At 65.5% G+C, this 57,671-nt stretch carries 52 protein-coding genes (1 of these 52 running past the window's edge); 40 read left to right on the forward strand and 12 right to left on the reverse strand.

Annotated features, from left to right (window positions below):
- From NF876_RS11365 to lpxB, 30 genes are all read left to right on the forward strand, one after another.
- A partial coding sequence (locus NF876_RS11365; RefSeq protein ID WP_262268994.1) for an NADH-quinone oxidoreductase subunit H occupies positions 1 to 164 on the forward strand: 164 nt, incomplete at its 5' end.
- A gap of 11 nt (positions 165 to 175) precedes the next feature.
- Positions 176 to 664 carry an NADH-quinone oxidoreductase subunit NuoI gene (gene nuoI / locus NF876_RS11370; RefSeq protein ID WP_210811803.1) on the forward strand — a complete coding sequence of 163 codons (489 nt, stop codon included), beginning with the start codon at positions 176 to 178 and terminating at the stop codon, positions 662 to 664.
- Between the two features lie 138 nt (positions 665 to 802).
- A complete protein-coding gene (locus NF876_RS11375) occupies positions 803 to 1,417 on the forward strand; it encodes an NADH-quinone oxidoreductase subunit J (RefSeq protein ID WP_262268910.1) in 615 nt (204 codons plus the stop codon).
- A gap of 11 nt (positions 1,418 to 1,428) precedes the next feature.
- Entirely contained in the window at positions 1,429 to 1,737 is a 309-nt protein-coding gene (gene nuoK / locus NF876_RS11380) for an NADH-quinone oxidoreductase subunit NuoK (RefSeq protein ID WP_173950489.1), read from the forward strand.
- A gap of 24 nt (positions 1,738 to 1,761) precedes the next feature.
- Positions 1,762 to 3,825 (forward strand): NADH-quinone oxidoreductase subunit L, encoded by a 2,064-nt coding sequence (nuoL, locus tag NF876_RS11385; RefSeq protein ID WP_262268911.1) that lies wholly within the window; start codon positions 1,762 to 1,764, stop codon positions 3,823 to 3,825.
- Positions 3,825 to 5,336 (forward strand): NADH-quinone oxidoreductase subunit M, encoded by a 1,512-nt coding sequence (locus tag NF876_RS11390; protein WP_262268912.1) that lies wholly within the window; start codon positions 3,825 to 3,827, stop codon positions 5,334 to 5,336. The genes nuoL and NF876_RS11390 overlap by 1 nt, the downstream gene beginning before the upstream one ends.
- A 7-nt stretch (positions 5,337 to 5,343) precedes the next feature.
- Complete coding sequence (gene nuoN / locus NF876_RS11395; RefSeq protein ID WP_262268913.1) at positions 5,344 to 6,783, forward strand: NADH-quinone oxidoreductase subunit NuoN; 1,440 nt, start codon at positions 5,344 to 5,346, stop codon at positions 6,781 to 6,783.
- Positions 6,784 to 6,785: 2 nt separating this feature from the next.
- The gene (locus tag NF876_RS11400; protein ID WP_262268914.1) at positions 6,786 to 7,616 is read left to right on the forward strand and encodes a biotin--[acetyl-CoA-carboxylase] ligase; all 831 of its coding nucleotides are present in this window, start codon (positions 6,786 to 6,788) and stop codon (positions 7,614 to 7,616) included.
- The gene (locus NF876_RS11405) at positions 7,616 to 9,289 is read left to right on the forward strand and encodes a ribonuclease J (protein WP_262268915.1); all 1,674 of its coding nucleotides are present in this window, start codon (positions 7,616 to 7,618) and stop codon (positions 9,287 to 9,289) included. Before NF876_RS11400 ends, NF876_RS11405 begins: the two co-directional genes overlap by 1 nt.
- Before the next feature lie 20 nt (positions 9,290 to 9,309).
- Positions 9,310 to 9,714 carry a methylmalonyl-CoA epimerase gene (gene mce, locus NF876_RS11410; protein ID WP_262268916.1) on the forward strand — a complete coding sequence of 135 codons (405 nt, stop codon included), beginning with the start codon at positions 9,310 to 9,312 and terminating at the stop codon, positions 9,712 to 9,714.
- A gap of 10 nt (positions 9,715 to 9,724) precedes the next feature.
- Positions 9,725 to 10,060: a DUF1467 family protein gene (locus NF876_RS11415; protein WP_262268917.1), complete on the forward strand. Its 336-nt coding sequence runs from the start codon at positions 9,725 to 9,727 to the stop codon at positions 10,058 to 10,060.
- Between the two features lie 717 nt (positions 10,061 to 10,777).
- Complete coding sequence (gene proS / locus NF876_RS11420) at positions 10,778 to 12,106, forward strand: proline--tRNA ligase (RefSeq protein WP_262268918.1); 1,329 nt, start codon at positions 10,778 to 10,780, stop codon at positions 12,104 to 12,106.
- A gap of 6 nt (positions 12,107 to 12,112) precedes the next feature.
- Positions 12,113 to 13,402: a lipoprotein-releasing ABC transporter permease subunit gene (locus NF876_RS11425; RefSeq protein ID WP_262268919.1), complete on the forward strand. Its 1,290-nt coding sequence runs from the start codon at positions 12,113 to 12,115 to the stop codon at positions 13,400 to 13,402.
- Positions 13,403 to 13,404: 2 nt separating this feature from the next.
- Entirely contained in the window at positions 13,405 to 14,100 is a 696-nt protein-coding gene (locus NF876_RS11430; protein ID WP_262268920.1) for an ABC transporter ATP-binding protein, read from the forward strand.
- 76 nt (positions 14,101 to 14,176) lie between these two features.
- Complete coding sequence (locus NF876_RS11435) at positions 14,177 to 14,305, forward strand: hypothetical protein (RefSeq protein WP_262268921.1); 129 nt, start codon at positions 14,177 to 14,179, stop codon at positions 14,303 to 14,305.
- Positions 14,306 to 14,624: 319 nt separating this feature from the next.
- The gene (gene dnaE, locus NF876_RS11440) at positions 14,625 to 18,098 is read left to right on the forward strand and encodes a DNA polymerase III subunit alpha (RefSeq protein ID WP_262268922.1); all 3,474 of its coding nucleotides are present in this window, start codon (positions 14,625 to 14,627) and stop codon (positions 18,096 to 18,098) included.
- Positions 18,099 to 18,524: 426 nt separating this feature from the next.
- Positions 18,525 to 19,547 carry a 30S ribosomal protein S2 gene (locus tag NF876_RS11445; RefSeq protein ID WP_262268923.1) on the forward strand — a complete coding sequence of 341 codons (1,023 nt, stop codon included), beginning with the start codon at positions 18,525 to 18,527 and terminating at the stop codon, positions 19,545 to 19,547.
- Positions 19,548 to 19,652: 105 nt separating this feature from the next.
- Positions 19,653 to 20,582: a translation elongation factor Ts gene (tsf, locus tag NF876_RS11450; RefSeq protein ID WP_262268924.1), complete on the forward strand. Its 930-nt coding sequence runs from the start codon at positions 19,653 to 19,655 to the stop codon at positions 20,580 to 20,582.
- A gap of 71 nt (positions 20,583 to 20,653) precedes the next feature.
- Positions 20,654 to 21,367, forward strand: coding sequence for a UMP kinase (gene pyrH / locus NF876_RS11455; RefSeq protein WP_373371321.1), 714 nt, complete (start codon positions 20,654 to 20,656; stop codon positions 21,365 to 21,367).
- Positions 21,368 to 21,438: 71 nt separating this feature from the next.
- Positions 21,439 to 21,999: a ribosome recycling factor gene (gene frr / locus NF876_RS11460; protein ID WP_262268925.1), complete on the forward strand. Its 561-nt coding sequence runs from the start codon at positions 21,439 to 21,441 to the stop codon at positions 21,997 to 21,999.
- 27 nt (positions 22,000 to 22,026) lie between these two features.
- The gene (locus NF876_RS11465) at positions 22,027 to 22,794 is read left to right on the forward strand and encodes an isoprenyl transferase (protein ID WP_262268926.1); all 768 of its coding nucleotides are present in this window, start codon (positions 22,027 to 22,029) and stop codon (positions 22,792 to 22,794) included.
- Between the two features lie 2 nt (positions 22,795 to 22,796).
- Positions 22,797 to 23,654: a phosphatidate cytidylyltransferase gene (locus tag NF876_RS11470; RefSeq protein WP_262268927.1), complete on the forward strand. Its 858-nt coding sequence runs from the start codon at positions 22,797 to 22,799 to the stop codon at positions 23,652 to 23,654.
- 6 nt (positions 23,655 to 23,660) lie between these two features.
- On the forward strand, positions 23,661 to 24,842 hold the full coding sequence (gene dxr, locus NF876_RS11475) for a 1-deoxy-D-xylulose-5-phosphate reductoisomerase (protein WP_262268928.1): 1,182 nt from the start codon (positions 23,661 to 23,663) through the stop codon (positions 24,840 to 24,842).
- Between the two features lie 20 nt (positions 24,843 to 24,862).
- Positions 24,863 to 26,026 (forward strand): RIP metalloprotease RseP, encoded by a 1,164-nt coding sequence (rseP, locus tag NF876_RS11480; protein ID WP_262268929.1) that lies wholly within the window; start codon positions 24,863 to 24,865, stop codon positions 26,024 to 26,026.
- Positions 26,027 to 26,192: 166 nt separating this feature from the next.
- Positions 26,193 to 28,586, forward strand: coding sequence for an outer membrane protein assembly factor BamA (gene bamA / locus NF876_RS11485; RefSeq protein WP_262268930.1), 2,394 nt, complete (start codon positions 26,193 to 26,195; stop codon positions 28,584 to 28,586).
- A 38-nt stretch (positions 28,587 to 28,624) separates the two neighbouring features.
- Complete coding sequence (gene lpxD / locus NF876_RS11490) at positions 28,625 to 29,689, forward strand: UDP-3-O-(3-hydroxymyristoyl)glucosamine N-acyltransferase (RefSeq protein ID WP_262268931.1); 1,065 nt, start codon at positions 28,625 to 28,627, stop codon at positions 29,687 to 29,689.
- 40 nt (positions 29,690 to 29,729) lie between these two features.
- Complete coding sequence (gene fabZ, locus NF876_RS11495; RefSeq protein ID WP_262268932.1) at positions 29,730 to 30,194, forward strand: 3-hydroxyacyl-ACP dehydratase FabZ; 465 nt, start codon at positions 29,730 to 29,732, stop codon at positions 30,192 to 30,194.
- Entirely contained in the window at positions 30,194 to 31,003 is an 810-nt protein-coding gene (gene lpxA, locus NF876_RS11500; RefSeq protein WP_262268933.1) for an acyl-ACP--UDP-N-acetylglucosamine O-acyltransferase, read from the forward strand. The genes fabZ and lpxA overlap by 1 nt, the downstream gene beginning before the upstream one ends.
- 114 nt (positions 31,004 to 31,117) lie before the next feature.
- Complete coding sequence (locus NF876_RS11505) at positions 31,118 to 31,981, forward strand: LpxI family protein (RefSeq protein ID WP_262268934.1); 864 nt, start codon at positions 31,118 to 31,120, stop codon at positions 31,979 to 31,981.
- Positions 31,974 to 33,152, forward strand: a complete 1,179-nt coding sequence (lpxB, locus tag NF876_RS11510) for a lipid-A-disaccharide synthase (RefSeq protein WP_262268935.1) — start codon at positions 31,974 to 31,976, stop codon at positions 33,150 to 33,152. The genes NF876_RS11505 and lpxB overlap by 8 nt, the downstream gene beginning before the upstream one ends.
- A 182-nt stretch (positions 33,153 to 33,334) precedes the next feature.
- On the opposite strand, the gene gltA is transcribed toward lpxB, so the two are convergent.
- Together gltA and gltX are read right to left on the reverse strand one after the other, a co-directional pair.
- Complete coding sequence (gene gltA / locus NF876_RS11515) at positions 33,335 to 34,627, reverse strand: citrate synthase (protein ID WP_262268936.1); 1,293 nt, start codon at positions 34,625 to 34,627, stop codon at positions 33,335 to 33,337.
- 174 nt (positions 34,628 to 34,801) lie between these two features.
- Entirely contained in the window at positions 34,802 to 36,232 is a 1,431-nt protein-coding gene (gene gltX / locus NF876_RS11520; RefSeq protein ID WP_262268937.1) for a glutamate--tRNA ligase, read from the reverse strand.
- Positions 36,233 to 36,378: 146 nt separating this feature from the next.
- Here gltX and NF876_RS11525 point away from each other — a divergent pair, with 146 nt between their 5' ends.
- Positions 36,379 to 38,664, forward strand: coding sequence for a ComEC/Rec2 family competence protein (locus NF876_RS11525; protein ID WP_262268938.1), 2,286 nt, complete (start codon positions 36,379 to 36,381; stop codon positions 38,662 to 38,664).
- On the opposite strand, the gene lexA is transcribed toward NF876_RS11525, so the two are convergent.
- From lexA to NF876_RS11565, 8 genes are all read right to left on the reverse strand, one after another.
- Entirely contained in the window at positions 38,642 to 39,346 is a 705-nt protein-coding gene (lexA, locus tag NF876_RS11530; protein WP_262268939.1) for a transcriptional repressor LexA, read from the reverse strand. The genes NF876_RS11525 and lexA overlap by 23 nt on opposite strands.
- 109 nt (positions 39,347 to 39,455) lie before the next feature.
- Entirely contained in the window at positions 39,456 to 40,712 is a 1,257-nt protein-coding gene (locus NF876_RS11535; protein ID WP_262268940.1) for a molybdopterin molybdotransferase MoeA, read from the reverse strand.
- Positions 40,709 to 41,185: a cyclic pyranopterin monophosphate synthase MoaC gene (moaC, locus tag NF876_RS11540; RefSeq protein WP_262268941.1), complete on the reverse strand. Its 477-nt coding sequence runs from the start codon at positions 41,183 to 41,185 to the stop codon at positions 40,709 to 40,711. The genes NF876_RS11535 and moaC overlap by 4 nt, the downstream gene beginning before the upstream one ends.
- Complete coding sequence (trpC, locus tag NF876_RS11545) at positions 41,182 to 41,982, reverse strand: indole-3-glycerol phosphate synthase TrpC (protein WP_262268942.1); 801 nt, start codon at positions 41,980 to 41,982, stop codon at positions 41,182 to 41,184. The genes moaC and trpC overlap by 4 nt, the downstream gene beginning before the upstream one ends.
- Positions 41,983 to 41,995: 13 nt before the next feature.
- Positions 41,996 to 43,009 (reverse strand): anthranilate phosphoribosyltransferase, encoded by a 1,014-nt coding sequence (gene trpD / locus NF876_RS11550; RefSeq protein WP_262268943.1) that lies wholly within the window; start codon positions 43,007 to 43,009, stop codon positions 41,996 to 41,998.
- Between the two features lie 5 nt (positions 43,010 to 43,014).
- Positions 43,015 to 43,644, reverse strand: coding sequence for an anthranilate synthase component II (locus tag NF876_RS11555; RefSeq protein ID WP_262268944.1), 630 nt, complete (start codon positions 43,642 to 43,644; stop codon positions 43,015 to 43,017).
- Between the two features lie 58 nt (positions 43,645 to 43,702).
- Complete coding sequence (trpE, locus tag NF876_RS11560; protein ID WP_262268945.1) at positions 43,703 to 45,223, reverse strand: anthranilate synthase component I; 1,521 nt, start codon at positions 45,221 to 45,223, stop codon at positions 43,703 to 43,705.
- A 4-nt stretch (positions 45,224 to 45,227) separates the two neighbouring features.
- On the reverse strand, positions 45,228 to 47,123 hold the full coding sequence (locus NF876_RS11565) for a peptidylprolyl isomerase (RefSeq protein ID WP_262268946.1): 1,896 nt from the start codon (positions 47,121 to 47,123) through the stop codon (positions 45,228 to 45,230).
- Between the two features lie 136 nt (positions 47,124 to 47,259).
- On the opposite strand from NF876_RS11565, the gene tpiA reads away from it, so the two are divergent.
- The 5 genes from tpiA (at position 47,260) to NF876_RS11590 (ending at position 51,914) form a co-directional block, all read left to right on the forward strand.
- Positions 47,260 to 48,027, forward strand: coding sequence for a triose-phosphate isomerase (gene tpiA / locus NF876_RS11570; protein ID WP_262268947.1), 768 nt, complete (start codon positions 47,260 to 47,262; stop codon positions 48,025 to 48,027).
- A gap of 120 nt (positions 48,028 to 48,147) precedes the next feature.
- Positions 48,148 to 48,552 (forward strand): preprotein translocase subunit SecG, encoded by a 405-nt coding sequence (secG, locus tag NF876_RS11575; RefSeq protein ID WP_262268948.1) that lies wholly within the window; start codon positions 48,148 to 48,150, stop codon positions 48,550 to 48,552.
- Positions 48,553 to 48,656: 104 nt separating this feature from the next.
- Positions 48,657 to 50,285, forward strand: a complete 1,629-nt coding sequence (gene pyrG / locus NF876_RS11580) for a CTP synthase (protein WP_262268949.1) — start codon at positions 48,657 to 48,659, stop codon at positions 50,283 to 50,285.
- Positions 50,286 to 50,593: 308 nt separating this feature from the next.
- Positions 50,594 to 51,457: a VOC family protein gene (locus tag NF876_RS11585; protein WP_262268950.1), complete on the forward strand. Its 864-nt coding sequence runs from the start codon at positions 50,594 to 50,596 to the stop codon at positions 51,455 to 51,457.
- Positions 51,458 to 51,512: 55 nt separating this feature from the next.
- Complete coding sequence (locus NF876_RS11590; RefSeq protein ID WP_262268951.1) at positions 51,513 to 51,914, forward strand: DUF350 domain-containing protein; 402 nt, start codon at positions 51,513 to 51,515, stop codon at positions 51,912 to 51,914.
- 51 nt (positions 51,915 to 51,965) lie between these two features.
- On the opposite strand, the gene NF876_RS11595 is transcribed toward NF876_RS11590, so the two are convergent.
- A complete protein-coding gene (locus NF876_RS11595) occupies positions 51,966 to 52,235 on the reverse strand; it encodes a transcriptional regulator (protein ID WP_262268952.1) in 270 nt (89 codons plus the stop codon).
- A 296-nt stretch (positions 52,236 to 52,531) separates the two neighbouring features.
- Here NF876_RS11595 and kdsA point away from each other — a divergent pair, with 296 nt between their 5' ends.
- Together kdsA and NF876_RS11605 are read left to right on the forward strand one after the other, a co-directional pair.
- Positions 52,532 to 53,380, forward strand: coding sequence for a 3-deoxy-8-phosphooctulonate synthase (gene kdsA, locus NF876_RS11600; RefSeq protein ID WP_262268953.1), 849 nt, complete (start codon positions 52,532 to 52,534; stop codon positions 53,378 to 53,380).
- A 110-nt stretch (positions 53,381 to 53,490) separates the two neighbouring features.
- On the forward strand, positions 53,491 to 54,660 hold the full coding sequence (locus tag NF876_RS11605; protein WP_262268954.1) for an MFS transporter: 1,170 nt from the start codon (positions 53,491 to 53,493) through the stop codon (positions 54,658 to 54,660).
- Here the strand turns inward: NF876_RS11605 and queF are convergent.
- Positions 54,645 to 55,094, reverse strand: coding sequence for a preQ(1) synthase (gene queF, locus NF876_RS11610; protein WP_262268955.1), 450 nt, complete (start codon positions 55,092 to 55,094; stop codon positions 54,645 to 54,647). The two genes, NF876_RS11605 and queF, sit on opposite strands and share 16 nt — an antisense overlap.
- 147 nt (positions 55,095 to 55,241) lie before the next feature.
- Between queF and eno the strand changes: the two genes are divergently transcribed.
- Positions 55,242 to 56,525: a phosphopyruvate hydratase gene (gene eno, locus NF876_RS11615; RefSeq protein WP_262268956.1), complete on the forward strand. Its 1,284-nt coding sequence runs from the start codon at positions 55,242 to 55,244 to the stop codon at positions 56,523 to 56,525.
- Positions 56,526 to 56,721: 196 nt separating this feature from the next.
- Positions 56,722 to 57,671, forward strand: partial view of a cadherin domain-containing protein gene (locus NF876_RS11620; protein ID WP_262268957.1) — the 5' portion only. The gene runs 1,282 nt beyond the window's last position; only the first 950 of its 2,232 coding nucleotides appear in the window; its start codon is at positions 56,722 to 56,724; its stop codon lies beyond the right edge, outside the window.

Raw genomic sequence — 57,671 nt, forward strand, 5'->3', positions numbered from 1 at the left:
TCCTCTTCCTGCTCATCGCCATGGTGAAAGCCCTGGTCCCACGCTACCGCTACGATCAGCTCATGCGCCTCGGCTGGAAGGTCTTCCTTCCGCTCTCCCTGGCCATGGTCGTCATCGTGGCGGCCGTCCTGATGGCCACCGGCAACGCGCCGGGCGTCCGCTAAAGGAGATCGGCATGCATCTCGACCGCATCGCCCAGTCCCTCCTGCTGAAGGAGTTCATCTCAGGCTTCATCCTGACGGTGAAGTACTTCTTCAAGCCGAAGGCGACCCTCAACTATCCGTTCGAAATGGGCCATCGCGGACCTCGCTTCCGCGGCGAGCACGCCCTGCGCCGCTACCCCAACGGGGAAGAGCGCTGCATCGCGTGCAAGCTCTGCGAAGCCATCTGCCCGGCCCAGGCCATCACCATCGAGGCAGGCCCGCGGCGCAACGACGGCACCCGCCGGACGACGCGTTACGACATCGACATGGTGAAGTGCATCTATTGCGGCATGTGCCAGGAGGCCTGCCCGGTGGACGCCATCGTCGAGGGCCCGAATTTCGAGTTCTCGGTAGAGACCCGCGAGGAGCTCTACTACGACAAGGCCAAGCTTCTCGAGAACGGGGAGCGCTGGGAGCGTGAGATCGCGCGCAACATCGCGAAGACCGCACCCTACCGGTAGGAACGCCTTCCGCCCGGCAAGGGCAGGGGGCAAGCAGGTCCGGCGGGTTGTGCCCGTCGGATTCGGATTTTATAGACAGGCCGCCGGATTCTCCGGCGCCACGTCGGAAGGGGCCGCCTCGGGCGGCTTAAGCTGAGCATGACGGTTACTGCCGCCTTCTTCTATCTGTTCGCGACGATCACGATCGCCTCCGGCTTCATGGTGATTGCCTCCCGCAATCCCGTGCAGTCGGTGCTCTTCCTCATCCTGGCCTTCGTCAACGCGGCGGGCCTGTTCCTGATGATGGGGGCGGAGTTCCTGGCGATGATCCTGGTCATCGTCTATGTGGGGGCGGTCGCGGTGCTCTTCCTCTTCGTGGTCATGATGCTCGACGTGGACTTCGCGGCGCTTCGCCAGGGCTTCCTGCAATATCTGCCGATCGGCGGCGTGATCGGGGTGATCTTCCTCCTCGAGCTGATCCTCGTCGTCGGAGCCTATGCGGTCGATCCGGGCCTCGTCCGCTCGCCGGCCGTTCCGATCCCGGCGCCCGACGTCATGACCAACACCGAGGCGCTCGGCCAGGTTCTCTACACCCGCTACTTCTACTTCTTCCAGGCGGCCGGCCTGATCCTGCTGGTCGCCATGATCGGTGCCATCGTGCTGACCCTGCGCGAGCGGGTCGGCGTGCGGCGCCAGGATATTTCCAAGCAGAACGCCAGGACGCAGGAGACTGCCGTGGAGGTCCGGAAGGTTCCCTTCCGGCAGGGCATCTAAGGAGGCACGCAATGGTTATCGGACTGGGCCATTACCTTACCGTCGCGGCCGTGCTCTTCACGCTCGGGGTGTTCGGGATCTTCATCAACCGGAAGAACGTGATTGTCATCCTGATGTCGGTCGAGCTGATCCTGCTCGCCGTGAACATCAACATGGTCGCCTTCTCGACCCACCTGAACGACATCGTCGGCCAGATCTTCGCCATGCTGATCCTCACCGTCGCGGCAGCGGAGGCGGCCATCGGCCTTGCCATTCTCGTGGTCTTCTTCCGCAACCGCGGGTCGATCGCAGTCGAAGACGTCAACAGGTTGAGGGGCTAAGCCCGAACGGCGAAGTAAACGACAATGTATCACGCAATCGTCTTCCTGCCGCTCGTCGGCTTCCTCATCGCAGGCATCTTCGGGCGCGTCCTCGGAGCCCGTCCCAGCGAGCTCATCACCACGGCGCTGCTCTTCATCGCGGCGGTCCTGTCCTGGATTTCCTTCATTCACGTCGGCTTCGGCGAGGGCGCCACCCGCGTCCAGGTGGCCCAGTGGATGTCGGTGGGCGACCTTCAGGTCGATTGGGCGTTCCGGATCGACACGCTGACGGCCATGATGCTGGTCGTCGTGAACACGGTGTCGGCGCTGGTTCATCTCTATTCCATCGGCTACATGCACGAGGATCCGCACCGTCCGCGCTTCTTCGCCTATCTCTCGCTCTTCACCTTCGCCATGCTCATGCTGGTGACGGCGGACAACCTCATCCAGATGTTCTTCGGCTGGGAGGGGGTCGGTCTCGCGAGCTATCTCCTCATCGGCTTCTGGTACCAGAAGGACTCGGCCAACGCGGCCGCCATGAAGGCCTTCATCGTCAACCGCGTCGGCGACTTCGGCTTCCTGCTGGGCATCTTCACGATCTTCGTCCTGTTCAACGGCGTGACCTTCGACGGCATTTTCCCGCGCGTCGCCGAGTTCGCGAACGCGCGCTTCACCTTCCTGGGGATCGAATGGCACGCGCTGACGATCGCCTGCCTGCTGCTGTTCATGGGCGCCATGGGCAAGTCGGCCCAGTTCCTGCTGCACACCTGGCTCCCGGACGCGATGGAGGGCCCGACCCCGGTCTCGGCTCTCATCCATGCCGCCACCATGGTGACGGCGGGCGTGTTCATGGTTGCCCGTCTGTCCCCGGTCTTCGAATATGCGCCGGCCGCTCTGACCGTCGTGACGGTGATCGGCGGCATCACGGCCTTCTTCGCCGCGACCATCGGCCTGGTTCAGAACGACATCAAGCGGGTGATCGCCTATTCGACCTGCTCGCAGCTCGGCTACATGTTCGTCGGCCTGGGCGTCGGAGCCTACAGCGCCGGCGTGTTCCACCTGTTCACGCACGCCTTCTTCAAGGCTCTGCTGTTCCTGGGTGCCGGCTCGGTCATCCACGCCATGCATCATGAGCAGGATATCCGCCACATGGGGGCCCTGCGGCGCTACATCCCCTTCACCACGGCCATGATGGCGGTCGGCACGCTGGCGCTGACGGGTTTCCCGTTCACGGCGGGCTATTACTCCAAGGACGCGATCATCGAGGCGGCCTATGCGGCTCATTCGTCGGCAGGCTCCTTCGCCTTCCTGGCCACGGTCGTCGCCGCGTTCATGACCTCGTTCTATTCCTGGCGCCTGTTCTTCCTCACCTTTGAGGGAACCGCCCGCTGGGGCCATGGACACCATGCCCCGAGCGCGCACGAGGGCGTGGAGCACGACGAGTCGGGCCACGACGTCGAGCCGGGCTCTCATGCCCAGCACGAGCACGGCCATGACGGTCACGCCCATGACGACCACGCCCACGGGCACCACGGCTCGCACATGCCCCACGAGAGCCCGCTCGTGATGCTCGTGCCGCTGCTCGTGCTCGCCATCGGGGCGGTTCTGGCCGGCGTCATCTTCCACGGTGCGTTCATCGGGGAGGGCTACGAGGAGTTCTGGAAGGGAGCGCTCTTCACGGGGCCGAACAACCATATCCTGGAGACGATGCACCATCTTCCGGGCTGGGTCCCGCTTCTGCCCACGATCATGATGATCCTCGGCTTCCTGGTCGCAGTGTACATGTACATCATCGACGCCAAGCAGCCGGCGAAGCTGGCGGCCGACCACCCGATCCTGTACCGGTTCCTGCTCAACAAGTGGTACTTCGACGAGCTCTACGACGCGATCTTCGTACGGCCCGCCATGGCGATCGGGCGCTTCCTCTGGCGCACCGGTGACCAGCGGATCATCGACGGCCTCGGGCCCGACGGCATCTCCGCCCGCGTTCTCGACGTGACGCGCGGCGTGGTGCGGGTGCAGACGGGCTACGTCTATCACTATGCCTTCGCGATGCTGATCGGCGTTGCGGCTCTCGTGACCTTCTATCTCTTCAGGGGAGCCCACTAATGCTCGGCTTCGGCATCCTCTCCGGCCTTCTCATCCTGCCTCTCGTCGGAGCGGCCTTCATCCTGACCCTGCGCGGCGACAGCGAGGCTGCCCGCTCGAATGCGCGCTGGGCGGCGCTTGCCACGACCATCGCGACCTTCCTGCTGTCCCTTGTGGCGTGGGCACGTTTCGATGTTGCTTCGGCCTCGTTCCAGCTCGTGGAAAGCCATTCCTGGCTGACCGAGACCATCCGGTTCAAGCTTGGCGTCGACGGCTTCTCGATGCCGCTCGTCCTGCTCACCACGTTCCTGATGCCGTTCTGCATCCTGGCCTCGTGGGAGTCGATCGAGAACCGGGTCAAGGAGTACTTCGTCGCCTTCCTTGTGCTCGAGACCACGATGATCGGCGTGTTCTGCGCCCTCGACCTCGTGCTCTTCTACCTGTTCTTCGAGGCGGGCCTGATCCCGATGTTCCTCATCATCGGCATCTGGGGCGGCAAGCGCCGCATCTATGCAAGCTTCAAGTTCTTCCTCTATACGCTGCTCGGGTCGGTCCTGATGCTCCTGGCCATCATGGCCATGTACTGGGCCGCCGGGACCACCGATATCCCGACGCTGCTGGCCTTCAAGTTCGCGCCGAACCTGCAGATCTGGCTCTGGCTGGCCTTCTTCGCGTCCTTCGCGGTGAAGATGCCCATGTGGCCGGTCCATACCTGGCTGCCGGACGCTCACGTGGAAGCCCCGACGGCCGGCTCCGTCATCCTGGCGGGCGTCCTGCTCAAGATGGGCGGCTACGGCTTCGTCCGAGTGTCCCTGCCCATGTTCCCGGATGCGTCGCTCTATTTCGCGCCGCTGGTCTATGCGCTGTCCGTCGTCGCGATCATCTACACCTCGCTGGTCGCCCTGATGCAGGAGGACATCAAGAAGCTGATCGCCTATTCGTCGGTGGCGCATATGGGCTTCGTGACCATGGGCCTGTTCAGCATGAACGAGCAGGGCATCCAGGGCGCCATGTTCACCATGATCTCGCACGGTCTGATCTCCGGCGCGCTGTTCCTGAGCGTCGGCGTGATCTACGACCGCATGCATACCCGCGAGATCAAGGCCTATGGCGGCCTCGTCAACCGCATGCCGCTCTACGCGGTGGTGTTCCTCATCCTGACCATGGCGAACGTGGCCCTGCCCGGGACCTCGGGCTTCATCGGCGAGTTCCTGACCCTGATGGGAGCCTTCCGGTCGAACACCTGGGTGGCGTTCTTTGCGGCGACCGGCGTGATCCTCTCGGCCGCCTATGCGCTCTGGCTCTACCGTCGCGTGGTCTACGGACCCCTCGAGAAGCCGGCCCTGCAGGGCATCACGGACCTGAACCGTCGCGAGATCATCACCTTCGCGCCCCTTATCCTGCTCATCATCTATTACGGCGTCCAGCCGGGCCCGATCCTTGATGCCTTCGCGGCACCGACGGATGCGCTCATGAACAGCGTCCAGGCTGCGCTCGCCACCGTGAAAACGGCCGCTGTTGCGGCACACTGAGGTCACGATGAACCCCGCCCTCGCCATTCCCGCTTTCGGTCCGCTGCTGCCAGAGATCCTGATGGCAGTCGGAGTTCTTGTCCTGGTCCTGTTCGGCGCGTTCCGCGGCGAGCGCCCCGGCTACGGCATGAGCATCATCGCGCTCGCGCTGCTCGCCGTGACCTTCGTGGCGGTCCTGATGCTCCCCTCGGAGCGGGTCGAGACCATGGCCGGCTCCTTCGTGGTGGACGGCTTCGCCAAGTTCATGAAAGCGCTGACGCTCCTTGCGTCGGCCGGGGGCATCATCCTGTCCCTGGACTACATGAGGCGCGAGGGCATTTACCGGTTCGAGTACCCGATCCTGATCGTGCTCTCGACCATCGGCATGATGATGGTCATCTCGGCGAATGATCTGATCGCGCTTTATCTCGGCCTCGAACTGCTCAGCCTGTCGTCCTATGTCATCGCGGCCTTCGACCGTGACAACGAACGTTCGACGGAAGCCGGTCTGAAGTATTTCGTGCTCGGGGCGCTTTCGTCGGGCATGCTGCTCTACGGCGCTTCCCTGGTCTATGGCTTCAGCGGCAGCGTGTCCTTCCCGGTCATCGCATCCGTCCTGCAGGGGAATGTCGGCATCGGCGCCGTCGTGGGCCTCGTCTTCGTGGCCGCCGGCATCGCCTTCAAGATCTCGGCCGTGCCGTTCCACATGTGGACGCCGGACGTGTACGAAGGGTCCCCGACCCCCGTGACGGCCTTCTTCGCGGCCGCCCCCAAGATGGCCGGCATGGCCATGGCCACCCGCGTGTTCATCGATGCCTTCCCGGGCATCCTGGTCCAGTGGCAGCAGATCATCGTCTTCATCTCGATCGCCTCGATGGCCCTCGGATCCTTCGCGGCCATCGGTCAGCGCAACCTCAAGCGCCTGATGGCCTATTCGTCCATCGGCAACGTGGGCTACGCGCTGATCGGCCTGGCTGCCGGCACGCCGGAGGGCATCCAGGGCGTTGTGGTCTACATGGCCATCTACCTCGCCATGACGCTCGGCACCTTCGCGGTGATCCTCGGCATGCGCCGCGGAAACGTGATGTTCGAGTCCATCGACGATCTTTCAGGTCTGGCCCGCACTCACCCCGCGCTCGCGTTCTGCCTGGCCATGATGATGTTCTCGCTGGCCGGCATCCCGCCGCTGGCGGGCTTCTTCGCCAAGTTCTACGTCTTCGCCGCGGCGATCCAGGCCAACCTCGTGACCCTGGCCGTGATCGGCGTCGTGACGAGCGTCATCGGCGCCTATTACTACCTGCGCATCGTCAAGGTCATGTATTTCGATGCACCGGTGGAGCGGTTCGAGCGCATGTCTCCGGGCGTGAGCTTCGTCCTCGTCGTCTCGAGCGCCGTGGTCCTGCTGTTCTGGCTGGTGCCTGCCCCGATCGTCAATGCAGCGGGCGCCGCCGCGCGCTCCTTGTTCTGACCGTGCGTCTGTCGCCCGAGACCGAGGCCGCCGGCTACCGGCTTCTGTCGCTCGAGGCGACGAACTCGACGAACGACGATGCTCTGCAGGCGGCCCGCGCGGGTGATCCGGGCCAGCTCTGGATCACGGCCCGCGAGCAGCTGGCCGGGAGAGGGCGGCACGGTCGTCAATGGTCGTCGCCCCCGGGCAACCTCTATGCCAGCCTGCTCCTGATCGATCCGTGCGATCTGCGTTCGGCACCCCAGCTCGGCTTCGTGGCCGGGCTGGCGCTCCACGAGGCCGTCGAGGCCGTCTCAAGGATCGGCGCACCGCGTCTGGCCCTGAAATGGCCGAATGACCTCCTGCTCGACGGTGCGAAGGTGTCGGGCCTTCTGCTGGAAGGCCACCGGTTGCAGCCGGACGGGCCTCTGGCCATCGTGATCGGGTTCGGCGTCAATGTCGCCTTCGCCCCGAGCGGAACGCCTTATCCGGCAGCAGCGCTGCAGCATGTTCGCCCGGGCCTGACCAGGGAGGAAGTGTTCACCACCCTGTCCTCCGCCTTCGCCCGGACCTTCTCGGCGTGGCGGTCCTCGTCCCGTGGCCATGGATCGGACCCGTTCGGCGCGATCCGGCGGCTCTGGATGGAGCGTGCGGCAGGGCTCGGCCGGCAGGTGACGCTTCGACTTCCTTCGGGCGAGAAAACAGGGGTCTTCGACGGGCTCGACTCGTCCGGGCGCCTTCAGCTGAAAAGCAATGCCGGAATGGAACTCATCGACGCGGGCGACCTTTATTTTCCCCATTCGCTGCACGATATAGCAAAGCCTGACGCTGGCTCGAAAAGGTCTGGAACTTAATGGCTTCCCACCAGGATGAATTGGTCTTTCTTCCCCTTGGAGGACTCGGCGAAATCGGCATGAACGCTGCCCTCTACGGCTTCGGCCCCGAGGACGATCGGCAGTGGATCCTGGTCGATTGCGGCATGGGTTTCGGCGGCGAGGAAAACCTGCCCGGGATCGATGTCGTCTATCCCGACCTGCGGTTCATCGAAGAGGAGCGGCACAATCTTCTCGGGATCTTCATCACCCATGCGCACGAGGACCACATCGGCGCTCTGGTGGAGATGTGGCCGCGCCTCCGTGCGCCGGTCTATGCAACGCGGTTCGCCATCGGCCTCCTGGAGACACGACGTCTGTCCGAAGCGGATGCGCCGAAGGTCGACCTGAACGAGATCGTCCCCGGGCAACGCCTGAAGCTTGGTGCCTTCGAGATCGAGTACGTGCCGGTCGCCCATTCGATTCCGGAATCGAACGCTCTTGCGATCCGCACGCCGCACGGTCTGGTGGTGCATACGGGCGACTGGAAGCTCGACAACACGCCCTACCTTGGCAGCCTGACCTCGGAAGACAGCTTTCGGGCCCTGGGCGATGAAGGGGTGTTGGCGCTCATCTGTGATTCCACCAATGTGGTCCGCGACGGCACGAGTCCGAGCGAGTCCGACGTCGCCCGGAATCTGGCCCAGTTGATCAAGGATGCCCCGCACCGGGTCGCGGTCACCACCTTCGCGTCCAATGTCGCCCGCATTCGCTCGGTGGCCGAGGCGGCCCGCGAGTGTGGCCGCGAGGTGGTCGTTGTCGGCCGTGCCATGGATCGGGTGGTCGAGGTCGCCAAGGAGTGCGGTTTCCTGGACGACCTGCCGGAGTTCCGCTCCACGGAAAACTTCGGCTACATGCCCCGTGACAAGATCGTGGCGATCCTGACCGGGTCGCAGGGCGAGCCCCGGGCGGCTCTCGCCCGGATCGCCCAAGACGAGCACCCGGACATCGCGCTGTCCGCAGGAGACCGGGTGATTTTCTCGTCGCGTGCGATCCCCGGGAACGAGAAGGCTGTCGGCTCGATCATCAACAATCTGATCGAGCAGGGCATCGAGGTGATCACCGACCGGACGGAACTGGTGCACGTGTCCGGACATCCGCGTCGCGGCGAGCTGGCGCAGATGTACCAGTGGACCCGTCCCCGCATCGCCATTCCGGCCCATGGCGAGCCCCTGCACCTGAGCGAGCACGCGAAGTTCGCGCGGGCTCAAGGCGTGAAGGAAGTCGTCCGGGCCAAGAACGGATCGCTGGTGCGCCTTTCGCCCGGCCCGGCCGAGATCGTGGACAATATCCCCGCTGGGCGACTCTACCGCGACGGCAACATCGTCATCGGAGCCGGCGAGCGGGCGCTGCCGGAGCGCCGCAAGCTTGCCTTCGCGGGAATCGTCACCGTGGCGATCGCCATCGACGACCGGGGCGAGCTCGTCGGCGATCCCGTGATCGACGCCATGGGCATCCCGGACAAGACCAGACAGGGGCGTGACCTGACCGACGTGATCGCGGACACCGTGGCCGACCTGCTCGACGGGCTCCCCAAAGCCAAGCGACGGGATCCGGAGGCGGTCGAGAATGCCGTCCACCGGGCCGTCCGCGCAGCCGTGAACCAGGAATGGGGCAAGAAGCCCGCCTGCCATGTGCTGGTCATCGAGGCCTAGGAGCTGACAGGGGAGCGCCTATGATCGGACGCCTCAATCACGTTGCCATAGCGGTGCCCGACCTCGCGGCCGCTTCGGACCTGTACCGGAAGACTCTCGGGGCCGACGTCTCGGCACCGGAGGCCCTGGACGAGCACGGCGTCACGGTGGTTTTCATCACGCTGCCCAACACCAAGATCGAGCTTCTGGAACCCCTGGGACAGGGATCGCCCATCGCCCGTTTCCTCGAGAAGAACCCGGACGGCGGGGTGCATCACGTCTGCTACGAAGTCGATGACATCATCGCGGCCCGCGACCGGCTTCTGGATTCCGGCGCCAGGCTGCTCGGCTCCGGAGAGCCGAAGATCGGAGCCCACGGGAAGCCGGTTCTCTTCCTGCATCCCAAGGACTTCAACGGCACGCTCATCGAGCTCGAGCAGGCGTGAGGACAAGCTGTTGATAAATCTCGTAAAAGCCCTTTCGGGATCGCTCTGGTCCACGATCGCGGTCGTCGTGGTCGTGTCCGGTCTCGCCGTCACGGCGGCGGTCCAAGCCTTCGGGCTGCGCGTCAGCGGAGGCTTGGCGCTCTACTTCGTGATCTGGTGGATCCTGCTCTTCGCGGTCCTGCCGTTCGGTGTCCGCAGCCAGGTCGAAAGCGGGGACGTGGTCCAGGGGAGCGAGCCTGGAGCCCCGGCCCTTCCGGCGCTTCGGGAAAAGGCCATTTGGACGACCCTTGTCGCGTCCGTCGTGCTGGTCGTGGTTGCGGCGGTTTTTCCTTTGGCCGGTCTCTAGAGCATCGGGCGCAGAAGTGGGAACCGGTTGTGCGCGAAAAGATGCTCCCAAACAAAAGCTTGAAGCATCGGGCGCAGAAGGAGCCGTCTCTCCCCTCCACGTCATCACCGGGCTTGTCCCGGTGATTTCGATACGGTGAAGCGCTGAGCCCGAAGCAATCGGGATGGCCGGCACAAGGCCGGCCATGACGCGCGGAGGGTGTCATCACCGGGCTTGTCCCGGTGATCCCGATTGTGTGAGGCTCCGGGTCGAACGATGCGCCAGCCAAGAGCGGAGCATCGGATCCGATCCCAAACATGGGTCCACGTTCGGGTCCGATGATCTAGAACCAAGAAGAGAAGGAGCCGAAAAAAGAAAAGCAAGGCTTTCGCCTTGCCTGAACTGCCTTTTGGCAATTTTTGATCCCTGGCTTTCTCAGACCAGCGCCTCAGGGCACTTGGGGATCTTGTTCCTCCCGAAACTCGGACCGTAGCCTTTGACCTTGGAAGGCCTCAGACGTTAGCGGTTCGTTTATAGTCACCTTGCCCGACCGTGTCACCTTTTATGGGCACCTCCTGATGCATTTTTCGGCATTTCTTGTATTGATCTTTGGTCTAATCCATCTCGCCGCAGGCCCGATGGGGCGATGACAGCTTGTCTTTTCCCCGAGGCCTGTGTTGTGTGCTGGAAGCGAGTCGCTACCATTCTCCTGTTCTGACCGAGATCCAAAGGCGTCCCATGCGTTTGAGCCGCTACTTCCTCCCCATCCTCCGCGAGACGCCGAAGGAGGCGGAGATCGTCTCCCACCGTTTGATGCTGCGCGCCGGAATGATCCGGCAGGAGGCGGCCGGAATCTATGCCTGGCTCCCCCTCGGCTTGAAGGTCCTGAACAAGGTCAACGCGATCGTCCGCGAGGAGCAGAACCGCTCCGGCGCCCTCGAGCTTCTCATGCCGACGATCCAGTCGGCGGATCTCTGGCGGGAATCCGGCCGCTATGACGCCTACGGCAAGGAGATGCTGCGCATCCGGGACCGTCATGAGCGCGACATGCTGTTCGGCCCGACCAACGAGGAGATGGTCACCGAGATCTTCCGCGGCTATGTGCGCTCCTACAAGGATCTGCCGTTGAACCTCTACCATATCCAGTGGAAGTTCCGGGACGAGGTGCGGCCGCGCTTCGGCGTCATGCGCTCGCGCGAGTTCCTGATGAAGGACGCCTATTCCTTCGATCTGGATCAGGCCGGCGCCGTGCATTCCTACAACAAGATGTTCGTGGCCTATCTTCGGACGTTCGCCCGCATGGGCCTGAAGGCGATCCCGATGCGCGCCGACACGGGTCCCATCGGGGGCAATCTCAGCCACGAGTTCATCATCCTGGCCTCGACCGGCGAGAGCGAGGTGTTCTGCCACGCGGATTACCTGAACTTCGACATTCCGCCCGCCGAGACGGACTTCGACGATGTTCCGGGCCTCCAGAGCACCGTGGACAGGTGGACGTCGCTCTACGCAGCCACCTCCGAGATGCACGAGGCCTCGGCCTTCGAGGCGGTTCCGGACGACAAGAAGATGTCCGCCCGCGGCATCGAGGTCGGCCACATCTTCTACTTCGGCACCAAGTATTCGGAGCCCATGGGCGCGAAGGTGATGGGGCCCGACGGGCAGGAGAGGCCGGTCCATATGGGCTCCTACGGCATCGGGCCGAGCCGGCTGATCGCCGCCATCATCGAGGCGAGCCACGACGAGAGCGGGATCATCTGGCCGGAAGCCGTCGCTCCCTTCGACGTGGCGATCCTGAACCTGAAGGCCGGCGACGCCGCGACGGACGCCGCTTCCGAGCGCCTCTATCGCGAGCTGGAAGCGGCAGGACGGGACGTTCTCTACGACGATCGGGACGAGCGTCCTGGTGGAAAATTCGCCACGGCCGATCTCATCGGGGTTCCGTGGCAGGTTCTGATCGGACCCAAAGGTCTCGCCGAGGGCAAGGTGGAATTGAAGCATCGGGCAACGGGACAGCGCGAGCATCTTGCGCTCGAGGACGTGATCGCTCGCCTCACGGTTCGTCAATAAGCCGACATGGCCAAGGACAGAAAAGCCGGCACGGGACCGGCCGGGACCAAACCCTTCTCGCTCTTCGAGTGGATGCTCGCTGGGCGTTACCTGCGCACGCGGCGGCGCGAGGGTTTCGTGTCGGTCATTGCCGGCTTCTCCTTCCTGGGTATCATGCTCGGTGTCGCGACACTGATCGTGGTGCTCTCGGTCATGAACGGATTCCGCAAGGAGCTGCTCGACAAGATCGTCGGCATCAACGGCCATATCTTCGTGGCGCCGCTGGAGAGCCCGCTCACCGACTACCCGGAGGTCGCGGCGCGGATCGCCGCGGTGCCGGGCGTCAAGCGCGCCATTCCTCTCGTCGAGGGGCAGGCCTTCGGCTCCTCGCAGTACAACGGCAGCGGCGTTCTCGTGCGGGGCATCCGGGCTGACGATCTGCGCAAGATCGACCATATCGCGGGCAATCTGCGCCAGGGAACGCTCGAGAATTTCGAGGAAGGCGAGGGGGTGGCGATCGGCCGCCGTCTTGCCGATGCGCTGTCGCTCCAGGCCGGCGACACCTTCACGCTCATCACGCCGCGCGGAGCATCGACACCGTTCGGCACCGCGCCCAGGGTGAAAGGCTATCCGGTCAAGGCGATCTTCGAGATCGGCATGTCGGAGTTCGACTCGACCTTCGTGTTCATGCCGCTGACCGAGGCTCAGAACTACTTCAACCGCAACAACGACGTGCAGCTCATCGAGGTCTATCTCGACAATGCCGATCGGGTGGATGCGGCTCGCGCGGCGATCGACGAGGCGGCGGGCCGGCCGATCCTGATGACCGATTGGCGTCAGCGTAATCGAACATTCTTCGGCGCGCTGGAGGTCGAGCGGAACGTGATGTTCCTGATCCTGACACTGATCGTGCTCGTGGCGGCGCTCAACATCATCTCCGGGCTGATCATGCTCGTGAAGGACAAGTCGGAGGACATCGCGATCCTGCGCACCATGGGAGCGACCCGAGGGGCGGTCATGCGGGTGTTCCTGATCACGGGCGCTTCGATCGGCATCGTCGGGACGATTGCAGGCTTCGGCCTCGGCCTGCTGCTTGCGCTCAATGTCGAAACCATTCGGGACGTCATCTCGCGGTTGACGAACACCAATCTGTTCCCGGCGGAACTCTACTTCCTGAGCCGGCTGCCCGCCGAGGTGAACCCGACCGAAGTGGCGACCATCCTGATCATGGCGATGGTTCTGTCGCTTCTGGCGACCCTCTATCCCTCCTGGCGGGCCGCGAAGCTCGATCCGGTCGAAGCGTTGCGTTACGGTTGAGTATGTCGGCAGCCCAGTCCCAACCCGCCCTCTATCTCTCCAAGGTCGAGCGCCGCTACCCGCAGGGAGACAGCTTCCTCGAGGTGCTGCGCGGTGCCGATCTCGCGATTTGGCCGGGCGAGATCGTGGCCCTCATCGCTCCCTCGGGGACGGGCAAGTCGACCCTTCTTCACCTGGCGGGCCTTCTTGAGAAACCCGATGGCGGACAGGTTTTCGTAGGCTCGAAGCCGACGTCCTCCATGAACGATCAGGAGCGCACGCGCGTCCGGCGGGAGGAGCTCGGCTTCGTCTACCAGTTCCACCATCTCCTGCCGGAATTCTCGGCCCTCGAGAACGTGGTGATTCCGCAGCTCATTCGGGGCCTGTCGCGGACGGAAGCCCAGGATCGGGGGACCCAGCTCTTGACCTTCCTGGGTCTCGGCAAGCGTCTCGATCACCGTCCCGGGGAGCTGTCCGGTGGTGAGCAGCAGCGCGTCGCCATCGCGCGCGCCGTGGCCAACGCCCCCCGGCTGCTGCTCGCCGACGAGCCGACCGGCAACCTCGATCCCAACACGGCCGACCGGGTGTTCCAGACGCTGGTGGCCATCGTCCGGGCCTCCAAGCTCGCGGCCCTGATCGCCACCCACAACATGGATCTCGCGGCCCGCATGGACCGCCGCGTGACGATCCGCGACGGCCTGATCGTCCAGCTGCCCTAAGAGATCCGCAAACCTGAAAGCGACGGTGCTCGAGCATCGGACGGAAAAAGTGGACCCGCTTTCGGGATCCATTCCGATGCTGCACTCCTTGATGAGCGCATCGTTCGAGCCGACCCGAAGGGCCGCGCCGCCGAATGCCGGACCCGCTTATCCGCACGATGCGCTGGCGAGCCCGGTGGCGAAGACGCCGGCCGGTGCCTTTTAACGCTTTGTTGACTCCGTCCCGCGCCTCGGTTCCGCACAGGCTTTACACAGAACATCCGATGAACAAATATGAACATACTGGGAACACGGAGATCAAACCATGCTTCGCTTCATCCTCGAGACCACCGCCGAAATCGCTTCTCTCGCCATGTTCGGGTCTGCCGTGGCAATCTGGGCTCTGGTCCTTTCTCCCATCGCTTGATACCGGGATCCACAAGAACCCACCGGGATTCACAGGAACATAGTCCTTGCGCCCGGTGATCGGACTCCGTTAACATAGAATCGTGCAACTATGCGTGCCATTCGATGAGTAGAGTTTTATGGCGCGCATTCTTCACGATATCGGCTTCGTCCATCTGCATGTCCATTCCTCGTACTCCCTGCTCGAGGGGGCGCTGAAGGTCGCGCAGCTCGCAAAGCTCGCCGCCGCCGACAAGCAGCCGGCGCTCGCACTCACCGACACCAACAACCTCTTCGGAGCCCTCGAGTTTTCCGAGAAGCTCGCGGGCTCGGGCATCCAGCCGATCGCCGGCGTCCAGCTCTCCGTCTGCTTCGAGGAGCCGGATCCGGTCGCCCGCGTGGTGCCGCAGCCATCGAACATCGTGCTGCTCGCGCAGACGGAGGAGGGGTATCGCAACCTCATGCGCCTCGTGAGCCATGCCTATTTCGGCGTGCCGCTGGGTGAGAACCCGCGGGTGATGGCCCCCGCGCTCACGGCACACAGCGAGGGGCTGATCGCCCTGACGGGCGGATTCTCGGGCCCGCTCGATTGTGCGCTGCGCAACGGGGGGCGCCAGGACTTCGCGCAGGCCCGCCTCGACATGCTGAAAAGCGCCTTCGGTCATCAGCTCTACGTCGAGATCCAGCGCCATGGTCTCGAAGACGAGCGCGTGATCGAGAACGAGCTGCTGGCTTTGGCCGACCGGAACGGGCTGCCGATCGTCGCGGCCAACGAGCCCTTCTTCTCGTCGGCGAAGGACTACGAGGCGCACGATGCGCTGCTCGCCATCGCGGAGGGGCAGATCGTCTCGAACCCCAACCGGCGCCGCCTCTCTCCGGAACACCACTTCAAGACGCGCCAGCAGATGATGGAGCTGTTCGCGGATCTGCCCGATGCGCTCCAGGCGAGCGTCGAGATCGCCATGCGCTGCGCCACGCGGGTGCGGACCCGCAAGCCCATCCTGCCGAATTTCGGCACGGGCCCCGACGCGGTTTCCCTGGACGAAGGCGAGGAGCTGAAACGGCAGGCCGAGGAAGGGCTCGAGAAGCGCCTCGCGGCTCATGGACCCGCGCCGGGCCTGACCGAGCAGGATTACCGGGACCGGCTCGCCTACGAGATCGGCATCATCTGGAACATGAAGTTTCCGGGATACTTCCTGATCGTGTCCGACTTCATCAAATGGGCGAAGGACCACAACATTCCGGTCGGACCGGGACGTGGGTCGGGAGCAGGCTCCCTCGTGGCCTATGCGCTCACCATCACGGATCTCGATCCCCTGCGGTTCGCCCTGCTGTTCGAGCGCTTCCTCAACCCGGAACGCGTCTCGATGCCCGACTTCGACATCGACTTCTGCGTGGAGGGCCGAGAGCGCGTCATCGAATACGTGCAGCAGCGCTACGGCGAGGAGCAGGTCGCGCAGATCATCACCTTCGGTACGCTGCTCGCCCGCGGCGTGATGCGCGACGTCGGCCGCGTGCTTGAAATGCCCTACGGGCAGGTGGACAAGCTCACCAAGCTCGTGCCGCAGAACCCGGCCAATCCGGTCACCCTCGCGCAAGCCATCGAGGGCGAGCCGAAGCTTCAGGCGGCCATCGACGAGGAACCGGTCGTCAAGCGCATGCTCGACATCGCGCAGAAGCTCGAAGGCCTTCACCGGCACGCCTCGACCCACGCCGCCGGCGTGGTGATCGGCGACCGGCCATTGCAGGAGCTGGTGCCGCTCTATCGAGACCCGAAGACCGGCATGCGGGTGACCCAGTTCAACATGAAATGGGTCGAGCAGGCCGGCCTCGTGAAGTTCGACTTCCTCGGGCTCAAGACCCTCACGGTTCTGCGGACTGCGGTCGATCTCATTCGACGGAAGGGGATCGAGGTCGATCTCTCGGCCCTGCCGCTCGACGACCGCAAGACCTACGAGATGCTGCGGCGCGGCGAGACGGTCGGCGTGTTCCAGGTGGAATCGGCGGGCATGCGCAAGGCTTTGGTCGAGATGGAGACCGACCGCTTCGAGGACATCATCGCCCTCGTGGCGCTCTATCGCCCGGGCCCGATGGCGAACATCCCGGTCTACTGCGCGCGCAAGCTCGGCAAGGACGAGCACAACAAGAAGGACTGGTATCCCCACGACAAGCTGGAGCCCATCCTGCGCGAGACCTTCGGCATCATCGTCTACCAGGAGCAGGTGATGGAGGTGGCGAAAGTCCTCTCCGGCTACTCGCTCGGCGATGCCGATCTTCTGCGCCGCGCCATGGGCAAGAAGATCAAGGCGGAGATGGATGCGCAGCGCGAGCGCTTCGTGTCCGGGGCGAAGGAGGGCGGGCTCGACAAGGCGAAATCCAACGAGATCTTCGACCTGCTCGCCAAGTTCGCGGATTACGGGTTCAACAAGAGCCACGCGGCCGCCTATGCTCTCGTGGCGTTCCAGACGGCCTATCTCAAAGCCAATCATGCGGTCGAGTTCCTGGCCGCGTCGATGACGCTCGATCTCGACAACACCGACAAGCTGGCCGAATTCCGCCGCGAAGCGCAGCGCCTCGGGTTCAAGGTCATCCCGCCGTCGATCAACCGGTCGGGCGTCGTCTTCGACGTGACCTATGACGAAGACGGCAAGGGCCAGATTCTGTATGCCCTTGCGGCCGTCAAAGGGGTCGGTCGCCAGGCCATCGAGAGCGTCGTCGAGGCGCGCGGCGACAAGCCGTTCAAGGACCTTGCGGACTTCGCCCGACGCATCAATCCGCGCATGCTCAACAAGCGCACGCTCGAGAACCTGATCGCAGCCGGGGCCTTCGACGAGCTGGAGCCCGACCGGGCGAAGGCCTGCGCGTCGGTCGACGCCATGATGAGCCTCGCCCAGCAATCTCACGAGGCGGCCAACGGCGGCATGATGGACATGTTCGGCGGTGTCGCGTCGGCGGATGTGCAGCTGCGCATCGGACCCTATGATCCATGGCCCGCCGCCGAGAGGCTGCAGCGGGAATACGACGCCGTCGGTTTCTTCCTCTCCGGCCATCCCCTCGACGAGTACGGCGACCTTCTCAAGAAACTGCGTGTGCAGACCTGGGTCGAGTTCTGCCGCTCGGTCAAGGCGGGCAATTCCGTGGGTCGGGTCGCCGCCACCGTGCTCGACAGGCAGGAGCGCCGCACCAAGACGGGCAACAAGATGGGCATCCTCGTGCTGTCCGATCAGACCGGGCAGTTCGAAGCCATCATCTTCTCCGAAGGCCTGCAGCGTCTCCGGGATGTCCTCGAGCCGGGCTCCGCCGTGGTTCTGATGCTTCAGGCCGGGCTCGAGGGCGAAGAGGTGAGGGCGCGCATCGGCATGGCCGAGCCGCTGGACGAGGCGGTCGCCAAGCACCAGAAGAGCATGCGCATCTTCCTGCGCGACGAACGGCCGATTCCCAGCGTCTACGAGCGGCTCAAGGTCCGGGGCGAGGGCGAGGTTTCCCTCGTGCTCATCCTCGACGACGGCGACCGGGAGGTGGAGGTCAAGCTCCCCGGAAAATACATGGCCAGTCCCCAGATCGCGGGCGCGCTCCGGGCGGTGCCGGGCGTGGTGGACGTGCACATGAACTGACGCGGCCGGAACGGCCCTCACGGAGTGCGGGAGCGAGCCCCGCCTCAGCGACGGCCGGTCTTCGCAGCCGGGGGCTCGGCACCGGAATCATGGACGTCGCCGAGGCAGCGGCGGCCGGGCGGGGGGCTTCACCGGGAAGCTCGGCCATGCCGTCCTCGGACCCTCGAGAATCGGCCCGGAGAAACTCCCCGAGGCAACTCCCCGAGGCCATGCGAGAGTCCTTCCGGGAAAGCGATTCCGCAGCTGACGGGTCTTCCGAGAGCAGGCCACGTCGGCCTTCCCATCCTTTGGCTTGCATTTCCGAGCCTTTACCCCTATATGCGCGCCTATCCCACACGCGGAATCCACCTCATAAGCCCATGAGGTATCCCGGTGGCCGGTTCGACCGGTCCACTGTTCCGCGGAGGCTTAACCGGAGAACAAACTATGGCGCTTCCCGATTTCTCGATGCGCAGCCTGCTTGAGGCTGGCGCTCACTTTGGCCACCAGGCCCACCGTTGGAACCCGAAGATGGGTCAGTACATCTTCGGCACCCGCAACAACATCCACATCATCGACCTCGCCCAGACGGTTCCGATGCTGCACCGGGCCCTTCAGGCCGTCAGCGACACGGTCGCCAAGGGTGGCCGCGTGCTCTTCGTCGGCACCAAGCGTCAGGCTTCCGACGCGGTGGCCGATGCGGCCAAGCGTTCGGCCCAGTACTACGTCAACTCCCGCTGGCTCGGCGGCATGCTGACGAACTGGAAGACGATCTCCGGGTCGATCCAGCGCCTGCGCAAGGTCGACGAGATCCTCGCCGGCGGCGGCCAGGGCCTCACGAAGAAAGAGCGTCTCATGCTCGCCCGTGAGAAGGAGAAGCTCGAGCGTGCTCTCGGCGGCATCAAGGACATGGGCGGCACGCCCGACCTGATCTTCGTCATCGACACCAACAAGGAGCAGCTGGCGATCCAGGAGGCCAAGCGCCTCGGCATCCCGGTGGCCGCCATCGTCGACACGAACTGCGATCCGGACGGCATCACCTTCCCGGTTCCGGCCAATGACGACGCCGGCCGCGCGATCTCGCTCTACTGCGATCTGGTCGCCCGGGCCGCTCTCGACGGCATTTCCCGTGGCGCCGGCGCCATGGGCATCGACATCGGCGAGTCCGAGAACCCGATGGCCGAGGAGCTCCCGGCGAACGACACGGCCGTGGCCGCCTACGAGGGCGAGCAGTTCGAGCGTCTCGCGGCTCCCCGCGGCGCGCCCGACGATCTGACCAAGCTGAACGGCGTCGGCCCGCAGCTCGAGAAGAAGCTCAACGAGGCCGGTATCTTCCATTACTGGCAGCTGGCCGCCATGCAGCCGGGCGATGTCGCCCAGCTCGACAAGGACCTGAAGCTGAACGGCCGCCTGGAGCGTGACGGCTGGATCAACCAGGCCCGCTCGATGATCGAAGCCGCTGCCGCGTAAGCCTGACGGCGCCGCACCATGCAGCGCCGCTTGAACGATTGACCGAGCCCGGCGTTCCACGAGCGCCGGGCTCCCTCTATGCATGAACCTTTGAAAGGAATAGCCATGGCGAACATTACCGCTGCGATGGTGAAGGAGCTGCGCGAGACGACCAGCGCCGGCATGATGGACTGCAAGGCCGCGCTTGCCGAAACGAACGGCGACATGGAGGCCGCGATCGACTGGCTCCGCAAGAAGGGTCTCTCGAAGGCTGCCAAGAAGGCCGGTCGCGTCGCGGCCGAGGGCCTGGTGGCGGTCGAATCCGCCGGTCACACGGCGACGATCCTCGAGGTCAATTCCGAGACCGACTTCGTCGCCCGCAACGACCAGTTCCAGGCCTTCGTTCGCGAAGCCGCCAAGATCGGCCTGATGGGCAACGGCACCCTCGAGTCCCTCGAGGCCGCCCACTTCCCGGGCTCGCAGACGACGGTCAAGGATCGCCTGCAGGAGCTCATCGCCACCATCGGCGAGAACATGACCCTGCGCCGGATCGCCAAGCTCGAGGTCTCCAAGGGCGTGATCGCGTCCTATGTCCACAACGCGGTGACCGAAGGCCTCGGCAAGATCGGCGTGCTCGTGGCGCTCGAATCCGAAGGCGACGTGACCGTCCTCGGCACCCTCGGCCGCCAGATCGCCATGCACGTGGCCGCCACCAGCCCGGTGGCGCTGGACGCCTCCGGAGTCGATCAGGCGACGATCGAGCGTGAGAGCGCCATCCTGCGCGACAAGAACGCCGGCAAGCCGGACCACGTCATGCAGAAGATCATCGAGAGCGGCCTGAAGAGCTACTTCAAGGAGGTCACCCTCCTGGAGCAGCCTTTCGTTCACGATCCCTCGAAGACCGTGACCCAGGTCCTCAAGGAGGCCGAGTCGAAGGCCGGCAAGCCGGTGACCCTCAAGGCCTTCGTCCGCTATGCTCTCGGCGAGGGCATCGAGAAGGAAGAAGCCCCGGACTTCGCGGCTGAAGTAGCCGCCCAGGCCGGTCTCAAGGCCTAAGTCGAACCTGAGTAAAACGGCGGCTCTTCAGCCGCCGTTTTCATGAGAGGCTCGAAAAGAAAGGTCTGACGATGGCAACGTTCCGGCGCATCCTGGTTAAGCTTTCCGGTGAGGCCCTGATGGCTCCCGATGGCTACTGGCTGGATTCTCAGATCCTGTCATCCCTGGCGGAAGATCTGGCCCAGGCCACCCGCGCGGGCTTCGAGATCGCCGTCGTCATCGGCGGCGGCAACATCATTCGCGGCGCCCGCATGAGCGCAGCCGGATGGATCGACCGGCCCACGGCCGATTCCATGGGCATGCTCGGCACCGTCATGAACTCCCTTGCCGTCGAGACGGCCCTGAACGCGGCCGGCGTTCCGGCCAGGACCATGTCGGCCGTCTCCATGCCGACGATCTGCGAGACCTACGCCCGTCAGCCGGCGCTGCACCACCTCGACAAGGGGCAGGTGGTGGTTCTGGCTGGCGGTACGGGCAACCCGTTCTTCACCACCGACACCGCCGCCGTCCTGCGCGCCGCCGAGCTTCGCTGCGACGCGGTCCTGAAGGCCACCCAGGTCGATGGCGTCTACTCGGCGGATCCGAAAAAGGACCCCGGCGCGATCCGATTCGACCGGTTGACCCACGACGAGGCCATCGCCAAGGACCTGAAGGTCATGGACACGGCGGCCTTCGCCCTGGCGCGGGAGAGCCGGCTCTCGATCATCGTGGGCTCCGTGCACGCCCCGAGTTCCGTGACGGCGCTTCTCCAGGGGAAAGTGCCGTCCACGGTGGTCGCCCCTTGATCCAAGGGCCTTGATGCTGGACCCTGGGAAGCGTAAGCCCGTTTAAATAGTTCGCGTAAGGACAAATTCTGATGGCCACGACCTTTGATCTCGCCGATGTGAAGCGCCGCATGCAGGGCGCCATCAACGCTTTCAAGAACGACCTGGCTAGCCTGCGCACCGGGCGCGCCTCGCCGAACCTGCTCGACCCCATCCAGATCGACGCCTACGGGTCCCTGATGCCGATCAGCCAGGTTGCCACCGTCAACGTGCCTGAGCCGCGCCTGCTGAGCGTTCAGGTCTGGGATCGGGGCATGGTGGCGGCCGTCGAGAAGGCGATCCGGGAATCGGATCTCGGGCTCAATCCGCAGACGGAAGGGCAGGTGATCCGCCTGCGCATTCCCGAGATGAACGAGCAGCGCCGCAAGGAGATGGTGAAGGTGGCGCACAAATATGCCGAGGAGGCGCGGGTCGCCGTTCGACACGTCCGACGCGATGGCCTCGACCTGCTCAAGAAGCTTGAGAAGGACAGCGCGATCAGCGAGGATGACGGCAAGCGTCATGCGGATCAGGTTCAGAAGGCGACCGACCAGTTCGTGGCCGAGATCGACAGCCTTCTCGTCACCAAGGAAAAGGAAATCATGCACGTCTGACAGCCAGGCGCGCATTGGGACGGACATATGAGCGGCGAAGCCAAAAAGTCGGCCCCGAGCCTTGCGTGCAACGAAGCAGGCGAGGGGATGCCGACTCATGTTGCCATCATCATGGATGGAAACGGCCGTTGGGCCGCTCAGAGAGGGCTGCCTCGGTTCGAAGGGCATCGCAAGGGGATCGACGCGATCCGCCGTGCGGTCAGAACCGCGACGGATCTCGGTATCCGCTTCCTCACCGTCTACAGCTTCTCGGCGGAGAACTGGCGCCGGCCCGCCGATGAGGTCTCGTATCTCATGGGATTGCTCAAGCGCTTCGTACGCCACGACCTCGCCGAGTTGCACGCCAACAACATCCGCGTTCGCATCATCGGCGAGCGCGAAGGCTTGGCCTCCGACATCCGCATGCTCCTCGACGAAGCGGAGCAGCTCACCCGCTCGAACACCGGCCTGACCCTCGTCATCGCGTTCAATTACGGAGGCCGCCAGGAGATCGTGAGTGCCATCCGGGCTCTCGCGGTCAAGGTGAAGGCGGGAACACTCGACCCGTCCGAGATCGACATGAACACGGTCGGAGCGACCCTCGACACCCATGGCATTCCCGACCCGGATCTCGTCATCCGGACGTCGGGCGAGCAGCGGGTGTCGAACTTTCTCACCTGGCAGACCGCTTATTCCGAGTTCGTCTTCCTGCCCTGCTTCTGGCCGGACTTCGACGAGACGGCGTTTCAGAGCGCGATCGCCGAGTACTACAGGCGCGATCGCCGTTTCGGCGGTTTGAGCGCGCGGGCAGGCTGACGATGGTCGCAGACCAGGGCTCGTCCTTGCCGTCCCATCCAAAGCCGAGTTCATCCAAGGAACTGACGACGCGCATTCTGTCCGCCGTCGTCATGATTGCAGCCGCCCTGCTGACGGCCTATTGGGGCGGCTGGCCCTTCGCCCTGTTCTGGCTGGCAGCCGGGATCGCCATCATGGTGGAATGGACCCGGATGACGGGGGGCGAACCACGACCCCTGGTGCAGGGCGTCCTTGCGCTCGGGCTCGCCGTTCTGACCGCCCTTCTCCTCGCGGAGGCGAGCTTCGGCCTGTTCCTCCTGGCAGGGCTCGTCTTCCTTGTGACGGGCATCTTTGTGACCCGGGGCGGCCCCAGCCGGATCTGGTCGGGCTCGGGCTTTCTTTATGCATCCTTGATCGTTCTCGTTCCGCCGATCGTGCGCGACCATCCCGAACTTGGAGTTCTGGGCCTGCTGTGGATGTTCGCCGTCGTGTGGGCAACCGACATCGCGGCCTATTTCACGGGCCGAACCTTTGGGGGGCCGAAGCTCTGTCCGCCGATCAGCCCGAAGAAGACATGGTCCGGCTTCGTCGGAGGCGTCGTCGCGGCGGCCCTGTGCGGCGTGTTGGTCGCCTGGGCCGGCGGGGCCTACGGCCACAGCCTGCCCTTCGGCTTACCGGCAGTCGCCGTGCTGTCCGTCGTCGCATCGGTCGCAAGCCAGATCGGAGATCTCGGTGAATCGGCTCTGAAGCGCCATTGCAACGTGAAGGACTCGAGCCATCTCATCCCGGGACACGGCGGCGTCATGGATCGCCTGGACGGCTTTTGGGCCGTCTGCCTTATCGTTGGGGCCATTCTGCTGACGATTCACCTCACTGCATAGGCGCCCATGACCCGTTCCATCACGATTCTCGGCGCGACCGGCTCGATTGGCCGCTCGACGGCCGACGTCATCCTGGCTCATCGGGACGAGTTTCGTGTCGAAGCCGTCGTCGGGGGAAGCAATGCGGCCGCTTTGGCGAAAATCGCCAAAGACCTGGGGGCCAAATTCGCCGCCCTGGCCGACGAGGCGGCCGAAGGGGACTTGAGACAGGCTCTGACGGGAAGCGGAATCAGGGGCGGAGCCGGACGGGCGGCCGTTCTGGAGGCGGTCGATCGCGATGCCGACATCGTGCTGGCCGCCATCAGCGGAACGGCCGGCCTTGCTCCCACCCATGCCGCACTGAAACCGGGCCGGCGGATTGCCCTCGCCAACAAGGAAAGCCTCGTTTGCGCCGGCGGCGTCTTCATGGCCGACGCCCGCCGCCTCGGGGTCGAGGTCATGCCGGTGGATTCCGAGCACAACGCGCTGGATCATGCTCTTGCTTCGGGTTCGGAGCGGGATGTGGAGAAGGCCGTGATCACCGCATCCGGCGGACCCTTCCGCACCTGGACCAGGGAGCGGATCGCGGGAGCGGATGCACGGGAGGCGTCAGCCCATCCCGTCTGGTCCATGGGCTCGAAGATCAACATCGACTCCGCCACCTTGATGAACAAAGGGCTCGAGCTGATCGAGGCTCATCATCTGTTCGACCTCGAGGCGGGGCGGCTCGACGTGCTGGTGCACCCGGAAGCGATCGTGCACGGCCTCGTTCAGTGGAGCGACGGCGCCGTGACCGCAGGCCTCGCCTTGCCGGACATGAAGGTTCCGATCGCCAATGCGCTCCGGAATCAGAACCGCCTGAGGATGGATTTGCCTCGTCTCGATCTTGCCGCGATTGGTCGATTAAGCTTCGAGCCGCCTGACGAAGGGCGCTTTCCATGCCTATCTCTGGCGAAGGCGGCACTCAAGGCCGGTGGGGCCATGCCCACGATCCTGAACGCTGCCAACGAGATCGCGGTCGAAGCCTTTATCGCGAATGCGATCGGATTTTACGATATTTCCGAGATAGTTGAACGGGTTTGTTCAACGTTTTCCGGAAGAAATATCGCGGCGCCGTCGGCGGTGGCGGACGCATTGTGGATCGACCAGGAAGCCCGCCAGGCGGCACGGCAGCTTCTGCCGGTCCGGACCGGAACGGCGCGGCTCTGAAGAGCCCGAAGGGGACGATGATGGACTTTCTTTCGACGATCGGCGGGGCGACGGGCTCCCTGTTCCTGACGCTGATCTCCTTTCTCGTGGTTCTCACGGTGGTCGTGTTCATCCACGAGTTCGGCCATTTCTGGGTGGGGCGGCTCTGCGGCGTCGGAGTGACGGCCTTCTCGATCGGTTTCGGGCGCGAGCTGATCGGCTGGACGGACAGAAAGGGGACCCGCTGGAAGATCTCGGCGATTCCCCTTGGGGGCTACGTCAAGTTCGTCGGCGACCTCAACGCGGCCAGCGTGCCCGACCAGGATCAGCTCGACCGGATGCCGGTGGAGGAGCGCGCCATCAGTTTTCCCCACCAAAATGTGGCCAAGCGCGCGGCGATCGTCGCGGCGGGTCCGATCGCCAATTTCATCCTGGCCATCGCGATTTTCGCGGGCTTCAACTACTTCAACGGCCGTCAGGTGCTGGAGCCGAGAATCGAGGCGGTCCAGCCGGGAAGCGCGGCGGAAAAGGCGGGCTTCCAGCCCAAGGACCTGATCCTGACGGTGGACGGCCGGCAGATCCAGACCTTTGCCGACATGCAGCTGATCGTCAGCTCCAGCGCAGGGGAGCCCCTCGAGTTCACGATCGATCGAAACGGGCAGACGGTCGCTCTGACGGCCACCCCGAACTTCGTCGAGCGAACCAGCCCCTTCGGAAAGCAGCGCATCGGCCTTCTGGGCGTCGAGGCTTCCAGGGACCCATCCGCGATCAAGCGCCTGACCTATTCCCCTTGGGGAGCCGTCAAGGCGGCCGTGACGGAGACATGGAACCTCGTCGAGCGGACCCTGAACTTCATCCGACGCCTCGTGATGGGCTGGGAATCGGCCGACCAGCTCTCGGGCCCCATCGGGATCGCCCGGGCGTCGGGCACCGCCTTCGACGTCGGCGGCGTCTACAGTCTCGTCAGCCTGATCGGCTTCATGTCCGTTTCGATCGGGCTCATTAACCTTTTTCCCATTCCGCTGCTGGATGGCGGGCATCTTCTGTTCTATGCCATCGAGGCGGCGCGGGGCCGTCCCTTGAGCGAGAAAGCCCAGGAAATCGGGTTCAGGATAGGGTTTGCCCTGGTGGCGATGCTCATGCTGTTCGCCACTTGGAATGATCTTGTTCACCTTGGCAGCAGTTTTCTGGGCCAGGGATCGTGACAAGGACGCCACGCTCTTCAAAAATTGGTACTCTGTTGTGGATGTGCCGTTTGCAATAGCGGCGAAAGTTTGTACAAGCGGTCCACACGGATAAGGTTGGGGGCACTCGTCTCCGACCGGCGGGACCTTCCTCGCTAGGGACAGAATATAAAGAACGGGCCAGTTGATGATGTCGACGACCAAGCCTCGCCGGAAGAAGCCGGCCACCACCGCCATTGTCGCGATCAGCGCGCTGATGGCCGGGATTACTGCCGGGGAGAGCGCCTTCGCCCAGCAGGTGGCCCCGGGGAATCGCCGCGCTTCCGCAGCACAGGGTCCTATCGTCAACCGCGTGGTGGTCGAAGGAAACAAGAAGGTTGAGAAGGCCCTTCTTGAGGACCAGCTTCAGGCCCGCGCTCGCGCTCCGTATAACCAGGCTGCGGTGGACGCAGACGTTCAGCGTATCCTCGAGGTCTATCGCCGATCCGGACGTGGTCTCGCCCAGGTGACCCCTCGCCTCGTGGACCTTCCCAACGGAACGGTCGACGTGGTCTACACCATCAACGAGGGTGACAAGACCGGCGTGAAGGATATCCGCTTCGTCGGGAACAACCAGGTGTCGTCCAGCCGCCTGCGCGGTCTCATGCAGACCACGGAGACGAATCTCCTCAGCTTCCTGAAAAGCTCCGACGTATACGATCCCGATCGGCTCTCGACCGATCTGGACCTCATCCGCCGGTATTATCTCAAGAACGGCTATGCCGATTACCGCCTCGTCTCGAGCGATGTGGCCTTCGATCCCAACGGCGGTGGGTACGTCATCACGATCACGGTCGACGAGGGCGAGCAGTACCGCTTCGGCAGCGTGACGGTGGATCCCCGCATCGCCGGTGTGGATCCGGGCGCCGTGCGCCGGGACATCTCGACTTCCGAAGGCTCGGTCTACAACGCCGAAGCGGTCGAAAAGTCGGTTCTGGCGCTGACGACCGACGTCGGACGTCAGGGCAATCCCTTCGCTCAGGTGCGTCCGGTCGGTACGCGCGATCCCTCCACCCGCACGGTCAATCTGACCTATGTGGTCGAGGAAGCCCCGCGGATCTACATCGAGCGCATCAACGTGCGCGGCAACAGCCGCACCCGCGACTACGTCATCCGTCGCGAGTTCGAGCTCGGCGAAGGCGATGCCTACAACCAGGTCCTGGTCGACCGCGCCGAGCGCCGCCTGAACAACCTCGGCTACTTCAAGCGCGTTCGTATCTCCAACGAGCCCGGCTCTTCGGCCGACCGCGTGATCGTGAACGTGGACGTCGAGGATCAGTCCACCGGTTCGTTCGCCATCTCGGGCGGCTACTCGACGGCCGACGGGTTCATCGGCGAAGTCTCGGTCACCGAGACCAACTTCCTGGGCCGCGGCCAGTTCGTCCGTCTCGCCGGGCAGCTCGGCCAGCGCGCCTACGGTGTCGACTTCTCGTTCACCGAGCCGTACTTCCTGGGCTACCGGATGTCGGCCGGCATCGACCTGTTCTCGAAGTTCAGCGATCAGACCCGGTACTCCCGTTACGAGAACCGCATGACCGGCGGTACGCTTCGCCTCGGACTCCCGTTCACGGAAGAGTTCACGGTCACGGCTCGCTACTCGCTGTATCAACAGTCCCTGGATATCCCGAACGACACCGATCAGCCTTACAACGACTGCTCGGTTCCGATCCCGGGCTATACCCAGCTGAACGCCGACGGAACGCCCAACCGCCAGTTCTGCGAAGGCAACGGCGAAGCCTCCCTGGCGATCAAGGAATCGCAGGGCGACACGATTACCTCGCTGGTCGGCCTGACCTACAACTACAACACGCTCGACAGCATCCGCGAGCCACGGAACGGCTTCTATGCCGAAGTGAAGACCGACGTTGCCGGCCTCGGAGGCGACTCGCATTACTTCCGCGTCACCGGCGACGCGCGGTACTATCGCGAGCTGTTCGAGGATGTGGTGGGTATCGCCCGTATCCAGGGCGGCCACATCATGGGCTTCGGCGACAACGGTGCCGAGTTCGCACAGGGTGGCGATCTGCGCATCATCGACCACTTCTTCATGGGTCCGTCCCTGGTCCGCGGCTTCGCGCCCAACGGCATCGGGCCGCGTGACATCTCGAGCCTCGACAGCCGGGCCAACGCCATCGGCGGCACCACCTACTTCGGCGGCACGCTCGAAGTGCAGTTCCCGATCTGGGGTCTGCCGCGCGAACTGGGTCTGAAGGGTGCGGTCTTCGCCGATGCCGGTACGCTCTACGGCTACGACGGTCCGACCACCTTCGACGTGAACGGCAACAACTTCATCGACGGCTATTCCGGAACCTGCACGCGCAACGCGAGCGCGACCACGACGCAGGAATGCATCGAGGTTCTGGACAGCAAGAAGATCCGCTCTGCCGTCGGCGCGTCGATCCTGTGGTCGTCGCCGCTGGGCCCGATCCGCTTCGATTACGCATTCGCCCTCTCGAAGGAAGAGGGTGTGATCAGGGATGGCGTGCGGGTGGGTGCAGACCGGACTCAGGCCTTCCGGTTCACCGGCGGCACGCGCTTCTAATCGGGGAGGGCGCCTCCGGGCGCCCTCACTTATGGTTTATGACAGAATCCAATTTCTTCCCGCAAAGCCAGACGTTGACTCTGCGTCAGGTGGCGGAGATGGCGAATGCAACGCTCCCCGACGGCACCGACGGGGAGTTTTTGCTTAAGGGCGTCGCCCCTCTCGAGAGCGCAGGGCCCGGCGATCTCGCCTATATGGACAACCCGGCCTATGTCGGCGCCTTGGCGACCACGCGCGCCCGCGCGTGCCTCGTGACACCACGCTATGCCGCAAAGGTCCCGTCCGGCACGATCGCCGTCGTGACCCCCCAGGCCTATCGGGTTTTCGCGCAGGTTCTCGGGATCCTGTTCCCGTCCGCCATGCGGCCGGAATCGGCCTTCGCGTCGACCGGGGTCTCACCCGGCTCCTTCGTTCATCCTTCGGCACGGCTGGAGCATGGGGTCCGGGTCGATCCAGGCGCCGTCATCGGGCCTCACGCCGAGATTGGGTCCGGCACCCTCATCGGGGCCCATTCCGTCATCGGTCCCAAGGTGAAGATCGGGCGCGACTGCTCCATCGCAGCCCATGTGACCGTGTCCCATGCCTTCATCGGCAACCGGGTCATCCTCCATCCCGGGGTCCGGATCGGGCAGGACGGGTTCGGCTTCGCGATGGGACCTCAGGGCCACCTCAAGGTGCCGCAGGTCGGTCGCGTCATCATCCAGGACGACGTGGAGATCGGTGCCAACACCACCGTCGACAGGGGCGCCAGCCGCGACACCGTGATCGGCGAGGGGACGAAGATCGATAACCTGGTCCAGATCGCGCATAACGTGGTCATCGGCCGCCATTGCGTGATCGTCGCGCAGGTCGGCATCGCCGGGTCCACGACGATCGAGGACTACGTGGCTCTCGGCGGGCAGGTCGCCGTCAAGGGGCACGTGCGGATCGGCATGGGAGCCCAGATCGCGGCGACCAGCGGGGTCAACGGCGATGTTCCTCCTGGAGCCCGCTGGGGGGGCATCCCGGCCCGGCCGATGCGCGAATGGTTCCGTGAGATTACGGCCCTGAAAAAGCTTGCATCCCAGGGCGATTCCGCCAAAGACGACGGTGCGTCTTCATAACGTTCGTTGAAGGCACCCACTACCGCCGGGAGTTCACGTCATGTCCGAAGCGCCCACCACGCTTCAAACCGCCGATATCATGGAGATCCTGGAGCTCCTGCCGCACCGGTATCCTTTCCTCCTGGTCGACAAGATCATCGAGATCGACGGCGACAGATCGTGCATCGGCATCAAGAACGTCACCTTCAATGAGCCACAATTCACGGGCCATTTTCCGACCCGGCCGATTTTTCCCGGCGTTTTCCTGATCGAGGCCATGGCCCAGACGGCGGGTGCCATCTGCGTCAAGGCGAAGATGGCCGAGCAGGCGAAGCCGAAGCAGGTTTTTTTCATGACAATCGATAAAGTGAAGTTTCGCCGGCCCGTCGAACCGGGTGACCGGGTCGAGTTCCACATGCGCAAGCTGAACAATCGCCGCAATATGTGGTGGTACAAGGGCGAGGCGAAGGTCGACGGCACCCTCGTCTGCGAGGCCGAGGTCAGTGCCATGCTGGTGCTCGAATAATGGACGTCACGATTCATCCGACCGCCGTCGTGGAGGATGGGGCCAAGATCGGCCCGGGCGTCAGGATCGGTCCGCTCTGCACTGTCGGGCCCGAGGTCGAGCTCGGCGAGGGCTGTCAGCTCATGAGCCATGTGGCCCTGGCCGGGCGGACGAAGATCGGCCCGCGGACCCGGATCTTCCCGTTCGCCTCCATCGGCCATATCCCTCAGGATCTGAAGTACAAGGGCGAGGCCTCCACCCTCGAGATCGGCGCCGATTGCATGATCCGCGAAGGCGTGACCATGAATCCCGGCACCGAGGGCGGCGGTCTTCGTACGGTGATCGGGGACCGCTGCGCCTTTCTGGCCAACTCCCATGTGGGCCACGACACCAAGGTCGGCAACGACTGCATCCTGTCCAACAACGTGATGCTGGCCGGCCACGTCACGGTGGGCGATTTCGTGATCTTCGGGGGCGGTTCCGCGGTGATCCAGTTCGCCCGCGTCGGCTCCCATGCCTTCGTGGGAGGCATGTCCGGCCTGGAGAACGACCTGATCCCCTATGGCATGGCCATGGGCAACAGGGCGCATCTGGCGGGCCTCAACATCATCGGTCTGCGGCGCCGTGGCTTCAGCCGTGAGCAGATCCACGACATCCGCCGAGCCTATCGCCTTCTGTTCGCCGATGAGGGCACACTGGCGGAGCGCGTCGAGGACGTGGCCGGAGAGTTCGACGATCATCCGTTCGTGCACGAGATCCTCGACTTCATCCGCGACGGCAAGGATCGGGCGATCTGCACGCCACGGGACCCCGTCAGCTCGTCCGGTTAGTGCATCGTGCGGAAAAGCGATTCCGGTCCTCCGCACCGAGTGATGCGCTCGCCGAATGAAGATGCAGCAAACCGGCCCAAGAGGCATCCGTCGGCTTTCGGGCCCGATTCTCCCGTGCCTTCAGGCCCGATCGCGATCCTCGCCGGGGCGGGGCAGCTTCCCATCCAGGTGGTGGATCATCTCGAGGCGACGGGAAGGGACGTCCGTGTGCTGGCGTTCCGCGGCTTCGCCGAAGGCGATCTGCAGCGGCGCGCCCATGCCACCGTCGACCTCCTCGACCTGAAGACGATCATGAACACCCTCGAGGGATGGCGACCCGCGGCTGTCTCTCTCGTGGGGGCCGTGCGCCGCCCGGGCTTCTCCGCGCTGCTCAGTGCCTATTCTCTGTTGCGGAACATGCATGAGGTCAGAGAAGTCATCACGCGCGGCGACGACCAGGTCCTGCGCGGTGCCGTGATGCTGCTCGAGGAGCGCGGCCACCGCGTGGTCGGCGCCCACGAGCTCGCGCCCGATCTCGTCGCCGCTCGGTCCCTGAGCGGAGTTCGCGAACCCGGCGCCGACGACCGCGAGGCCATCGGCCTCGGCCTCGACCTCCTCAATTCCCTGTCGGCCTTCGACATCGGTCAAGGCGCGGTCATCGCTCGCAGGCACGTTCTGGCGATCGAAGGCCCCGAAGGCACGGATCGAATGATCCGGCGCGTCCTGAAGATGCGCCAGTCCTGGTTCGGGCTCCGGCGCCGGGAAGAGGGAGGGGTGCTGATCAAGGCGGCGAAACACGGCCAGGATCTCCGGGTCGATATGCCCACAATCGGACCGCGCACGATCGTGGAGGCGGCGAAGGCCGGGCTTTCCGGCATCGCCATCGGGGCCGGCTCCACCTTCGTGCTGGAGCAGGAGAGGACCCTCGCGACGGCCGACAGGCTCGGTCTTTTTCTGATCGCCGTCGACCTGCCCTGGATGGAGGATTCCCGTGGCTGAGAACAAGCCGCTGACCATCTGGATCGTCTCCGGCGAGGAGTCGGGCGATCAGCTCGGGGCGAAACTGATGCGCTCCCTGAAGGCGAGGCTCGGAAGCGACCGCCTGCATTTCGGCGGCGTCGGCGGCCATGCCATGGAGGGAGAAGGGCTGAAGAGCCTGTTTCCCCTCGAAGAGATCGCCGTCATGGGCTTTTCCGCCGTCATTGCCCGGCTCCCTTCGATTCTGAAGCGGATCCGGCTCACGGCGGATGCCGTCGTGGCGGCAGAGCCCGATATGCTCGTCATCATCGACAGTCCGGATTTCACCCATCGGGTCGCCAAGGCGGTGAGACGCCGGGCGCCTCACATCCCCATCATCGATTACGTCAGCCCCTCCGTCTGGGCTTGGCGCCCGGGCCGCGCCCCGAAGATGCGCGCCTATGTGGATCACCTGCTGGCCCTGCTGCCGTTCGAGCCGGCCGCTCACGAGCGCCTGGGCGGTCCGCCCACCACCTATGTCGGCCATCCGCTGATCGAGCGTCTCGCCGACATCAGGCCGGTGCCGGGCGAGCGCGGCGGCGCCGGGGACGAACCCCTCAAGCTGCTCGTCCTGCCGGGCAGCCGGCGCTCGGAAGTCAGCCGCCTCATGGAGCCCTTCGGCGAGGCATTGGCCCTCCTCAGGGAGCGCTCGCCGCGTCCGTTCGAGGTGACGATCCCGGCGGTTGCCCATCTCGCTCAGGACATCAGGGCCCGGGCAAAGTCCTGGCGCGTGCAGCCGCGGATCGTCGAGGGGGAAGGGGCCAAATGGGCCGCATTCCGCGAGGCGGATGCAGCGCTCGCGGCTTCCGGCACCGTGACCCTCGAGCTCGGCCTCTCCGGCGTCCCGATGGTGGTGGCCTATCGCGTCTCCAAGATCGAGGAGGTGCTGAAATATCTCATCAAGGCTCCCTCCATCGTGCTGACCAACCTCGTGCTCGGCGAGAATGTCATCCCGGAGCTCATCCAGTGGGACTGCACGCCCGACAAGCTTGCCGATGCGCTGCTTCCACTCCTTCATGACTCTCCCGAACGCCGGCGGCAGCTCGCGGCCTTCGGCAAGCTCGATGAGCTGATGCGGATCGGGGGCGAGGTGCCGAGCGAGCGCGCGGCGCGGATCGTGGAAGAGGTGCTGGCTTCCCACAGGAATGCTTGAAGGGGTCGAGGGAGGCACTATCCCCTGGTCGTGCCCGGCCCGGCACGGTGATCCCGATCCGGGGAATGCTATGCCTCAGGAATCGGAAAGGCGTTGACCCGGTTCGACGATCCCATCACGGGACCGGACGACAAAAAAAGGGGCCTTTCGGCCCCTTCTCGCTGTCGGCATGTCCGTCCGTCTCAGCCGCGCTGGGCGACCGTCACGTAATCGCGCTCCGTCTCGCCCGTATAGAGCTGGCGGGGACGGCCGATGCGCTGGGACGGATCCTCGATCATCTCGCTCCACTGCGCGATCCAGCCGACCGTCCGGGCGAGGGCGAACAGCACCGTGAACATGGAGGTGGGGAAGCCCATCGCCTTCAGGGTGATGCCCGAATAGAAGTCGATGTTCGGGTAGAGCTTCTTCTCGATGAAGTACTCGTCCTTCAGGGCGATCTGCTCGAGTTCCACGGCCACGTCGAGGAGCGGATCGTCCTTGATTCCGAGTTCGTTGAGCACCTCGTGGGTGGTCTTCTGCATGATGCGCGCGCGCGGGTCGTAGTTCTTGTAGACCCGGTGGCCGAAGCCCATGAGGCGGAACGGATCGTTCTTGTCCTTTGCCTTGGCGATGTATTCCGGAATGCGATCGGGCGTGCCGATCTCCTCCAGCATCTTCAAGGCCGCTTCATTGGCGCCGCCATGAGCGGGTCCCCACAGGCAGGCGATGCCGGCCGCGATGCAGGCGAACGGGTTAGCCCCCGACGAGCCGGCCAGGCGCACGGTCGAGGTCGAGGCGTTCTGCTCGTGGTCGGCGTGCAGGATGAAGATCCGGTCGAGGGCGCGCGAGAGCACCGGATTGACCTTGTATTCCTCGGCCGGCACCGCGAAGCACATGCGCAGGAAGTTGGACGTGTAGTCCAGTTCGTTCTGCGGATACACGAAGGGCTGTCCGATGGAGTACTTGTACGCCATCGCGGCGAGCGTCGGCATCTTGGCGATCATGCGCATGGATGCGATCATGCGCTGGTGCGGATCCGAGATGTCGGTGGAGTCGTGATAGAAGGCCGACAGGGCGCCCACGCAGGCGACCATGATGGCCATCGGGTGCGCGTCGCGGCGGAAGCCGGTGAAGAACCGGTTCATCTGGTCGTGCACCATGGTGTGGCGCGTGACGCGGTAGTCGAAGTCGGCCTTTTGCGCAGCGGTCGGCAGCTCTCCGTAGAGGAGCAGGTAGCAGGTCTCGAGGAAGTCGCCGTGCTCGGCGAGCTGGTCGATCGGATAGCCACGATAGAGCAGGATGCCCTTGTCGCCGTCGATATAGGTGATCTTCGACTCCGTGGCAGCCGTCGAGGTGAAGCCGGGATCGTAGGTGAACATCCCGGTCTGTCCGTAGAGCTTCGAGATGTCGATGACGCTCGGGCCGATGGTGCCTTCTTTGACCGGCAGTTCCACGGACTTGTTGTCGACGGTGACTGTGCTGGTGTTGGAACTCATGCGTCGTGGCCCTTTCAAAAAGGAGGCCGGGCAGAACCTAGAGCAACCTGTGGATCGGAGAAGACCTCCGTGGTTGCCCAACCGCGGTTTGCCGGTCGGTCGGTAGGATAATGGCGCCTTCGGTAGCTTATCCGTGGGAACGGAGCAAGCACATCTAAAGGCGAGATGCCCTTGCTATGCAGCAGGCGCATCCTTGATTTGGTCCCGAAGACGCAACAGGGTTTCGTCCTTGCCGAGCACCGCCATCACGTCGAAGAGACCGGGCGATGTGGCCCGCCCGGTGAGGGCCGCTCTGAGCGGTTGCGCCACTTGGCCGAGCTTGGCTCCGATGGCCTCGGCGTGCTCGCGCACGACCGCTTCCACGCTGCGGGCCGACCAGTCCGTGACGGCGTCGAGCTTGTCCGCGATGCCGGCGAGGCGCGTCACGCCGTCCGCGAGCAGGCTCGCCGCCTTCTCGTCGAGATGCAGCGGTCGCTGCGCGTAGAGATAGTAGGCACTGTCGAGCAGCTCCACGAGGGTCTTGGCGCGTTCCTTCAGACCGGGCATGGCGGCGATGAGCTTCTCGCGCAAGCCCGGCCTGAAGGTGCGTCCGAGATGGTGCTCGTCCTTGTCCAGCTCCGGCAGCAGGTCCTCGAGGGCCTGCACCAGGCGCTCGTCGTCCGCCTGGCGCATGTAGTGACCGTTGAGGTTCTCCAGCTTGGCGAAATCGAAGCGCGCCGGCGACCGGCCGATGCTGCCGAGATCGAAAGCATCGATCATCTCCTGGGTGGAGAAGATCTCCTGATCCCCGTGACTCCAGCCGAGGCGCACGAGATAGTTGCGCAGGGCCTCCGGAAGATAGCCCAGGCTGCGATAAGCCTCGACGCCGAGAGCGCCGTGCCGCTTCGACAGCTTGGCACCGTCGGGTCCGTGGATGAGCGGTATATGCGCCATCTTCGGCACGTCCCAGCCGAGCGCCTGATAGATCTGCGTCTGCCGGGCCGCGTTGGTCAGGTGGTCGTCGCCGCGGATCACGTGGGTCACGTTCATGTCGTGGTCGTCCACCACAACGGCCAGCATATAGGTGGGCGTGCCGTCCGAGCGCAGAAGGACAAGATCGTCGAGATCCTTGTTCTGCCAGACCACCCGGCCCTGCACCTCGTCCTCGACCACCGTCTCGCCCTCGGTCGGCGCCTTGAGGCGGATGACGGGCTTGACGCCCGCCGGTGCCTCCGCGGGGTCGCGGTCGCGCCAGCGGCCATCGTAGCGCAGGGGCCGGCCCTCCTTGCGGGCGGTCTCGCGCATCTCCTCCAGTTCCTGCTGGCTGGCATAGCAGTGATAGGCGCGGCCCTGCGCCAGCAGGCTCTCCGCGACCTCCCGATGGCGGGCGGCCCGGGAGAACTGGTAGACCACGTCGCCATCCCAATCGAGGCCGAGCCATTGGAGCCCGTCGAGGATCGCCGCGATGGCGGCATCGGTGGAGCGCTCCCGGTCCGTGTCCTCGATGCGCAGCAGCATCTTGCCCCCGTGGCGCTTGGCGTAGAGCCAGTTGAACAGGGCCGTGCGCCCGCCGCCGATATGCAGGAAGCCGGTGGGAGAGGGGGCGAAGCGGGTGACGACGGTCATCGCGGGAAACCTTGAATGGAAAAAACTCAACGAGCTGAGCGGCTTGTACCGTCCGCAGCGTCATCCGACTCAATCCACAGGACGGTTTGGGTCGGGGCGTGCAGTCGTCTAGCATGCAACCGGACCCGCGTTAAGCCGAAGCCACGATGGAAGACAACCGAGAGACGCCCTATCGGATCCCGCGCCCCGGCGCGCGGGCCGTGGTGCTGCCCCGGCCCTGGGCTTACCCGGTCGAATGGCGTCGTCTCGACGGTCGTGGCTGGCTCTCCCGGAGCATCGCTCACGAGATGGACCAGCGCCGGCTCTTTCCTTGGATTCCGGTCTTTTTCGGCATCGGCATCGTCCTTCTCTTCCAGGCCGATGGCCAACCGGCTCTTTGGGCGCCGTTCGGCGCAGCCGCATCCTGTGCCGCTGCCGCAGTCGCTCTTCGACGGGTTCAGGCGGTCTCCATCGCCCTGATCGCGATCGCCGCGCTCTTCGCGGGCTTTTCGGCCGGGGCCATCCGCATGCGGTCCGTGGCCGCCCCGGCGCTCTCCCGCATCGTCGTTACGCCGGTCACAGGCTTCATCGAGTCCATCGAGGATCGGCCGGAGGGCAAGCGGCTGCTGCTTCATGTGGTCGAGATGAGGAATGTCCCGGATGCGGAGCGGCCCGAGCGCATTCGGGTCTCCGTGCGCCGAGGGATCGAACTTTCGCCCGGGCAGCTGATGACCGGCACGGCGCGGCTGTTGCCGCCGTCGCAGCCCGCATGGCCCGGGGGCTACGACTTCGCCCGGGACGCCTATTTCAAGGGGATCGGCGCGGTGGGGTCGATGGTCGGTCAGATCCGCCCGATCGCGCCGCCGCCCGGCGCGAGTTCGGCTCCGACTTGGACTCTGTGGCTGGCCGCGTCCGTCGACGGAGCCCGCAATGCCCTGACCGAGCGCATCGCCACCTCCATCGGGGGAGCGGCCGGAGGCGTCGGAGCCGCGCTGGTGACGGGCAAGCGCGGCCTCATCCCGGAGCAGACGAACGCGGTCCTGCGCGGCGCCGGCATCTATCACATCGTGTCGATCTCCGGCCTCCACATGGTCCTGGCCGCAGGCACCTTCTTCTGGCTGGTGCGGGCCCTTCTGGCCCTTGCGCCGGGTCTTGCTCTGTCGTGGCCGGTCAAGAAGATCGCCGCCTTGGCCGCGATGGTCGGGGCCACGATCTACTGCATCTTCTCGGGCTCGGATGTCGCCACGGAGCGCTCGCTTATCATGACTCTCGTGATGTTCGGGGCGGTTATGGCGGACCGTCCCGCCTTGAGCATCCGCAACCTGTCGATCTCCGCCCTCGTGGTGCTCGCGCGGGAGCCGGAGGCGCTCCTCGGCCCGAGCTTCCAGATGTCGTTCAGCGCGGTTGCCGCCATGATGGCCCTCGTGCCTCTCATGCATCGGAGGGTTCCCGACGGAGGATCCTCCGGTCTTGTCGCGCGCGTCGCGTCAAGGGCAGCGCGGCCGGCGTTCGGACTTGTCACCACGACCCTGGTGGCCAGCGTCGCGACCGCGCCGTTCGCGGCCTATCATTTCCAGAGCCTGAACCCCTACGGTCTCGTGGGCAACGCGCTGGCCCTGCCGCTCGTCTCCCTTGTCGCGATGCCGTGTGCCGTGCTTGGCGTCCTGGCCTATCCTTTCGGCCTCGACCGGCCGATCTGGCAACTCATGGGAGGCGCGGTCTCGCAGGTGCTCGGCGTGTCGACCTGGGTCGGCGGCTTCGGCGGGTCGACTCTGGTCGTTTCGGCCCTGGGCAGCGCCTCTCTCGTCCTCCTGAGCGTCGGGCTGATCCTGTTGACGCTGCCGGCGTCGTCCCTGCGCTGGCTGGCGGTCGTACCCGCCGGGGTGGGGCTCGCCTGCGCGGCTGTTCCGTACCGCTACGACGTCTTCATCGACCGGGACGGAGCAGGGGCGGCCATCCGCGGCCGGGACGGTCGGCTGACGCTCGTCGGGCGCCCGTCTCGCTTCATCGCCGAGCAATGGTTGCGTGCCGACGGGGATGCGAGGAGCGTCGACGATGCGAGCCTCAGACGGGACGCCAGATGCGACAGGGCCGGCTGCGTGGTGGCGGCTGCCGGCGGGCGCTGGATCGCATTCGTCCAGGAGTTCTCTGCCTTCGAAGAGGATTGCCGCCGCGCCGCGGTGGTGGTCTCACGGCTCCAGGCGCCGCCGGGCTGCAAGGCCGGCTTCGTCTGGGACGGTGGGTCGTTGAAGGAAAGCGGAGCGACGACGATCCGCTTCACACCCGAGGCCGTCGAGGTGCGCTCTGTCCGGACAGGAAGCCAGATCCGTCCATGGTCGGAGGCGGCGCATCGGCCGGAGCTGTCGCCCGCTCGGGAAGGGCCGCGCCGAGCGCAACCGATCCCCGAGCAGGATCTTCCCGAAGAAGGCGTCAGTACCGGCGAACCAGACTGACGAGCTTGCCCTGAATCTTGACCCGATCGGGGCCGAGCACGCGGGTTTCATAGGCCTGGTTCGCGGCCTCGAGGGCGATGGAGGATCCCCGGCGGCGGAAGCGCTTCAAAGTCGCCTCCTCGTCGTCGATCAGGGCCACGATGATGTCGCCCGTATTGGCCGTGTCCTGCCGGCGGATCACCACGAGATCGCCGTCGAGAATGCCGGCCTCCACCATCGAGTCGCCCCGAACTTCCAGAGCGAAGTGATCGCCCTGGGCCAGGAAATCGCCCGACAGGGTGATGGAATGGCTGCGGGTCTGGATGGCCGAGATCGGCACACCGGCGGCGATCCGGCCCATGACCGGGATCGTCGCTTCCCGATCGCGTGGATCGGGCGCCGGCTGTGGCGCGGCCTTGGTCTTGCCGGCGAGGCCCCCCTCGACCACGCTCGGGGTGAACCGGCGCTGGCTCCCCGCGCCGCTCGTGCTCTCCGGCAACCGGATCACCTCAATGGCCCGGGCGCGGTTCGGCAGGCGGCGGATGAAGCCGCGCTCCTCGAGCGCCGTGATCAGGCGATGAATGCCGGACTTGGACTTGAGATCGAGCGCATCCTTCATCTCGTCGAAGGACGGCGGCACGCCGGTCTCACGCAGCCGCTCATGAATGAAGCGGAGCAATTCGTGCTGTTTACGCGTCAGCATGGCTGGCCCTTACTGCCCCTCAGCGGGGCGATTCTGAAACAAATCGGGAACAAGGTAGCTGTTCCCGCTGTGTTCCGCAAGCCTGGGTATTCCAGAATTGATCAACAGGTCAGCAGAAGCGCTCGAGCCTGATGATCCGGCAGGCCTCTCCGGCCGCAGCCGCGGGGGCGTGAGGCGGGCGGACCAGGAGCGCGTCCGAGCGCTCGAGGATGCTCAGCATCGACGAATCCTGGAGCAGATGCGGGGTCGCGACCGGCAGCATCAGGCGCTCGGGCCCCTTGGTCAGGCTCACGGGAACGTCCTGGAACGAGAGCGAGGCGCGCATGTAGTCCTGACGCTCGCGATTGGCCGGAAGATCGGCGCCCAGTACGGCATCCTCCGTCGGGTCGTCGGCCGCTTTCTGGTCGCCAAGGAGCGCACGGATGGCCGGAATCAGGAAGAGCACGGCGCAGACCAGGGAGGAGACCGGATTGCCCGGCAGGCCCAGGAGCAGGGTTCGTCCGAGGCGCCCGTGCATCAGGGGCTTTCCAGGCCGCAGCGCCACACGCCAGAAGCCGAGGTCCATGCCGTGGCGGCTCAAGGCCTCCTGCACCAGGTCGTGCTCGCCCACGGATGCGCCGCCGAGCGTCACGAGGATGTCGGCTCCGGCGTCCCTGGCCGTCCGGATCCGCTCGTCGAGCGACTCGAGGGTGTCGCGGGCGATGCCGAGATCGATCGCTTCCGCGCCGGCCCTCTCCGCCATGAGGATCGTGGCCGGCAGGCTCGAGGCGGTGATCTGGTCGGGACCGACAGGCTCGCCCGCCCGCACCAGCTCGTCGCCGGTCGCGAGAATGGCGACTCGCGGCCTGCGGTGCACGCCGAGTTCCCCGTGGCCCATGGCGGCCGCGAGAGCGACATGGCGGGAATCCAGGCGCAATCCGGCCTGCAGGAGCACATCGCCGGCCCGGAAATCGAGGCCGGCGGCCCGGATATGACGACCCGGGCGGGTCGCCTCCTTGACGGTCACCTGATCGCCCGATCTCTCCGCGTCCTCCTGCAGGACCACCGCATCGGCGCCGGCAGGAACAGGAGCCCCGGTGAAGATCCGAACGGCGTCGCCGGCGCCGACAGCCCCGGAGAATCGGTTTCCGGCCGCGCTCGCCCCAATCACCCGCAGGGTCTTCGGAACGGTCGCACAATCGGCGCTTCGCACCGCATAGCCGTCCATCGCGGAGGCCGGGAAGGGGGGCTGGTCCCGAAGCGCGCTCACATCTTGGGCGAGGGTCCGGCCCGCGCAGGCGGCCAGGGGCACATGCTCGGTCTCGACCGGTCTTTCGACACTTGCCAGAACGCGGGACAGAGCATCCTCGACCGAAATCAGGCTCATGGCGCCTCGAAATCCCCCGAGCGGCCGCCGCTCTTGCGGCGCAGGCGCACGTGCTCGATCCGCATCGCCTTGTCGACGGCCTTCACCATGTCGTAGATCGTCAGGCAGGCGACGGAGACGGCGGTCAGGGCCTCCATCTCGACGCCCGTCTGGCCCGATACCTTCACTTCGGCGCTCACCCTCACGCCCGGAAGGCTGTCATCGAGGGTGCAGTCGACCTTCACCTTCGAGATGAGAAGGGGATGACAGAGCGGGATGAGTTCGTGAGTGCGCTTGGACGCCATGATCCCGGCGAGACGGGCCGTGCCGAGAACGTCGCCCTTCTTGGCCTCGCCGTGGCGGATCAGGTCGAGCGTTTCCGCCTGCATGATCACGCATCCCTCGGCGATCGCGGTGCGGCTGGTGACGCCCTTGTCGGAGACGTCGACCATGCTGGCCTGACCGGTCGCATCGAGGTGCGTGAGTTTCGTCATGCGCCCTCGCCGAACAGAAGCTTCCGGGTGGCCGCCGCAACATCGGCCTGACGCATCAGGCTCTCACCCACGAGAAACGTGCGGATGTGGACCTCCGACAGCCGCTCGATGTCGGACCGCGTGAAGATCCCGCTCTCTCCGACGACGATGCGGTCCGACGGGATCAGGGGTGCCAGTTCCTCGCTGACGCCGAGGGACACCTCGAAGGTGCGCAGGTTGCGGTTGTTGATGCCGATCAGCCGGGTGCCGAGGGGCAGGGCGCGCTCCAGTTCGGCGCGATCGTGCACCTCGACCAGCACGTCCATGCCGAGATCATGGGCCGCGTCGATCAGGGCGCGGGCCTCCCCGTCGGAGACGCTCGCCATGACCACCAGGATGCAGTCGGCTCCCCAGGCCCGGGCCTCGTAGACCTGGTAGGGCTCGAACAGGAAGTCCTTGCGCAGCGCCGGCAGGCCGGACGCGTCGCGGGCCTGGGCCAGGTACTCGGGCCTGCCCTGGAAGGACGGTTCGTCGGTCAGGACCGACAGGCAGGTGGCGCCGCCCTCCGCATAGGCCCGTGCGAGGCTCGGCGGGTCGAAGTCGGCGCGGATCAGCCCTTTGGACGGACTTGCCTTCTTCACCTCGGCGATGAGAGCCGGGCGCCCTTCGGTGAGATGGCGCTCGATGGCCCTGGCGAATCCGCGCGCCGGCGCGGCCGAGCGGGCGCGCCGCTCCATCTCGCTTTGCGAAACGGCAGCCTTCGCGGCTTCGATCTCCCGGCGCTTGTAAGCTTCGATCTTGCTGAGAACGTCAGCCATGGAAGCCCCTCGCTCAGCTGTTGGACACTTTGACGAGGCGCTCGAGCGTCGCCTTGGAGGCGCCGCTGTCCAGAGCCCGGGACGCCCGGTCGAGCCCGTCGCGCAGGTTCTCGGCTTCGTCCGCGACCACGAGCGAGGCGGCAGCGTTCAACAGGGCGACATCCCGATAGGGGATCCGGGCGCCGTCCAGGACGGCGCGCAGCTGGGCCGCATTGTGCTCCGGATCGCCGCCTCGCAGGTCGTCGAGCGAGACGGTCGGCAGGCCGACCTCCTCGGGCGTCACGGTGAAGCGGCGGATCGCGCCGTTCTCCAGGGCCGCCACGAAGGTCGGCCCGGTCGTGGTCATCTCGTCGAGGCCGTCGGAGCCGTGGACGGTCCAGACCTTCTGAGATCCGAGCTCCTTCAGAACCTGGGTGAGCGGCTCGATCCAAGCTTCCGAGAACACGCCGAGAAGCTGGCGCTTGACGCCGGCAGGATTGGCGAGCGGACCGAGCAGGTTGAAGATCGTCCGGGTGCCGAGCTCGACCCGCACGGGGGCCACGTGGCGCATGGCGGCGTGATGGGTCTGGGCGAACATGAAGCAGAGTTTGGTCTCGTCGAGGCACCGCTCCAGGCCCTCCGGATCGAGGCCGAGCCTGAGGCCGAGAGCCGCCAGGACGTCCGCCGTGCCGGATTTGGAGGAGGCCGCCCGGTTGCCGTGCTTGGCCACGGGCACGCCGCAGGACGCCACGATGATCGACGCGAGGGTGGAGATGTTGTAGCTGCCCTTGTGGTCGCCGCCGGTGCCGACGATGTCCACGGCCTTGTCAGGCGCATTGACCCGCAGCATGCGGCCACGCATGGCCGTGACGGCGCCGACGATCTCCTCCAGAGCCTCGCCGCGCACCCGCAGCGCCATCAGGAAGGCGCCACCCTGGGCGGGCGTCACTTCGCCGGAGAGCAGGTCGTCGAAGGCATCCCGCGCCTCGTCGCGCGTCAGGGATGCGCCCGTGGCGACCTTGGCGAGATAGGATTTGAACGATTCCATCGCTTTCACTGTCCTGCTGATGCTGCGGCACCACCGACAGCCCGGTATCTGGCGTTCCAATCCGCCGCGAGATCGAAGAAATTGCGCATGATCGTCACGCCGTGCTCCGACAGGATGCTTTCAGGGTGGAATTGCACACCGTGGATCGGCAGGGAGCGGTGCGACAGGCCCATCACGAGGCCGTCGGAGGTTTCCGCCGTGACCTGGAGGTCGGCCGGGCAGGTTTCGCGGTCGACGATGAGCGAATGGTAGCGGGTCGCCTTGAAGGGGCCGTTGATGCCGCGGAAGACGGCCTGCCCGCCGTGCTCCACGTCGGAGACCTTGCCGTGCATGGGCAGGGGCGCCCGCGAGACGGTGCCGCCGAAGACCTGGCCGATCGTCTGCAGCCCGAGGCAGACCCCGAAGGTCGGGATGTCGGGCGAGGCCCGCCTGACCAGGTCGAGGCAGATCCCCGCCTCGTTCGGCGTGCAGGGGCCGGGAGACAGCACGATGGCGTCCGGCTGGGAGGCGAGCACCTCGTCGGTCGTGATGGCGTCGTTGCGCACCACGTCGACGGAGGTCGCGAGGGGACCGAGCAGATGCACCAGGTTCCAGGTGAAGCTGTCGTAGTTGTCGATGACGAGAACGCGGGTCATAGCGCGCCGACGTTCGCGTAAGCGAAGCTCCCGGTCAAGGGACGCCTTGGCTCACCGCTCATTGTCCGACCCTCGCCTGGCTGGCGAACCGCACGGCTTCCTCTGCGGCCCGGAACAGCGCCTTGGACTTGTTGATGCATTCCTGCTGTTCGGAGGCCGGATCGGAATCGTACACGATCCCGGCTCCCGCCTGAACGGCCATGCGTCCGTCCTTCACGACCGCCGTGCGCAGCACGATGCAGGTGTCCATCTCGCCATTGGCGCCGAAATACCCGATGCAGCCCGCGTAAGGCCCGCGCTTGTCCTTTTCCAGCTCGTCGATGATCTGCATGGCCCGCACCTTCGGGGCGCCGGAGACCGTGCCGGCCGGGAAGCCCGCCACCAGGGCATCCAGGGCATCGAACGAGGGGTCGAGCCTGCCCTCGACGTTCGACACGATGTGCATCACCTGGCTGTAGAACTCGAGGAAGAACGAATCCGTGACGTCGACGGAACCCATCTCGGCCACGCGGCCGACATCGTTGCGTCCGAGATCGAGCAGCATGAGATGCTCGGCCCGTTCCTTGGGGTCGGCCAGCAGGCTTTCCGCATGCGCCCGGTCCTCGGCCGCCGTCGCGCCGCGCGGGCGCGTTCCGGCGATGGGGCGGATCGTGATCCGCCCGTCTCGGACCCGCACCAGGATTTCCGGCGAGGAGCAGACGATCTGGAAGTCCTCGAAGTCGAGGTAACAGAGGAACGGCGCGGGATTGACCCGCCGCAGCGAGCGGTAAAGCGCGAAGGCCGGCAGGGGAAAGGCCGACTCGAAGCGCTGCGAGAGCACCACCTGGAAGATGTCGCCGGCCCGGATGTACTCCTTCGCCTTGGCGACCATCGCCTGGAATTCCTGCGGCGTCGTGTTCGAGACCGGGGGATCGAAATGGATCCGGGTCGGATCGCTGCGGTCGTCGATGGGAAGCGGCCGCTCGAGGGCGAGTGTCACGTCGTCGAGGCGCGCGAGGGCGCTCTCATAGGCGGCCCTCGCGGAGGTTCCGGACCGCGGGCGCACGGGCGTGATGAGGGAGATCTCGTCCTTCACCGCGTCGAACACGACCATGACGGTCGGGCGGATCAGGATGGCGTCGGGCACCTCCAGCACGTCCGGGTTGGGCTCGGGCAGGCGCTCCATGAGCCGCACCATGTCGTAGCCCAGATAGCCGAAGAGGCCGGCCGCCATGGGCGGCAGATCGTCGGAGAGGGGCAGGGCGCTTTCCTTGATCAACGCCCGCAGGCTCTCCAGGGGAGGAGCGTCCTCCGGGGTGAATTCCTGCCTCCGGCTCAAGGCCTGCCGGTCGATCGACGCCACGCCGCCCTGGCACCGCCAGACCAGATCGGGATCGAGCCCGATCATGGAGAAGCGGCCGCGGGTCGCTCCGCCTTCCACCGATTCGAGCAGGAACGCCGAGCCCTTCCGGTCGTGCCGCAGCTTCAGGAAGGCCGCGACAGGGGTCAGCAGGTCGCCCACGAGGGTCGTGCGCAGGACGCCGGCTTCGCCGGCCTCGTAGGCCGCCGCGAAGGTGTCGAAATCGGGTGTGGTCGTCATCGGACTAGGATTCGCCGCCCGTGGCGCGACGCAGCGCCTGCTGATTGATCTTGACGCCGAGATCCTGGCGGACCTGGGCGATGTACTGGCTGAGCAGGTCGTCGCCGAAGCCGGTCCGGAGCTGGTTGTCGGCGTTCTGCGCGGCCTGGGTCGTGGTGACCAGGGGCGGCACGGTGGCGGACATGACCTTGAACACCGCGCGGGCGTCGGTGCCGTTCGCGGCGTGGCCGGCCTTGCCGACCGGAACGGCGAAGATGCGGTTCACCGCCTCGGCCGCGAGATCGCCCTTGGCGGCATTGCGGGCGAGGTCCGTCCCATTCAGGACGGGCGCCCCGGCCGACTGGGCCACGGCTTCGAGGGCCTCGCCCTTCTCCAGGCGGCCGGTCAGCTCGTTCGCCTTCTCGGACAGGCGCTGCGCCACCTGATCCTCGCGCCATTGGGCGGCGACCTGATCGCGGACTTCGTCGAGGGTCTTCTCCCGGGAGGCCTCGATCCCGGTCACGTCGTACCAGACATAGCCCGTGGCCGTGCGCAGGGGTTCGTTGTCGACCCCGATGTCCGAGGCGAATGCCGCTTTCACGACCGCATCCTTCTCGGGCAGGTTCACCGGGTTTCCGGCCTTGTCGAGGCCGCCGGCCTCGACCGCCGGCACCTGGATCAGGGTCAGCCCCTTTTCCTTCGCGATGTCCGCCAGAGGCTTGGCGCCGGCGCGCAGATCCTCGATCTCATCGTGGATCCGCTCGATCTGACCCTTCGCACGCTCCTGGGCGAGCTCCTGCCGGATCTCGGCCGCGACCTCCTCGAAGGGACGGACCGACTCGGGCTGGATCTGGGTGACGCGCACGAGCACCGGTCCGAAGCGGCCGGCGATCGGGGCGCTGACGCCGCCCTGGTCAAGCGCGAAAGCCGCGTCCGCGACGGCCTGATCGAGCATCTCGGCCTTGGTGAAGGTGCCGAGCTCCAGATTCTGCGGGGACACATTGCGCTCGGTGGCGACCGCCTCGAAGCCCGTCCCGTCCTTGATCTTAGCGGCCGCCGCCTCGGCGTCGGCCTGGGACGGGAAGGTGATCTGCTGGATGGTGCGGCGCTCCGGAGTGCCGTAGGACGCCTTGCGCTGGTCATAGGCCTGGCGCGCATCGGCCTCGGGCACCGCATCCGGCTTGGCGAGCGCCGCCGCGTCGAGAGCCATCACCGAGACGGCCCGGTATTCGGGAGCCCGGAAGGTGCTCCGGCGCTCGTTGAAGAAGCTCTGGAGCTGCTCGGCCGACGGCGCCGGAATGTCGCCCGCCATGGCCGGGGTCAGCAGCAGGTAGGAGGCGGCGCGGCGCTCGCTGGCGTAGCGGTGCAGGGCTTCCCGAGCCGCGATCGGGACGTTGATGTCGCCCGCGATGGCCTCGGCCAGATGGAGGCGGGCCATGGCGGAACGCTGGTCGTGAACGAAGCCGGCCTCGGAGAGACCCGCATTGCGGAGAGCCTGGTCGAACTGCGCGCGGTTGAACTGGCCGTCGGCACCCTTGAAGGCCGGGTTGTTCACGATCGAGGCGGCGACGAGCTGATCCGACACGGAGAGGCCCATCTGCTTGGCCTGTTCGGCCATGACGGCTTCCGTGACGAGGTTGGACACCACCTGCTGATCGAGGCCGAAGGCCCGCGCCTGCTCGGGGCTGATCACCGTGCGGAACTGGCGCCCGAGGCGCTGGAGCTCGTTGGTGTAGGCGGTGCGGACCTGGTCGACCGTGATGGTCGTGCTGCCGACCTCGGCCACCGCGGAAGCCGGAGTGACGCGGAAGATATCGCCGATGCCCCAGATGGCGAAGCTGACGATGAGGGCACAGAAGAAGATGGTGGCGATCGCTTTGCCGACCACCGTCTGCCCAGCCTTGCGCATGTTCCGAAGCATCGTGAACCCGTTTTCCAAAAACTCGTTAATCCTGCCGATAAACGATCAGGGGCTCTACGAAAAGGGCAAGTCTGGTTGAAAGAAGGCTCCAGCCTCTGCTACTGCCGGATTATCAAGCGTGACAGGAGTGCCTCACATGAGCGTCGATAGGCCGCGCCCGCTGGTGGCGGGAAACTGGAAGATGAACGGGTTGAGGTCCTCGACGAGGGTCCTGGAGGAGATCCATGCGGGCTATACCCCGGGCCTCAAGGCCAAGGTCGAGCTCGCCGTCTGTCCGCCCGCCACCCTGGTGGGCGTTTTCGCCCATCACGCCGTCGGGTCCCGGGTGGCCATCGGCGGCCAGGACTGCCATGCCAAGGAATCGGGCGCCTTCACGGGCGATCTGTCGGCCGAGATGCTGGCCGACGCCGGGGCGACCTACGTGATCGTCGGCCATTCCGAACGCCGCCAGTACCACAGGGAGAAGGATGTCGATGTCTGCGCCAAGGCCGTGGCGGCCCATCGCGCCGGCCTGACGGCCATCGTGTGCGTCGGGGAGACCCGCGAGGAGCGTGAAGCGGGCAAGACCTTGGCGGTCGTCCGCAAGCAGCTGCGCGGCTCGATCCCGGTCGATTCGAACAGCCACAACCTCGTGGTCGCCTACGAGCCGGTCTGGGCCATCGGCACCGGCCTGACGCCGACCGTCGCCGACGTGGCGGAGGTGCATGCCCTCGTCAGGGACGAACTGCGCCGCCTCGTGGGCAAGGCGGAGGCGCCGAGGGTCCGCATCCTCTACGGAGGCTCCGTGAAGCCTTCGAACGCCGCCGAGCTGATGGCCGTGGACAACGTCAACGGTGCCCTGGTGGGCGGGGCGAGCCTCGTCGCGGCCGATTTCCTCGCGATCGCCGGCGCCTATCTCGGGTAACGGCGAAAAGGCGGCTTGCGGGTCTTTGATCCTGCGCCCACCTATGCTACAGGCCGCCGCAACGAACGGATTGCGAGCGGCTGCCGCCCTGTGCGCAGCCGCTTGAGGTTTTTGAAAACGATGCAAACAGTTCTCATCATTGTCCACCTGATCATCGTGCTCGCCCTGATCGGCGTGGTTCTCCTGCAGCGCTCCGAGGGCGGCGGCATGGGTCTCGGCGGCGGGGGAGGCGGCGTTTCCGGCTTCATGACCGGGCGCGGCCAGGCCAACGCCCTGACCCGTGCGACGGCGATCCTGGCCGGCCTGTTCTTCGTGACGAGCATCGCGCTCACCGTCATGGCGACCACGACCCGTGCGCCGCGGTCGATTCTCGATGGCGCCGCGCCGGCGGCTCCGGCTCCGGGCCCGCAGGCTCCGGCCGCGCCGCAGGGCGGCAACGTGCTCGAGCAGCTTCAGCGGCTCCAGGGCGATCAGCCGGCGGCTCCGGCCCCCGCCTCGCCAGCGCCGACAGCGCCTCAGCAGTAAGCGAACCAGGGCCGGACCTTCCGGCCCTCTCTTTTTGTGGATGGGTTTCGGGTGGCCGGGTTCTCGATTGCGAATCGGCGCCCGATGTTTATGGATAGGGGTCCATGACGCGGTACGTATTCATCACCGGCGGCGTGGTGTCTTCGCTCGGCAAGGGTCTGGCTTCGGCGGCTCTGGGAGCGCTTCTCCAAGCACGCGGCTACAAGGTTCGGCTTCGCAAGCTCGACCCATATCTCAACGTCGATCCGGGGACGATGAGTCCCTATCAGCACGGCGAGGTCTTCGTGACCGATGACGGCGCTGAGACCGATCTGGATCTCGGGCATTACGAGCGCTTCACCGGCGTTCCGGCCACCAAGGCCGACAACATCACCACCGGGCGCATCTATCTCGACATCATCACCAAGGAGCGGCGCGGCGACTATCTCGGCGCCACCATCCAGGTGATTCCTCACGTGACCAACGCCATCAAGGACTTCGTGCTCACGGGCAACGAGGGCTTCGATTTCGTTCTCGTGGAGATCGGCGGCACCGTCGGCGATATCGAGGGGTTGCCGTTCTTCGAGGCCATCCGCCAGCTCGGCAACGACCTCGACCGGGGTCAGGCGATCTACGTCCACCTGACCCTGCTTCCGTTCATCCCGTCGGCGGGCGAGCTGAAGACGAAGCCGACCCAGCACTCGGTCGCGGAACTGCGCTCCATCGGCATCCAGCCGGACATCCTGCTCTGCCGTACCGACCGCGAGATCCCCAAGGACGAGCGCCGCAAGCTCGCCCTGTTCTGCAACGTGCGCGAGACCGCCGTGATCGAGGCGCGCGACGCCCGCTCGATCTACGACGTCCCGCTCGCCTATCACGAGGCGGGACTCGACAGCGAGGTCCTGGCCGCCTTCGGGCTCGACAGCGCGAAGGTGCCCGACCTGTCCCGGTGGACCAACATCTCCGGGCGCGTCCACAACCCGGAAGGCGAGGTGACGATCGCCGTGGTGGGCAAGTATACCGGCCTCAAGGACGCCTATAAGTCGCTGATCGAGGCCCTTCACCACGGCGGCATCGCCAACCAGGTGAAGGTGAACCTGGAATGGATCGAGAGCGAGATCTTCGAGCACGAGGATCCGGCCCCATTCCTCGAGGGCATCCACGGCATCATGGTTCCCGGGGGCTTCGGCCAGCGCGGCGCCGAGGGAAAGATCCGGGCGGCGCGCTTCGCCCGCGAGCGCAAGGTGCCGTATTTCGGCATCTGCTTCGGCATGCAGATGGCGGTGATCGAGGCGGCGCGCTCGCTCGCCGGCATCCAGGATGCCAGCTCGACGGAGTTCGGCCCGACCGCCGAACCGGTCGTCGGCCTCATGACCGAGTGGCTGCGCGGCAACGAGCTCGAGAAGCGTGCGACCGGCGGCGATCTCGGCGGCACCATGCGCCTCGGGGCCTATCAGGCTTCGCTCAAGCCCGGCAGCAAGGTGGCAGAGATCTATGGCGGCACCGAGATTTCCGAGCGCCATCGGCACCGCTACGAGGTCAACATGACCTACCGCGACCGGCTTGAGGGCAAGGGTCTGCGGTTCTCCGGCGTCTCGCCGGACGGCGTGCTGCCCGAGATCGTGGAGTACGAGGACCATCCCTGGTTCATCGGCGTCCAGTACCATCCCGAGCTGAAATCGCGTCCGTTCGAGCCGCATCCGCTCTTCAAGAGCTTCATCCATGCGGCCGTGGAGCAGAGCCGCCTGGTCTAAGGGCCGCCGCCGCCTGACCCTCGGGCCGAACTCCACCCTCTCCACGTGATCACCGGCCTTGTGCCGGTGATCCCGATCCGTCGGGCACAACGCTCTTCCGATCGGGATGGCCGGGACAAGCCCGGCCATGACAGGCACGATATGCCCTTGACGCGGCATGCCCGGGGGCGAACTCCCGCGCGGCCTTCGCCAAACCGGGCCCGCCGCACGAGCGGATCCTGCGGACCCAGCGGGCCGCGCCAGCGAAAACCGGATCTACTTTTCACATCCGATGCTCTAGGTATGCTCTCGTTACAGGAAAGTGCCCAATGTCACGCCGGATCGACCATCTCGTCATCGCCGTCCGCGATCTCGACCAGGCCGGGAGCTTCTATCACCGTCTCGGCTTTCAGGTCGGCGCCCGCAACCGGCACCCCTGGGGCACCGAGAACCGCATCGTCCAGCTGTCGAATTCCTTCATCGAGCTGATCACGATCGGCGAGGGGGCCGCCATCGCGCCTCATCGGGCGAGCGCCTTCAGCTTCGGGGCCTTCGTCCAGGACTATCTCAGGGACCGCGAGGGTCTTGCGATGCTTGTCCTCGACAGCCGGGACGCGACGGCGGACGCTGCCCTGTTCGATCGGAGCGGCATCGGATCGTTCGAGCCGTTCCATTTCGAGCGCAGTGGACGGCGTCCCGACGGCAGCGAGACGAAGGTCGCGTTCACCCTCGCCTTTGCGGCGGCCGACGGAGCGTCCAAGGCCGGTTTCTTCGTCTGCCAGCAGCATTACCCGGAAAACTTCTGGAATCCGGAGTTCCAGCGCCACGACAACAAGGCCTCCCGGATCGCCTCCGTGACCCTGGCGGCCCCCGATCCGGAGCGCCACCGTGGCTTCCTGACGGCCTTCACGGGGGTTCAGCCCGCGAGCCCCGACGGCGACGACCTGTCGTTTTCCCTCGGCGAGGATCGGGTCGACGTGATGACGCCGGACGACGCGGCCGAGATCTATGGCTCGGTTGAGGCGGAACTCGACCAACCGTCCTTCGTGGCCTTCGCCGTGCGCGTCGAGGACATCCGTCGGCAGGCGACCTGGCTCGACTCCGCCGACATCCCCTACCAGCATATTGGCAGCAGGCTCATCGTGCCGGCCAGCACCGCCTTCGGGGTCGCGATCGCATTCGAGCCAACGTAATCTTAACCATAGCCCCTGTACGGATTGAAATAATGAATCGTATGGGGGATTGACCGTGGCTACATCTCTGGCGGGCCTGCCCGACTTCCTGATCTTCTTCGTCCTCGCGGTCGCCCTGGTCGGCCTGTATCTCGCGATCTACACGCTGGCGACCATGCACAACGAATTCGCGCTCATCCGCGAGAACGTGATCTCGGCCGCCACGGCCCTCGGCTTCAGCCTCGTCGGCTTCGCTCTTCCGCTCGCGAGCGCCATCGTGCACGCCCAGACGATCATCGACTGCCTCGTCTGGGGCCTCGTCGCCCTCGCGGTGCAGATCATCGCATACTGGCTCGTCCGCATCGTGATGCCGAACCTCTCGCAGCGCATCGCCGGCGGCGAGATGGCCGCCGCCCTGTTCCTCGGCGCCGCTTCCCTCGCAGCCGGGATCATCAATGCGGCGGCCATGACGTTCTGAGAACACGTCCGTTCCGGACCGGACGGTCGCGGACCTCTCCTCGAGACGCCGTCAGAGGCTCGCCTCGACCATGCGGGCGAACTGCAAGGCCTCCGCCCGCATGCCAGGAGGCACCAGCATCGGATTCTTGTGTCGGACGGCATACAGCATGGCGATCCGCTCGATCGCCCGGAGATAGAGATCCGGGATCTCGTTCTCGCCCCACTCGAACGACTGGTAGTCGCGCAAGCTGATTTCGATCTCATGCGCCATTCTGCTCTGCGTGAACCCCAGCGCGGTCCTGAGAGCGACCAGTTCCTGCATCTTGCTGTCTTCGGACATGAGAGCGCCCCCCACGCGCCGCCGGGTCAATCGGTCGGTCCGGTTCAGATCGGCCTGAAGGTAAATTTTCTCAGTTTTCCCAGGCAGATAGCATCCTGTTTTCGAATTGACCTAAAGTAAATCGACCTTTGGTTGGAAGCACGGGGTTTGCTGATCTTTGGTTAAGGCTCGATTCGCTCCGGTGCGGTGAGCCCGGCGGCCGGGTCGCTGCCGGAGAGGTGGCCGCCGCCATCCGCGACCGGAAGGCATGCGCATCGCCGCTTTGCTTGCCGGTCCAGAAAGGCTAGAGACGGCGCATGACCGATCCGAAACAGCACCCCACCGTCGTCGAGGCCGGCTCCGTCCGCTTCGGCAACCACCTGCCCGTCAGCATCATCGCCGGCCCCTGCGCCATGGAGAGCCGCGACCACGCGCTCGAAATGGCGGCCGCGCTCAAGGAGATCGCCGGAAGGCTCGGTCTGGGCCTGGTCTACAAGTCGTCCTTCGACAAGGCCAACCGGACCTCGATCTCCAGCGCGCGCGGCATCGGCCTCGACAAGGCGCTGTCGATCTTCGCCGAGGTGAAGGAGAGATACGGCCTGCCGGTGATCACCGACGTGCACGAGAACGACCAATGCGCCCCCGTCGGCGAGGTGGTCGACATCCTGCAGATCCCCGCCTTCCTCTGCCGCCAGACCGATCTGCTGATCGCCGCGGCCAGGACCGGGCGCGTGGTCAACGTGAAGAAAGGCCAGTTCCTGGCGCCCTGGGACATGGCGAACGTGGCCGCCAAGGTGACGGGAGCCGGAAACCCCAACGTGATGCTGACCGAGCGCGGGGCCTCCTTCGGCTACAACACCCTGGTGTCCGACATGCGCTCTCTGCCGATCATGGCCGAGACGGGCGCCCCGGTGATCTTCGATGCCACCCACTCGGTGCAGCAGCCGGGCGGCAAGGGCACGACGTCGGGCGGCCAGCGGGAATACGTGCCGGTGCTCGCCCGAGCGGCCGTCGCGGTCGGCGTGGCCGGCGTCTTCATCGAAACCCACCAGGACCCGGACAAGGCTCCGTCGGACGGGCCCAACATGGTTCCGCTGAAAGAGCTCGAAGGCTTGCTGGCGCAGCTGAAGGCCTTCGACGCGTTGGCGAAGGGCAGGGCGGCCTGACCTTTCCATGACTTTTCAGGAGGTCAGGTCTGCGTTCCTGATCCTCGTGCCGCGACGAGGCCGTGATAAGGAGCGTGAGCTCCGTTCACGGCCTTTTTCATTGGGATTCCATGTCCTCCCGCAACCTGATCCTGATCCTCGCCACCAGCGGCTTCGCGAGCACCTTCTCGGGCCGGGCCGTCGAGCCCATGGTCGGGATCATCGCCCGCGACCTGAACTCCGCCCCGCAGACGATCGCGCTCCTGTCCGCCGCCTTCGCGCTGCCTTACGCCTTCATCCAGCCGGTCCTGGGCCCGATCGGCGATGCCCTGGGCAAGGAACGCGTCATGAAGGTGGCGCTGGCGCTTCTCTTCCTGGCTTTGGCCTGCTCGGTCCTCGCCCCGAACGCGGCGACGCTCTTCACGCTGCGCATCGTCGCGGGCGCGGCGGCCGGCGGGGCGGTGCCGCTTTCCATCGCGCTGATCGGCGACCGGGTCGACATGGCCAAGCGCCAGGTCGCCCTGAGCCGCTACCTGGTCGCCGTGATCATCGGGCAGCTGGCCGGCTCGTCCTTTGCCGGGCTCCTGGCGGAGCTGATCGGCTGGCGCGGGGTGTTCACCCTCTCGACCGGCCTGGTGGCCCTGGCCTTCGCCGCCACCGTGATCGGCTTCCGGGGGGCGTTGCCGGGCGGGAAATTCGATCTCGAGAGCGCGCTCCTGCGCTATCGGGACATCCTGTCCAACCCGCGGGCGCTCACTCTCTTCAGCCTCGTCTTCGTCGAGGCCATCGCGATTTTCGGGATCTTTCCCTATGTGGCGCCGCTGCTCGAGGAGCGGGGCGGGGGCGGGGCCGCGGAGGCCGGTTTCGCCATCGGCGGATTTGCGGTCGGCGGCCTGATCTATTCCGCCCTCGTGAGCTGGATGCTGAGGCGGCTCGGCATCGGCAGGATCCTCCTGGGCGGAGGCTTCTTCGCCGGGGCCGCCCTCGTTGTCCTGGGCCTCGGCGGCGACTGGAAGCTCGATGCCATCGGCCTGCTGCTCATGGGCCTCGGCTTCTACATGCTTCACAACACCTTCCAGGCCCAGGTGACCGAAGTGGCTCCGGGAGCGCGCGCCTCGGCGGTCGCTCTCCACGCCTTCTCGTTCTTCTGCGGTCAGGCGCTCGGCGTCGTCGTGATGGGGGTCGGCCTGCGCAGTATCGGGCTGGCCGGGGCGACGGGCATCGCCGCCCTGATCATCGTCGGGGTCGGCGTGACCGCGTCAGCCCTCCTGACCCGGCCCGCCGCTCAGCGGGCCCGGTAGGGCGCCACGCCCTGATCGGGCAGCCAGAGGTTCTTCGGCAGCTCGCCGGTCTGCCAGAACACGTCGATGGGAATGCCGCCGCGCGGGTACCAATAGCCGCCGATACGCAGGTAACGGGGCTCCAGCAGGTCGGCGAGGCGCTTGCCGATAGCCACCGTGCAATCCTCATGGAAGGCGCCGTGATTGCGGAAGCTGTGCATGTAGAGCTTGAGCGACTTGGATTCGACCAGCCACGGACCGGGCACGTAGTCGATCACCAGGATGGCGAAATCCGGCTGTCCCGTGACGGGGCACAGGGAGGTGAATTCCGGCACGGTGAAGCGGGCGAGATAATCGCTGTCGGGATGCGGGTTGGGCACCCGGTCGAGCTGCGCCTCCTCGGGGGATTGCGGCTGGGCGCTGGCGTGGCCGAGCTTGAGACTGGTTTCCGTCATCGGGAATTGACCTTGGATTGATAAGGGGAAAGCTCTTGCCGTCCTTGCTCACATGGGCATTTCGGTCAATAAGCCAATTCATGACTTGAGGCCGCACCCGTCATCCGGGCGGCGCCGGCCGCACTTCAGCCCGCAGGAGCCTGCCCCATGACCGCCATTATCGACGTTTTCGCCCGCCAGATCCTCGACAGCCGGGGCAATCCCACGGTCGAGGTGGATGTGACCCTCGAAGACGGCTCCATGGGCCGGGCCGCCGTGCCCTCGGGCGCCTCCACGGGGGCCCACGAGGCGGTGGAGCTGCGCGACGGCGACAAGTCGGTCTATCTCGGCAAGGGCGTGCTCAGGGCCGTCGACGCGGTCAACAACGAGATTCTCGACGCCATCGGGGGCATGGACGCGGAGGAGCAGGTCGCCATCGACGAGACCATGATCGAGCTCGACGGCACCCCGAACAAGGGCCGCCTGGGCGCCAACGCCATCCTGGGCGTGTCGCTGGCCGTGGCCAAGGCGGCGGCCGATGCCGCGGCACTCCCGCTTTACCGCTATGTGGGCGGCACGCAGGCCCGCGTCCTGCCGGTTCCGATGATGAACATCATCAACGGCGGCGCCCATGCCGACAACCCGATCGACTTCCAGGAATTCATGATCATGCCGGTCGGTGCCCCGACCCTGGCGGAAGCCGTGCGCATGGGATCCGAGGTGTTCCACACCCTGAAGAAGGCCCTCAAGGATGCCGGCCACAACACCAATGTGGGCGACGAGGGCGGCTTCGCCCCGAACCTTCCCTCGGCGGAGGCCGCCCTAGACTTCATCATGAAGTCCGTCGAGCAGGCCGGCTACAAGCCCGGCCAGGACATCGTGCTCGGTCTCGACTGCGCGGCCACCGAGTTCTTCAAGGACGGCGCCTACCATTACGAAGGAACCGGCCAGAAGCTGAACCCGCAGCAGCAGGCCGAGTACCTGGCCAAGCTCGTGTCCGCCTATCCGATCGCCACCATCGAGGACGGCATGTCCGAGGACGACTGGGAGGGCTGGAAGGCCGTGACCGACCTGATCGGGTCCAAGTGCCAGCTCGTCGGCGACGACCTGTTCGTGACCAACGTGGAGCGTCTGTCCGAGGGCCTCGAGCGGGGCGTCGCCAACTCGCTCCTGGTGAAGGTGAACCAGATCGGCTCGCTCACCGAGACGCTTGCCGCCGTCGACATGGCCCACCGGGCCGGCTACACGGCGGTCATGTCCCACCGCTCCGGCGAGACGGAGGATTCCACCATCGCGGACCTCGCGGTCGCGACCAATTGCGGGCAGATCAAGACCGGCTCGCTCGCCCGCTCGGACCGGACCGCCAAGTACAACCAGCTCATCCGCATCGAGGAAGAGCTCGGTCCCCAGGCGCGCTATGCCGGCCGGGCGGCCCTGAAGGCGCTGCGGTAACCAAGCTCGTCCAAACGAAACGTCGCAGGAATGCAGAAAAGGAGAGGGGGCCGAAAGGCCCCCTTTCTCATTAAGGCTCCGCTCGCGAAACCGAACCCATGAGTTGTAATGTTTTAACATAATTGTTAGTGTGCTGCAGTGCTTTCGGGCGCACGTTCCGGCCTGAGCCATGAACACGACACCAGCGAGGAAATTCATGCCTTCACCCGTTCCTCAGCCGCTCGCGGCTACTACGATTGAGAATCTCGACGGCGATTTGGTTCAGACGACCGTGCAGCAGGTCGCATTCATCGACAGGAACAGGGATGCAACGATAGGTGCCAGCAACCCTCTGGATAGCCTCTTCGTCGATTTCGGCTCAGTCCGTGAGACGACCGAGCAACTCGGGATCGATACGAGCGGTGCTCACATCACGCTGTCAGGGGTATTCGAACAGGACGTCGAAATACTCTACGACGGAACGTCCATCGGGACGGTTTCGACCCTGGACGAGATCGGCATGATCGTCGAGTTCCAGCCCGGTACCACCTCGGTCCAGGTCGAAGAACTCCTCCACGCCCTGACCTACACCAGTACCTCCACCGCCTCGACGATCTTCGAGCGCACCATCTTCATCACGATAAACTCCGACGCCGACACCTATGTCGCCGACACGACGATCCGCGTGGCCCCCGCTTCGGTCGTGTTCCTCGAGAAGGGTGTCGAGGCCGTGACAGGCACGGCGGCGGACGAGACCTTTGCACTCTCCGCGAATGCCCTCGACGTCGGCGATTCCCTCGACGGCGGCGGCGGCGCTGATACGCTGCAGCTCGCCGGCGCCGGGCAATATTTCGATTTCAGATTGTTCGCTGAATTGAAGAACATCGACTCCGTCGTAGGTCGCACCGGCGACGACAGCATCACGCTCACGGCGCAGCAACTGTCCGGCATCTCATCAATCGATGGCGGAATAGGTCCCGATGAGGATCTGGAGAACGACGGCATCGTCGTCACGGGCGGCTCGATCAATCTCTCGGGCAAGGCCATCACCAACATCGAATACATGCTGTTCGACTTGGACAGCAACAGTGTCGTAACATTCGACAATAAGGATCTCGCCCTGAAGACGTCCGGATACTCCGTTGGCCTCAAGCTCGTTCTCACGGG

The organism is Microvirga yunnanensis, assembly GCF_025460875.1.

Bases quoted from the DNA above. Each gene is read 5' to 3' on its own strand.
- nuoI (WP_210811803.1), top strand. From the start codon at position 176: ATGCATCTCGACCGCATCGCCCAGTCCCTCCTGCTGAAGGAGTTCATC.
- NF876_RS11375 (WP_262268910.1), top strand. From the start codon at position 803: ATGACGGTTACTGCCGCCTTCTTCTATCTGTTCGCGACGATCACGATC.
- nuoK (WP_173950489.1), top strand. From the start codon at position 1,429: ATGGTTATCGGACTGGGCCATTACCTTACCGTCGCGGCCGTGCTCTTC.
- nuoL (WP_262268911.1), top strand. From the start codon at position 1,762: ATGTATCACGCAATCGTCTTCCTGCCGCTCGTCGGCTTCCTCATCGCA.
- NF876_RS11390 (WP_262268912.1), top strand. From the start codon at position 3,825: ATGCTCGGCTTCGGCATCCTCTCCGGCCTTCTCATCCTGCCTCTCGTC.
- nuoN (WP_262268913.1), top strand. From the start codon at position 5,344: ATGAACCCCGCCCTCGCCATTCCCGCTTTCGGTCCGCTGCTGCCAGAG.
- NF876_RS11405 (WP_262268915.1), top strand. From the start codon at position 7,616: ATGGCTTCCCACCAGGATGAATTGGTCTTTCTTCCCCTTGGAGGACTC.
- mce (WP_262268916.1), top strand. From the start codon at position 9,310: ATGATCGGACGCCTCAATCACGTTGCCATAGCGGTGCCCGACCTCGCG.
- proS (WP_262268918.1), top strand. From the start codon at position 10,778: ATGCGTTTGAGCCGCTACTTCCTCCCCATCCTCCGCGAGACGCCGAAG.
- NF876_RS11425 (WP_262268919.1), top strand. From the start codon at position 12,113: ATGGCCAAGGACAGAAAAGCCGGCACGGGACCGGCCGGGACCAAACCC.
- NF876_RS11430 (WP_262268920.1), top strand. From the start codon at position 13,405: ATGTCGGCAGCCCAGTCCCAACCCGCCCTCTATCTCTCCAAGGTCGAG.
- NF876_RS11435 (WP_262268921.1), top strand. From the start codon at position 14,177: ATGCTGCACTCCTTGATGAGCGCATCGTTCGAGCCGACCCGAAGGGCC.
- dnaE (WP_262268922.1), top strand. From the start codon at position 14,625: ATGGCGCGCATTCTTCACGATATCGGCTTCGTCCATCTGCATGTCCAT.
- NF876_RS11445 (WP_262268923.1), top strand. From the start codon at position 18,525: ATGGCGCTTCCCGATTTCTCGATGCGCAGCCTGCTTGAGGCTGGCGCT.
- tsf (WP_262268924.1), top strand. From the start codon at position 19,653: ATGGCGAACATTACCGCTGCGATGGTGAAGGAGCTGCGCGAGACGACC.
- pyrH (WP_373371321.1), top strand. From the start codon at position 20,654: ATGGCAACGTTCCGGCGCATCCTGGTTAAGCTTTCCGGTGAGGCCCTG.
- frr (WP_262268925.1), top strand. From the start codon at position 21,439: ATGGCCACGACCTTTGATCTCGCCGATGTGAAGCGCCGCATGCAGGGC.
- NF876_RS11465 (WP_262268926.1), top strand. From the start codon at position 22,027: ATGAGCGGCGAAGCCAAAAAGTCGGCCCCGAGCCTTGCGTGCAACGAA.
- NF876_RS11470 (WP_262268927.1), top strand. From the start codon at position 22,797: ATGGTCGCAGACCAGGGCTCGTCCTTGCCGTCCCATCCAAAGCCGAGT.
- dxr (WP_262268928.1), top strand. From the start codon at position 23,661: ATGACCCGTTCCATCACGATTCTCGGCGCGACCGGCTCGATTGGCCGC.
- rseP (WP_262268929.1), top strand. From the start codon at position 24,863: ATGGACTTTCTTTCGACGATCGGCGGGGCGACGGGCTCCCTGTTCCTG.
- bamA (WP_262268930.1), top strand. From the start codon at position 26,193: ATGATGTCGACGACCAAGCCTCGCCGGAAGAAGCCGGCCACCACCGCC.
- lpxD (WP_262268931.1), top strand. From the start codon at position 28,625: ATGACAGAATCCAATTTCTTCCCGCAAAGCCAGACGTTGACTCTGCGT.
- fabZ (WP_262268932.1), top strand. From the start codon at position 29,730: ATGTCCGAAGCGCCCACCACGCTTCAAACCGCCGATATCATGGAGATC.
- lpxA (WP_262268933.1), top strand. From the start codon at position 30,194: ATGGACGTCACGATTCATCCGACCGCCGTCGTGGAGGATGGGGCCAAG.
- gltA (WP_262268936.1), bottom strand. From the start codon at position 34,627: ATGAGTTCCAACACCAGCACAGTCACCGTCGACAACAAGTCCGTGGAA.
- gltX (WP_262268937.1), bottom strand. From the start codon at position 36,232: ATGACCGTCGTCACCCGCTTCGCCCCCTCTCCCACCGGCTTCCTGCAT.
- NF876_RS11525 (WP_262268938.1), top strand. From the start codon at position 36,379: ATGGAAGACAACCGAGAGACGCCCTATCGGATCCCGCGCCCCGGCGCG.
- lexA (WP_262268939.1), bottom strand. From the start codon at position 39,346: ATGCTGACGCGTAAACAGCACGAATTGCTCCGCTTCATTCATGAGCGG.
- NF876_RS11535 (WP_262268940.1), bottom strand. From the start codon at position 40,712: ATGAGCCTGATTTCGGTCGAGGATGCTCTGTCCCGCGTTCTGGCAAGT.
- moaC (WP_262268941.1), bottom strand. From the start codon at position 41,185: ATGACGAAACTCACGCACCTCGATGCGACCGGTCAGGCCAGCATGGTC.
- trpC (WP_262268942.1), bottom strand. From the start codon at position 41,982: ATGGCTGACGTTCTCAGCAAGATCGAAGCTTACAAGCGCCGGGAGATC.
- trpD (WP_262268943.1), bottom strand. From the start codon at position 43,009: ATGGAATCGTTCAAATCCTATCTCGCCAAGGTCGCCACGGGCGCATCC.
- NF876_RS11555 (WP_262268944.1), bottom strand. From the start codon at position 43,644: ATGACCCGCGTTCTCGTCATCGACAACTACGACAGCTTCACCTGGAAC.
- trpE (WP_262268945.1), bottom strand. From the start codon at position 45,223: ATGACGACCACACCCGATTTCGACACCTTCGCGGCGGCCTACGAGGCC.
- NF876_RS11565 (WP_262268946.1), bottom strand. From the start codon at position 47,123: ATGCTTCGGAACATGCGCAAGGCTGGGCAGACGGTGGTCGGCAAAGCG.
- tpiA (WP_262268947.1), top strand. From the start codon at position 47,260: ATGAGCGTCGATAGGCCGCGCCCGCTGGTGGCGGGAAACTGGAAGATG.
- secG (WP_262268948.1), top strand. From the start codon at position 48,148: ATGCAAACAGTTCTCATCATTGTCCACCTGATCATCGTGCTCGCCCTG.
- pyrG (WP_262268949.1), top strand. From the start codon at position 48,657: ATGACGCGGTACGTATTCATCACCGGCGGCGTGGTGTCTTCGCTCGGC.
- NF876_RS11585 (WP_262268950.1), top strand. From the start codon at position 50,594: ATGTCACGCCGGATCGACCATCTCGTCATCGCCGTCCGCGATCTCGAC.
- NF876_RS11595 (WP_262268952.1), bottom strand. From the start codon at position 52,235: ATGTCCGAAGACAGCAAGATGCAGGAACTGGTCGCTCTCAGGACCGCG.
- kdsA (WP_262268953.1), top strand. From the start codon at position 52,532: ATGACCGATCCGAAACAGCACCCCACCGTCGTCGAGGCCGGCTCCGTC.
- NF876_RS11605 (WP_262268954.1), top strand. From the start codon at position 53,491: ATGTCCTCCCGCAACCTGATCCTGATCCTCGCCACCAGCGGCTTCGCG.
- queF (WP_262268955.1), bottom strand. From the start codon at position 55,094: ATGACGGAAACCAGTCTCAAGCTCGGCCACGCCAGCGCCCAGCCGCAA.
- eno (WP_262268956.1), top strand. From the start codon at position 55,242: ATGACCGCCATTATCGACGTTTTCGCCCGCCAGATCCTCGACAGCCGG.